Raw genomic sequence first — 55,078 nt, forward strand, 5'->3', positions numbered from 1 at the left:
CCAGCTCCACGGCGTAGCCGCGATCGCGGGTGGCGGCCAGGTCCGCGTGCAGCCCGGCGCGGTCCAGGGTCGCCCCGGTGAACCTCGGCAGCGGGTCCGGCAGCAGCGCCGCCACGTCGGCGTCCGCCCGTTCGGCCAGCAGCGCCTTGCCCAGCGCGGTGGCGCTGGCGGGCAACCGGCGGCCGACCCGGCTGAACGGACGCAGGTGGTGCTTGGACTCGCGGGTCAGCAGGTACACCACGTCGGCGCCGTCGAGCCGGGCGAAGTGCACCGTCTCGCCGAGGTCGGCGACCAGCTCGTCCAGGTGCGGCCCGATCTCGGCGACGCGCAGGTCGCCGTCGATGTAGGAGGTGCCGACCAGCAGCGCCCGCACCCCGATCCCGTACAGCGAGCCGGTGACGTCGGTGCGCACCCAGCCGCGGGCGACGAGCGTCTGCAGCAGGGCGTAGAGGCTGCTGCGCGGCACCTGGGTGCGTTCGGCCAGTTCGCGAAGGTTCACCGGTTCACCGTCGAGGCCGCCCAGCACCTCCAGGACCTCCACCGTGCGGGCCGCCGACTTGACGTCCCGCACGCCCTTCTGCCCGTCCGCCATGCCGCTCATCCCGCGCTCCCCGCGACCGGAAAACCCCCGGCCACCGTGCCTTTTCCGCAAAGCAACACCGTACACACCGGGCGGTCGGCGGGCCGTCGAAGGCTCCGCGGCCCCGGGCGTCCGGCGCGAGAGCGCCCGGGGCCCGGGTCAGCGGGCGGCGGCGGACCGGCGCCTGCCGATCAGGGTGGCGAGCCCGGCGGCGAGCAACGAGGCCGCCGACAGCCCGTAGAGCCCGTAGGTGGTGGATCCGGTGGTCTCCTCCAGGAGGCCGATCGCGGTGGGCGCCGCGAAACCGCCGAGGTTGCCCAGCGAGTTCACCAGCGCGATGCCCGGCGCGACGATCTTGCCGTCCAGCCCCTGCTGCGCGATCGGCCAGAAGATCGACGCGGAGCACTTGAACCCGACCGCGGCCACGCACATCGCCCCCACCCCGAACCACGGCGAGCCGAGCGTCGCCAGGAAGGTGCCGACCGCGGCGACGACCAGCGCCACCGTGACGTACGGGCGGCGGACGCCGGTGCGGTCGGTGAACCGGCCCATCAGGTACATCGCGGCGATCGCGCACGCCCACGGCACCGCGCTCACCACTCCGACGCCGAAGTCCGGCAACCCTGCGATGCCGGACACCAGGCTCGGCAGCCAGAACGTGATCGCGTACCCGGTCAGCGAGATGGCGAAGAAGATGAAGCACAGCAGCAGGACCTGCGGGTGCAGCAGCAGCCGGGTCTTCGACACCCGCTCCCCCGCGTCCGCCCGGTGCGCGTCGTCGGCGGCCACCGCCGTGGCCAGCGCGGCCCCCTCCTCGGCGGTGAGCCACTTCGCGTCCCCGATCCGGGAGACGAGCAGGAAGGCCGCCACGACGCCGATCAGCACCGAGATCACGCCCTGCGCCAGGAACATCCACTTCCAGCCGGCGAGTCCGGCCACCCCGTCCAGCTCCAGCAGCGCGCCGGTGACCGGCCCGGTCACCACGTAGGCGCCCGCGGAACCGCCGAGGAAGATCGCGACGGCGCGGCCCCGGTACCGGTCCGGCAGCCAACGGGTGAAGTAGTACATGACGCCGGGGAAGAACCCGGCCTCCGCGACGCCCAGCAGGAACCGCATCGCGTAGAAGGTGGTGGTGTCGGTGATGAACGCCATCGCGAACACCACCACGCCCCAGCTGATCATGATGCGGGTGAGCCAGACGCGGGCGCCGAAGCGCTCCATCAGCACGTTGCTCGGTACTTCGAACAGCGCGTAGGCCACGAAGAACAGCCCGGCCCCGAGCCCGTAGGCCGCGGCGCCGATGCCGAGGTCGGCTTCCAGGTCGTGGCGCACGAACCCGATGTTCGTGCGGTCCATCTGGTTGACGATCAGCATGACCACCAGCAGCGGGACCATGCGCCGGAAGAACTTGCCCACCGCACCGCGCAGCGCGGCATCGTCCGAAGTGGACTCCGTCGGTACCGTCGTCATCGACGCCTCCGGGAGGGTAAGGAGCGGTTCACCAGACGGGGAACGAAGGTGCCTGCCACTCCGGGCACACCCTGCGCATCGCGGCCGCGTCGTCCCGGTCGCGCACGTCGCCGTCCAGCCAGCGCCGGTGCAACCGGGCCAGCGAGTCCCGGTCGAGCTCGATGCCCAGTCCGGGCGCGTCGGTGACCTCGACGCAGCCGTCGCGGAAGGTGTGCGGCGCGGTGATGACGTCCTCGGTCTGCCACGGCCGGTGCGTGTCGCAGGCGTGGTCGAGGTCGGGGATGGTGGCGGCCACGTGCGTCATCGCGGCGAGGCTGATGCCCAGGTGCGTGTTGGAGTGCATGGACAGCTGCTTGCCGTGGGTGCGGCAGATCGCGGCGAGGTCCTGGGTGGCGCGCAGCCCGCCCCAGTAGTGGTGGTCGGAGAGCACGACCTGCACGGCGTCGGCGGCGAACGCGGCGGGCACCTCGTCGAGCGCGGTGACGCACATGTTGGTGGCCAGCGGGAGGCTGGTGCGGGCGGCGACCCGCGCCATCTGCTCGGTGCCCGCGGTGGGGTCCTCCAGGTACTCGGCGACGCCTTCGAGCTCGGCGGCGACCCGCAGGCTGGTCTCGACCGACCACGCGCCGTTGGGGTCGAGCCGCAGCGGGGCGTCCGGGAACGCCTCGTGCAGCGCGTGGACCGCGGCGACCTCCTGCTCCGGTGCGAACGCGCCGCCCTTGAGCTTGAAGGAGCGGAATCCGTACCGGTCGGCGAACCGCTGCGCCTGCGCGACGACGCCTGCCGGATCGAGCGCGGCGCCCCAGTCGTCCTCCGGCTCGCCGGGCAGCGGGTGCGCGGCCCACCGGTAGAACAGGTAGCCGCTGTACTCGACGCGGTCGCGGACCTTGCCGCCGAGCAGCGCGTGCACCGGCAACCCGGTCTCGTGGCCGAGGGCGTCGAGCAGCGCCACCTCGAACGCGGACACGACGCTGTGCACCAGCTTCACCTCGGTGCGGGCGCCGCGGAGCCCTTCGGCGACGACGGTGTTGTCGATCCGGGCGATGTCCACTTCGGCGGCCGCGGCGGCGACCCGGGCGAACAGGTCGTTGCGGGCCGTCAGCGGACGACCGACGAGCTCCGGACCGAAGGCCTGGGCGATCGTGAGGTAGTCGGTGTCGCCGTAGGTCTCCCCGATGCCGCTCATCCCGTTCTCGGTGACGACCTCGACGATGGTGCGCGGCGTGTACGGCTGGTGCACGCCCTGGACGTTCAGCAGCGGCGGGTCGCTGATCAGGATGGGGGTGACGTGGACTTCGGCGATGCGGGTGCTCTCGGGCATGGGCTCTCCCTGCTCAGTCCTGGTCGACGAGCGCCAGGCCCGTCTCGATCAGCTTCTCGAGGTCGGCGAGGTCGGCGGGCCCCGGATCGACCAGCGGGGCGCGCACCGGCCCGACGGGCAGGCCGCGCAGCCGGGCGCCCGCCTTGACCAGCGCCACGGCGTAACCGGCCCGGCGATCGCGGAGTTCGACGAGCGGGAAGTAGAACTCGCGCAGCAGCCCTTCGACCCGTTCCCGGTCCCCGCCGCGCAGCGCGGTGAAGAAGGCCCGCGCGATCTCGGGGGCGAACGCGTGCACCGCGGAGGAGTAGGCGGGGACGCCGATCGCGGAGTAGGCGCGGGCCTGCATCTCGGCGGTGGCCGCGCCGTTGAAGAACAGGAAGTCCGCGGGGGTGCTGAGCGTGAGGCGCTGCAGCGCGTCGAGGTCGCCGTGGCCGTCCTTGAGGCCGATGACGGTGGGGAACTCGGCGATCCGGGCGGCGGCGCCGGGGCCGAAGCGGACCTGGTCGCGCTGGTAGGCGATCAGCGGCAGCGGGGTGTGCTCGGCGACGCGGCGCACCTGCTCGACCACGCCGTCCTGCGGTGCCTTGACGAGGTAGTGCGGGAGCAGCAGTCCGGCGTCGGCGCCCGCGTCCACGGCGCGTTCGGCGAACTGCCGCGCCTGCGCCCAGCCGTAGCCGAGCCCGGCGAGCACCGGGATCCGCCCGTCCGCGACCTCGACGGCGGTCCGCACGACGGCGGCGTGCTCGTCCTGGGTGAGGGAGAAGAACTCGCCGGTGCCGCAGGCGACGAAGAACGCGGCGGGGTCGGCGTCGACCTGTCCCCGGAGGTAGGTCCGGAACGCGGCGAGGTCGAGCTCGCCGGCTGCGGTGAACGAGGTGAGGGGGAACGACAGCACGCCGGTGTCCATGCGTTCGCGGAGGTGGGCGGCGAACCGGCGGGGGTCGGGCGGCGAGGTGTCCGTGGGCGGAACCGAAGTCATGACCATCCCGTCTTCATACGTAGACGGTGAACCCTGATGTAGACGAGATTAGAAATCGGTCCCACCGCTGTCAACGCCCAGGACGGGCCGCCGGCGACTGTTCCCGAACGCCCGCCGCACCCGGCCGCACCCTTCCCCGCGACGGAAGCCGTCCTCCTCCGGCAGGCGGCGCGAGGGCGACGTGCCCCGACCTGGCCGGCCGTCCCGCTGCACCCCCGGGCGGTGCCGAGTCCGCAGTGGACCGCTACCGGCGGCGGATCCGGGCCAGGTGCGCGGCGGAATCGACCACCGCCCCATCGGTGACGTCCAGGCGGCGGGCGTTGTCGCCGGAGGCGATGCCGCGGTAGGTCGTCCGCCGCACCTCCTCGACGTCCCAGCCGTCGGTGAACGCGGCGGCGAAGTCGTCCCGGTGCACCGTCGGCCCGATGCTCTCCGCCACGTCCGCCAGCGCCAGCACGTGCACCACCGAACCGGGCTCGGTCACCGCGCGCAGCGACCGGGCGTAGGCACGGCGGTCCGCCGGACCGAAGACGTGGAACAGGGCGCTGTCGAGCACCACGTCGAAGCGGCGTTCTCCCCGCAGCCGCAACGCATCCGCGAGTTCGAAGCGCGCCTCGACGCCGCGCCGGGCGCCGTTCGCCCGCGCCCGCTCCAGCGCGTTCGGCGACGAATCCGCGCCGAGCACGTCGTAGCCGCGGCCGGCCAGCAGGACGGTGTGCTCCCCCGTCCCGCAGCCGAGGTCCAGCACCGCGCCGCGGAACCCACCGGAGCGCTCCAGTTCCACCACCGCGGGCTGCGGTTCCCCGATCACCCACGGCGGGTCGCCCGCCGCGTAGAACTCGTCGAACGTCGTGCTCGGCACCGTGTTCTCCATCTCGAACCCCTCGGTAGCAGCGGCATTCCGGTGGACCGGGCCGCGTCCGCGACGGCGGGCAGGGCGGTGGAGCCCGCGGCTGCGGTGCCGCCCGGTCCGATCCGGACGCTAGGAGTTCGAGCGCACTCGAAGTCAAGGGCGCGCCAGTACGCTTGCGGCACGCGGCCGCACACCTGCTGCGTTCCCCCGGCTCCGCGCGGACGCCTCCCGCCCCGGGCCGACCCCACCCGCACGACCCCGCCCAGGAGGTCCCGCATGTCCGCACCGCGCCGCGTCGTCGTCACCGGCGGCCCGGGCTCCGGCAAGAGCACGCTGCTCGACAGGCTCGGCGCCGCCGGGTGGGCCCGGTCCGAGGAGGCCGGGCGCGGCGTGATCCGCGACCAGCTCGCCGTCGGCGGCCGCGGGCTGCCGTGGGTCGACCCGGTGCTGTTCGCGGAACTGATGCTGTGCTGGGAACTGCGCGAGCACCGGGCCGCGCGGAACGGCGTCACGTTCCACGACCGCGGGCTGCCGGACATCGCCGGTTTCCTGCGCGTCGAAGGCCTCCCGGTGCCCGCGCACGTGCACGCCGCGGCCTGGGACCTGCGGTACTCGGGCCCGGTGTTCCTCGCGCCGCCGTGGCCGGCGATCTACCGCACCGACGCGGAGCGCAGGCAGTCCCCCGAGCTCGCGCGCCGCACCGGCGAGGTACTGGCCGAGACCTACGCCGACTACGGCTACGAGCTCGTGGAACTGCCCTTGGCGCCGGTCGCCGAGCGGGCGCGGTTCGTGCTGGACGTGCTCGGCTAGCTGCGGTCGATGCCGAAGTCGGCGGCGAGCTGGCGGGTGGTGCTGGCGCCGTCGATCGCCTCCCGGATCAGGTCGGCGTGCCCGGCGTGCTGCGCGGTCTCCCGCAGCAGGTGGCCGACGACGCGGCGCGCGGTCCACGTGGCGTCCGGTGGGAACCACGGCGCCGCGGGCAGCGGGAGCGGCACGCCCAGGTCCGGGAGCTCGGCCACGGCCCGGTCGGTGTCCTCGGCGGCCTGCCGGTAGTCGTCGATGAGGTCGGCCAGCGCATCGTCCGGCCCCATCCGCAGGCTGTCCGGATCGGCGCCGCCGAGCTGCTCCGGATCGGGCCGCGAGCGCAGCACCCGCGTCCACTCCCGCTCCACCGCGGCGAGGTGCTTGAGCAGCCCGCCCAAGGTGAGGTCGCTCGCGGTGGTCCGCCGCGCCGCGGCGGCGTCGCTGAGCCCGCGCACCGTGATCAGCAGCGCGTGCCGCTGTTCTCCCAGCAGACCCAGCAGATCCGTCCGCTCGTCCGTTCCCGTCATCCCGTCGCACCTTCCCCAGTCGATCGCCTCCGGAACGCTAGAGCACACCCCCGACACCCACATCGGCTGGAAGGCCGGACCGCCCGGCACCAGCGGGCCGGCGATCCAGGGCGGCGGGCAGGTCGGGGGCAGGTCAGGCGGCGCTGCGGAAGGTGCGCCGGTAGCGGGCCGGGCTGGTGCCGACGAGCCGCTTGAACCGGTCCCGGAACGTCGTCGGCGAGGTGAACCCGACCTGCTCGGCGATCCGCTCCACCGGGTGCCCGGTGGTCTCCAGCAGGTGTTGCGCCCGCCGCAGCCGCGCCCGGTGCAGCCATTGCAGCGGGGTGGTGCCGGTCTGCTCGCGGAACCGCCTGCTCAGGGTGCGGCTGCTGAGCGCCGCGCGCCCGGCGATGTCCGCCAGGGTCAGCGGCAGGTGCAGGTTGTCCTCCAGCCAGTGCAGCAGCGGCTGCACGCTGGCGCCGTCGGGGGCGGGCGGCTCGTGCGCGATGAACTGCGCCTGCCCGCCGTCGCGCTCCAGCGGCATCACCGCGAGCCGCGCCGAATCGGCCGCCACCGCCGAGCCGTGGTCGAGCCGGATCATGTGCAGGCACAGATCCATCCCGGCGGCCGCTCCCGCCGAGGTGAGCACGTCGCCCTCGTCCACGTACAGCACGTCGGGATCGACCTCGACCGACGGGTGCATGCGGGCGAGCTCGGCGGTGCCGAGCCAGTGCGTGGTGGCCCGCCGCCCGTCCAGCAGCCCGGCCGCGGCGAGCGCGAACGCGCCGGTGCAGATGGAGGCGATCCGGGCTCCGCGCGCCGCCGCGTCCCGCAGCGCCGCCAGCGCCTCCTCCGGAACGGGCGCGGGCGCCCCGGCCTGCCCCGGCACGACGACGGTGTCGGCGTCCCGCAGCCCGTCCAGGCCCCACGGCGCGCGGATCGAGAACGGCCCCGCGCCCACCTCGCCGTCCACCGCGCACACCCGCACCTGGTAGCCGGGCGATCCGTCGGCGAGCCGCACCCACCCGAAGGTGTCCGCCGGGATGGACAGGTCGAACGGCACGACCGGGTCGAGGGCGAGCACGGCGACGAGGTGCATGGGGTACCTGTTCACGGATCCGGGGACGGGTCGAACTCCACTGCTACCACCGGTTCCCGCGGATGGCCAGAATTCGGTGGTCTCCGCCGTTCTCGCCACGGGCGCGGGTGCCCGGCGCGCTCCTGCCGCCGGGTCCTGCTCGTGGTGCCCGGCGAGGCGGTCCGCTGACCGAGGTGCTCGACGAGGTGCTGGCGCGGGCGGTGCGTTCCCCGCTCGGCGCGCTGCTCGCGGCGGCCGTGCGGCGCCGCGGGAGCCCGGACGGATGTCGGCGGGCGGAGGACGATGGGGGCATGTGCCGAAGCATCAAGACCCTCCGCCCGCCGTACGCGGAGCAGGTGACCGAGCAGGACGTGCGCGCGGCCGCCCTGCAGTACGTGCGCAAGATCTCCGGGTTCCGCGCGCCCGCCGCGCACAACGCGGCGGCGTTCGACCGAGCCGTCGAGGAGGTCGAGCGGGCCACGGCCGCGCTGCTGGAGTCGCTGGAGGTCCGCGGCTCCCGGTCCTGACCGGGTCAGAACAACCGGCCGGCGTCCTCCGCCGGGGGTTCCTCCAGCGCCAGCAGGTAGCGCTTGCGGTCGAGGCCGCCCGCGTAGCCGGTGAGGCTGCCGTCGGCGCCGATCACCCGGTGGCAGGGCACGATCACCGGCAGCGGGTTCCGCCCGTTGGCCGCGCCCACGGCCTGCGAGTGGCCGACGTCGCCGAGCCGCCGCGCGAGCGCGCCGTAGCTGGTGGTCTCGCCGTAGGGGATCTCCTGGAGCAGTTCCCACACGCGCAGCTGGAAGGGTTCGCCGCGGGGCGCGAGCGGCAGCTCGAACCGGGTGCGCCGCCGGTCGAAGTACTCGGCGAACTGCCGCTCGGCCTCCGCGAACAGCTCGGTCCCGGCGGACTCGCCGATGTCCTCCTCGCGGTGCCCGCCGCCCGCGAAGCGCACCGCGGTCAGCGCGTCGTCGCGGGCGATGAGCGTCAGCTCGCCGAGGGGCGTGCCGATCACCGCGTGCGTCGTGCTCATGGCCTGCTCCCGTCTCGCGCCCGTCGGTACCACTATGCAGACGCGGCGCGGGCCTCGGACGTGCGGGCCGCGCGCAGATCGACTGGAAAATTCCTACTGGAATAATCAGGTCCATGACGACGGCACCACCCGCGCGCCCGGCCAAGCGCGGCAGACCCGGCTACGACCTGGAATCCCTGCTGGCGGTGGCGGTGGAGCTGTTCAACGACCGCGGCTACGACGGCACCAGCATGGAGGACCTCTCCCGCAAGCTCGGCATCAGCAAGTCCGCGATCTACCACCACGTGCCGAGCAAGCAGGAGCTGCTCCGGCTCGCCACCGACCACGCGCTGGACGGCCTGTTCGCCGTCGCCGACGAAGCGCGGGAGCAGGACGCGCGCGCCGTGGCGCGGCTGGAGCACCTGGTCCGCGGCAGCGTGCTGGTGCTGGTGGACCGGCTGCCGTTCGTGACCCTGCTGCTGCGGGTGCGCGGCAACACCCCCGTGGAGCGGGCGGCGCTGGACCGGCGCCGCGAGTTCGACCAGCTGGTCACCGACCTGGTCGGCGAGGCGGTCGTGGACGGCGACCTGCGCGCCGACGTCGACCCGGCGACCGCGGGGCGGCTGCTGTTCGGAATGGTCAACTCGCTGGCGGAGTGGTACCGCCCGCACGGCGGAGTGGGCGCCGCGGAACTCGCGGACACCGTGGCGGCGACGGCGTTCGACGGGTTGCGCGTGCACCCGGCCTGAAATCCGCTCGCCGGGCGGAACCGGAACACCCGAATTCGAGACGCGCGGTTCCCGTTCGGCCGCGCTTTCCCGGCCGGAACGATTGCCCGGGACGCCCCGGAGGCGGAGGCCGCACCGCGGTCGCGACCCCCGCTCTCCACCAGGTGGGTCGGCGGCGACAGCACCGGGTTCGGGGCTCGGCCGTCTGCGAGTGCCCCACCGGAGCACCGTCGCGCCACCGGAAATGCGTCCGTTTCGGGGTCGGACTGCGTTCTCCGGAATCCGCGACCACTGATCCCACAACGGGATCGTGGACCGGGCACTGTCCATTCGCAACACAAGAACACCCGGATGCTCCCCGATCGTGGAGAAATCGCTCGAAACGACGCTCGATTCCGCGCGCATCCACCCGCACACTCGAAGCGGAATGCGAAAAGGGAGGCGCGTCATGAGAAATTCCCGCGGCTCGTCGTCGCGCCGGCTCACCGCCGCGTTCGCGTGCGCGCTGGTCGCCACCACCGCGCAGTGCGGGAACCCGCAACCGCCGGCGGGCGAACCGGCACCGCGGTTCACCTCCAGCGTGGAACCGGTGGACGCCGCCCGGCTCGGCGCGAGCTGGCACCCCGGCTGCCCCGTCGCCCCGGACCGGTTGCGCCTGCTGCGGGTGAGCCACGTCGGCGTGGACGGGCAGGAGCGCACCGGGGAACTCGTCGTGCACGAGGACCGGGTGCGCCAGACCGTCGACGCCTTCGCCCGGCTGCACGCGCTGCGGTTCCCCATCGAGCGGATGCGCCCCGCCGGCGACTACCCCGGGGCCGAGGACGAGACGTCGATGCGGGCGAACAACACCTCGGCGTTCAACTGCCGCGGGATCTCCGGCAGCGGCTCGTGGTCGCAGCACGCCTACGGGCGGGCGGTGGACGTGAACCCGCTGCGCAACCCGTACCTGAGCTCGGAGGGCGACCTGCAGCCGGCCACCGCCGGGCCGTACCTGGACCGCACCCGCCGCGATCCGGGGATGCTGCACGACGGGGACGCGGCGGTGCGGGTGTTCACCGACGCGGGCTGGACCTGGGGCGGGTCCTGGCACGATCCGAAGGACTACCAGCACTTCGAACTGCCGTGACCGCGGTGGGCTGACCCGACCTCGCGCCGCGGTTCCACGCCGGAGGTGCCGTGCTCGTCGCTCACCCGGTCCCGCCGCGCCGGCGCGGTTCGCGGCGCGCCGGACGGCTCGCCACCAGGTCGCACCGCGCGCCGGGACACCGGTTCCAGCACCAGGTTCCGCCGACGTCCGAGCCGGCTTCCCGCACCAGCGCGGTGATTCCGCGGGACCGCAGCTCGGGCAAGGCGTGCGGGCCGACGCATCCGGTGCCGACCACCACGACGTCGACCTCCGGCCCGGCTGCCGCAGATCCCCGCCCGCACCGCGGTTTTCCGCTCCGCAGCGGGAAATCCAGCGCGGCCGGGGCGGTGACGAGCGGAGCCACCGAGGTGGCCGAGCGCCGGATCAGGCCGCGGACGGTCCGCCCGAGCGCGCCTGCGGCACTCCCCCGCCCCGGCCCTCGTCCGGGTCGAGACCCAGCATGTCGAGCAGTTCGGCCAGTTGCGCGGCGTCGTTCGCGTGGTGCGCGGTGGCGCGCACCGCTCGCGACCGCTCCTGCGGAGTCGGCTCGTGCGCGTCGGCCTGCTGCGGTGTGGGTCGTGCCTGCATCGTCCGTCCTCCCCCGAGTGGTTCCGTGCGGTCGCCGATACTGCCAGCCCCATCGCACCGCGACACGGCCGAAAGTCCCGTCCCGCGCACCCCGGGACGAGGAGCGCCGGGAGTGGCGCGAGTGGGTGAGGCCGGGGCCCTGCCGCGGGATGCGCCACCCGCCCGGCGGGACCGCGCGCGGTTGAACCGGCGCCGCACCGGGCACTTCCGGGGTGCGGGATCGTCGACGAGGAGCTCACGTGCCTGTCCTGATCACGGGTTGGCCCAGCTTCCTGCACTCCGAGTTCTCCGCGGGCGACGTGGCGGCCATGCGGCGGGTGGCGGACGCGCTCGGCACCTCGGGGATCCCGCACGAGCTGGCGTGGAGCCCGGTGCTGGTCCCCGGTTCGCTGACCCTCGACGACGCGGGTCCGGGCGAGTTCACCGACCTCGTGTTCGTGAGCGGTCCCGCGCACGGCAGGCAGGTCGAGGAGCTGCACCAGCGGTACGCGCGGTGCAGGCGCACCGCCATCGGCGTCACGGTGATCGACGAGCAGGCGCCCGCGGTGCGCGGCTTCCACCACGTGCTCGCCCGGGACCGGCCGCGGGTGCCGGCGTCCCGGGACCTCGCCGCGGGCGGATCGATCAGCCCGACGCCGGTGGCGGCGATCGTGGTGTCCCACGGGCGCCGCGAGTACGGCCCCCTGCGCAGGCACGACGGCGTGCACCGGTACCTGCTGAACTGGATCGGCCGGACCGACTGCGCGCCGATGGTGGTGGACCTGCGGCTGGACCGGGTGAACGCGCGGTTGTGCTCGACGGCCGACCAGTTCGCCACGCTGCTCGGGCGGGCGGACGTGGTGGTGACCTCCCGGTTGCACGGGCTGGTGTTCGCGCTGGCGCAGGGGATCCCGGCGATCGCCGTCGACCCGGTGGGCGGCGGCGGGAAGGTCTCGGCGCAGGGCGCGGCGTGGCAGTGGCCCGCGGTGCTGTCCTCGGAGGAGCTCTACGACGGCGGTGACGGGCAAGCCGGCGCGCTGCTGGACCGCTGGTGGCAGTGGTGCCTGGGGCCGGAGGGGCGGGAGATGGCCGCCGACCGCGCCGACCAGGCCGCGGACGCGGGCAGCAGCCAGCTGTTGGACCTGGTCGAACGGCTCCGCTCCGCGACCCCCGCCGAATGAGCGGGTCCGCCCGCACCCGGCGGCGGTGGTGGCCGCCCGTCGGCGGCTGACGACCACCGAGCGACGGGAACCGCCCGCGGGTGCTCAGCGGTTCCCGCGCGCGGACGGCGATGTCGCCGTGCTGCGCGAGGGAGTGCGGCCCTACACCGGGAAGCGGGCGGCGGGGAAGCGGGCGGCGGGGAAGCGGGCGGCGGGGAACGACCCGAGCGCTACGCGGCCCGAGTTCGCAGCCGGGCAGCGGGATTCCGCCCTGCGGCTCCGCGCGACGGGAGCAGCGCGGTCACTCCAGGTCCCCCGGGCGGATCCGGTAGACGCCGAGGGGCCGGTCGTAGTACTTCGTGGTCTCGCCGACCCACTCCATGCCGAGGCGCTGCGCGGTGGCGTGCGCGCGGTCGTTGGCCGGGTCCACGACGGCGAACAGCTCGATGGCCTCGTGCTCGAACGCCCAGCGGATCAGCGCGCCGGTCGCCTCGGAGGCGTAGCCGTGGCCCCAGGCGTTCGGGCGCAGGTGCCAGGCCACCTCCACGTCCTCGAAGTGCGGGGGCAGCAGCCGCAGCTCGGCGCCGCCGATGACCTCGCCGGTGCCGCGGTGCTCGAACGCCCACCGGCCCAGCGGGGGCGGCAGCTCGCGCTGCTCCTCGATCCACTGGGTCAGCACGCGGCGCATCGCGGCCAGGTCGGCCACCCGCGGCATGGACGGGACCAGCCAGTCGGTGACGGTGGTGGTGCCGTAGACGGCGAAGGCGCCGTCGACGTCCTCGGGCCGCCACTCCCGCAGCAGCACCCGTTCGCTCACCGGCATCGCCACCATGCGGGAAACGCTACTGCTTGTGCTGCGGCTCGTCTTGCTCAGCGGCCGGGTCGCGGTGCGCCGGCGGGTACCGGAACCAGCCGGTACCGGAGGTCGTGGTGATCTCGCCCGGCGGGACACGTCCGTCCACTTCGGACTCTCCTGCCGCGCTGCTCCGCCGGGCGGCCACCCGCCGGGAACCGCGACGCGGTGGGTTGACATCGCGACCACCGCCGCCAACACTGCGAGCAATAACCGACTGTTCGGTCAGTACGAGGTGGTGGAGCCCGGTGAGCACGGTGGAACCCGTCGCGGACGCGGCGAGAACGATGTTCGACGAGGACACCGCGTCCCGGGAGCTCGGCATCGAGCTGCACGCGGCCGCCGACGGCCGGGCGACCGCGCGGATGACGATCACCCGCTCGATGGTCAACGGCCACGGCATCGCGCACGGCGGCTACGTCTTCCTGCTCGCCGACACCGCGTTCGCCTGCGCCTGCAACAGCCACGGCCCCGTGACCGTCGCCGCCGGTGCCGAGATCGACTTCATCGCCCCCGCGCACGAGGGCGATAGGCTGCACGCCGAAGCGACCGAGCGCACCCGCTACGGCCGCAGCGGGATCTACGACATCACGGTGCGCCGCGAGCACGACGCGGCGGTGATCGCCGAGTTCCGCGGGCGCAGCAGGACGATCGACGGCCGGAAGAGGACGGGCGCATGACCGGAACCACCACGGCCGCCGCGGCCGACGAGACCGCACCGCGCGACGAGGACGAGCTCCGCGCCCGCCAGCTGGACCGGCTGCGCTGGACGCTGCGGCACGCCTACCGCAACGTTCCCTTCTACCGCGCCAAGTTCGACGCCGCCGGGGTGCACCCGGACGACTGCCGCGAACTGGCCGACCTCGCGAAGTTCCCCGTCACCACCAAGGAAGACCTGCGGGCGAACTACCCGTTCGGCATGTTCGCCGTCCCGCGCGAGCAGGTCAGCCGGGTGCACGCCTCCAGCGGCACCACCGGGCAGCCCACCGTCGTCGGCTACACCCGGCACGACCTGGACGTGTGGGCCGAGGTGGTGAGCCGCTCCATCCGCGCCGCGGGCGGGCGCCCCGGCGACCTGGTGCACATCTCCTACGGCTACGGCCTGTTCACCGGCGGGCTCGGCGCGCACTACGGCGCGGAACGCCTCGGCTGCACCGTGGTCCCCGCCTCCGGCGGGATGACCGCGCGGCAGGCCCAGCTCATCCGCGACTTCCGCCCCGACCTGATCATGGTGACGCCGACGTACATGCTCACCCTCGTCGACGAGCTGCGCCGCCAGGGCATCGACCCGCGGGAGACCGGGCTGCGCGCCGGGATCTTCGGCGCCGAACCGTGGACCGAGGAGATGCGCGGCGAGCTCGAACGGTCCCTGGACATCGACGCGGTCGACATCTACGGGCTGTCCGAGGTGATGGGGCCGGGCGTCGCCGCCGAATTCGCCGAGACCAAGGACGGCCTGCACATCTGGGAGGACCACTTCTACCCCGAGGTGATCGACCCGGTGCTGGGCGACCCGCTGCCCGACGGCGAACCAGGTGAGCTGCTGTTCACCTCGCTGACCAAGGAGGCGCTGCCGATCATCCGGTACCGCACCCGCGACCTCACCCGGCTGCTGCCGGGCACCGCGAACCCGGCGATGCGCCGGATGGAGCGGATCACCGGCCGCAGCGACGACCTGATCATCCTGCGCGGCGTCAACGTCTTCCCCACCCAGGTCGAGGAACTGGTGCTGCGCGCCGAGGGGCTGTCCCCGCACTTCCAGATCATCCTGTCCCGGCAGGGCCGGATGGACCGCATGACGATCACCGCCGAAGCCGCCGAGGACTGCACCCCGGGACAGCGCAGCGCCGCACCGGACTCGCTGGCCCGCGCCGTCAAGGACGCGATCGGCATCACCGCGGAGGTCGTGGTGACCGATCCGGGCGCGCTGGAGCGCTCCGTCGGGAAGTTGCGCCGGGTGCTGGACCGGCGCGGCGCATGACCGGCCGTGGCCGGGGCAGGCCCGGGCACGACCTGGATTCGCTGCTGCGCATCGCGGCCGTCGTCTTCCACGAACGCGGCTACGACGGCACCAGCATGGACGTGCTCGCCCAGCGGCTCGGCATCACCAAGTCGGCGATCTACCACCACGTCTCCGGCAAGGAGGAACTGCTGCGGCGCACCGTGGACCGGGCGCTGGACGCGCTGCTGGCGGTCACCGGCGAACCCGGGTCGCAGCAGGGCCCGGCGATCGACCGGCTGCGCCACGTGGTGCGGCGCAGCGTGCACGTCCTCGTCGCCGAGCAGCCGTTCGTGACGGTGCTGCTGCGGGTGCGCGGCAACAGCGAGGTGGAGCGCGACGCGCTGGCCCGGCGCCGCGAGATCGACGCGTTTCTCGGCAAGCTGGTCGCCGAGGCCGAGCGGGACGGGAGCCTGCGCCCCGACCTCGATCCGGCGCTGACCAGCAGGCTGCTGTTCGGCACCGTGAACTCGATCATCGAGTGGTACCGGCCGCAACCGGGCCTGGACGCCGAGCAGCTCGCCGAGGCCGTCACCCGGCTCACCTTCGACGGGCTGCGGAATCCGCCCGCTCAGCCCTGATCGACGGACCGCCCGTCGAACAGCCGCATCGCGAAGTGCAGCTCGTAGCGCACCGACGGGCCGTGCAGCAGGGAACGCTCCAGCACCCGTTCGATGCGCACGATCCGCTTGCGCACCGCGGGGACCGACAACCCGAGCTCCGAGGCCGCCGCCTCCAGCCGGGCGCCGCCGTCCAGCCACGCGCGCAGGGTCGGCAGCAGGTGCGGTTCGGCGTCGCGCAGCGGAGCCAGCTGGCGGGCCGCCCAGGACCGCACCTCGGGCGGTTCCAGCAGGTCCGGCAGCCGCGTCGGACCCGGTTCGGCCGCCGTCGCCCCCGACCGGGCGGCGAGGTGCAGCGCCAGGTGCAGCCGCGCCTGGGTGGGCAGGTCGCGCACGTCGCAGTCCAGCAGCCGCTCCAGCTGCGCGAGCCGCGAGCCCAGCGTGTTGCGGTGGATCTTGAGCTGGCGGGCGCCGCCGGTGCCGAAGTTCAGCCACGCCCCCAGGGTCAGCTCCAGCGCCGCCGCGTCCGGGTCCTGCGCGCGGGCGGGTTCGAAGGCGCGCAGCGGGGCCAGCACCCGCTCGGCCCAGCGCTCCCCCGCCGCGCCGACCACGGCGGCCAGGCTCTCCTGGAAGGCGAACATCTCGAACGAGCCCGCCCCGCCACGAGCGGCCGCCAACGCGTGGAACGCCTGCTCGTAGCCGACGGCGACCTCGCGCAGCGCCACCACCCGGCTCGCGCCGACCCGGATCCGATCCGGGCCGGACACCACGTCCCGCACCAGCTCCGCCACCGAGTCCGCGGGCCGGTGGTGCCGGTGCCCACCGGACGGCACCAGCACGATCAGGTGCTTGACGTACACCGGGCAGTGCACGATCCACGCCCGGTGCCCCGTGATCCCGGAGATCCGCGCCGCCAGCGCGTCCCGGTCGACCTTGCCCGCTTCGATGACGTACACGGTGAGGAACGCGGGCAACCGCGGGCTGAGCGCGCTCGCGACCCGCTGCGCGCTGTCCGGGTGCCCCAGCATCAGCAGGTGCAGCACCGATTCGCGGACCGCGGTCGCCGCCGCGAGCACCCGCCGGGACTGCTGCCGGGCGAGGTCGGTCTGCCACCGCAGGGCCAGCAGCCGGGAGGCGTCGGCGAGGTAGCGGTCCACTCCGGCGGTTCCGGCGGCGGGCAGCGACACCACCAGCACGGGCGCGTCCGGTCCCGCGTCGAGCCGCTGGGCGCAGATCATCCGGTCGTCGCGGTGCACGGCGGCCGAGTGCGCCTGCCCGGACCGGATGCGGTCGAGGTCGTCGGCGATCGCGGCGAGCGCGTCCGGGGGCGGCACCGGCGCGGGCACGACGGGCTCTCCGGCGGCGTCGAGCAGCGCCGCCCGGCCGCGCACGGTGTCGGCGACGCGGCGCACCAGCAGCCGGAGCCCGTCCGGCAGCAGCGCGTCCTGGTGCAGGCGGCGCAGCCGGTCGGCGTCGAGATCGGGCTCGGTGGAGGGGGTCCGCGGCGGCACGGGCGCCGAGCCTATCGGGCACGGGTGCCGGAGCGGGGCCGGTAGGCGGATCCCGGCACCGGACGCCCGCGCCGCCGGCACGTGCCACGTCGCCGCCCGCCGACCGAGGTGGCAAATTCTTACTGTTCGGCCGCACGACTGGGCGAAGTGAAACTTCCCAGCCGAGTCGATCAAGCCCTACTGTTGGTGCCTTCCAAGGGGGCATCGAGTTCGGGCGACCTGGGGGCGCCCGAACTCGGTAAACGATCGGCCGCGCCACGCTCGGCGGCGCGGTGGCGGATCCCGCGCGGCAGCAGGGCTCCTCCCCGGAACCGACTGCCGCGCGGAGGTCCACCGGTGGCCGGCCCCGCCCGGGCCGGCCACCCCGCGCGTCAGTGGATCGCGATGAGCCCCAAGGCGAAGCCCGCGGCGATCACCACGAGCGACACCAGCAGCGCCCACTTGATCGCGAACCGGTGCTGGTCGCCCAAGTCCACCTTCGCCAACCCGATCAGCACGTACATCGCGGGCACCAGCGGGCTCAACATGTGGATCGGCTGGCCCAGCAGCGACGCCCGCGCCACCTCCATCGCCGAGATGCCGTGCTGCGCGGCCGTCTCCGCCAGGATCGGCACCACGCCGAAGTAGAACGCGTCGTTGCTCATGAAGAACGTGAACGGGATGCTCAGCACCGCGATCACCACGCTGAAGTACGGGAACAGCGCGTCCGGCATGCCGTGCAGCAGGTACTGCGCCATCTGCTCGATCATCCCGGTTCCCGAGAGCACCCCGGTGAACACGGCCGCCGCGAACACCATCGACACCACCGCGACCACGCTGTCCGCGTGCGAGGCGATGCGCGCCGCCTGTTCCTTGATGCTCGGGTAGTTCACGATCAGCGCGATCCCGGTCCCGATCATGAACAGCACCGCGATCGGCAGCACCCCGGAGATCAGCGCGACCAGCAGCGCCACCGTCAGCGTCGCGTTGAACCAGAGCAGCCGCGGGCGCAGGCTCTCCCGGTCCGGGTGCAGCACGTCGAAGTCGCCGCCGTCCTCGGCACCGGTGCCACCGGACTCCGCCGAACCTCCGCCGCCCGCGCCGACCCCGGCCAGGACCGGCTCCGCGGTGCGCGCCCGCAGCTTCGCCCGCTCCCGCAGCCCCAGCACGTAGGCGATGACGAACACCGTCACCAGGCCCGCACCGAGCGCCGGGATCATCGGCACGAACATCTCCTGCGGATCCAGCCGCAGCACGCTCGCCGCCCGCGCGGCCGGACCACCCCACGGCACGACGTTCAGCACCGCGTTCGTCATGCACGCCAACCCCGTCATCAGCACCGGGCTCACCCCGAGCTTGCGGTAGATCGGCAGCAGCGCCGACACCGTGATCATGAAGGTGGTCGTGCCGTCGCCGTCCAGCGAGACCACGGCGACCAGCGCCACCGTCCCCACGATCAGCTTCAGCGGGTCGTCCCCGGTGAGCCGGACGACCGCCCGCGCCACCGGGTCGAACAACCCCGCGTCGATCATGATGCCGAAGTAGAGGATGGCGAACATCAGCATCGCCGCGGTCGGCGCCAGCGACGTGATGCCGTCGGTGACCATCTCACCCAGGTCCGGCGCGAAGCCCGCGATCACCGCGAAGATCGCCGGGATCACGATCAGCGCCACCATCGGCGCCAACCGCTTGCTCATGACCAGGTAGAGGAAGACCGACACCATCGCCAAACCGAGCAACGCGATCACCGCACTACCCCCCTTCGAACCACGACGTGGCCCACGTAACACCGTTGTTCCATTGCGCGGAACCGTAGGTGCCGCACGCCCGTGACGGGAGGGTTAACGACCTTGTACGTCTAGCCCGCGTTGCGCGCGTTCTGCGCGTTCTGCTCACCGGCACCCGCGCCGCGGCCCGGGCCGGGCGAAACGGCTGGGTAGGGTCGCGCCATGTCCCGCCGCCCCATGCGGTTCGCCCGGCAGGTGCTCGCGTTGCAGATCGGGCTCGTCGTCCTGATCACCGGCGTGGGTTTCGCGGTCGCCGCGACCCTGCTCGACCGCAGCCTCGTCGACCAGTACGGGCAGCGCGCCCTCGGCGTGGCCCGCTCCGTCGCCGCCGACGACGACCTCGCCGCCGCCGTCGCCGACCCGGCCCGGCACCCCCGGGTCGCCACCAAGGCCGAACGCGTCCGCGACGCCACCGGGGCGCTGTTCATCGTCGTCACCGACGACCGCGGCGTGCGGCTCGCCCACCCCGACCCCGAGCAGATCGGCGACCCGGTCAGCACCGACCCGCAAGCCCTCGCCGGCCGGGAAGTGGTGGACGTGCAGCGCGGCACCCTCGGCTGGTCCGCGCGCGGCAAGGTCCCGCTGCGCACCACCGACGGCCGCATCGTCGGGCAGGTCAGCGTCGGCTTCGACGCCCGGCAGATCCACACCACCTTCCTGCGGCTGCTCGGCACCTCCGCCGCGGTCGCCGCCGGCGCGCTGCTGCTCGGCGTCGCCGGCTCCGCGCTGCTCACCAGGCTGCTCAAGCGGCGCACGCTCGGCCTCGAACCGCACGAGCTGACCGAACTCGTCCGGCAGCGCGAAGCGGTGCTCTACGGCATCGGCGAAGGGGTGCTCGCCGTCGACGCCGACGACCGGGTCACGTTCCGCAACGCCGAGACCGAACGGCTGCTCGGCCACGCCGTCGAACCCGGCACCCCGGTCGGCGAACTCGACCTGCCGCCGCGGCTGCGGGCCGCGCTGCTCGACCACCGGGCCGTGGACAACCTCATCACCGTCACCGCCGACCGGGTGCTCGTCGCCCACCACCGCCCGGTGCGCCGCGACGGCACCGACCTCGGCGGCGTCGTCACCCTGCGGGACCGCACCGACCTGGACAAGCTCACCCGCGAGCTCGAATCGGTCCGCGGCACCGCCGACGTGCTGCGCGCCCAGCGCCACGAGTTCACCAACCGGCTGCACGCGCTGTCCGGTCTGCTGCAGACCGGGCACCGGCAGGAAGCGGAGGACTACCTGCACGCCCTGTTCCAGGGCTCCATCGCCGGGCTCGGGCCCGCCGCCGACGCCGTGCGGGACTCACACCTGGTGTCGTTCCTCGGCGCGAAGAAGGCCGCCGCCGCGGAGAAGGAGGTGGCCCTGGAGCTCGGCGAGACCAGCTGGGTCGCCACCGCCGTCACCGCGCCCGTCGAAGTCACCACCGTGCTCGGCAACCTCGTCGACAACGCCTGCGACGCGGCCCGCGCGGGCGCCGCCCGGCCCGCCCGAGTCGACGTGGACCTGCTCTCCGACGGCAGCACCCTGCACCTGTCCGTGCTCGACACCGGGGACGGCGTGCCCGCCGCGCTGCGCGCCGAGGTGTTCACCGAGGGCAGCACCAGCAAGGACGGCGAGGGGCACGGCATCGGGCTGGCCCTCGCCCGGCAAGCGGCCCGCGCCCTCGGCGGTGAGGTCCGGCTCGCCGACCCCGGCGGCGGTGCGCACGGCGCGCTGTTCGTCGCCCGGCTGCCCGGCGCCCTCGCCGAACCCGCCGAACCCGCCGAGTCCGCCGAAACCACCGAACAGGAGGCGAACCGATGATCCGGGTCCTCGTCGTCGAAGACGACTTCCGCGTCGCGCAGGTGCACGCCGAGTTCACCGACCGGGTGCGCGGCTTCCGCACCGTCGGCATCGCGCACTCCGCCGCCGAAGCCCGCGACCTCATCGCCGAGCACCGGCCCGAGCTCGTGCTGCTGGACAACTACCTGCCGGACGGTCCCGGCGTGGGCCTGCTCGCCGAACTGGACGCCGACGCGATCATGCTCACCGCCGCCTCGGACCCGGCCACGGTGCGCGCCGCGCTGTCCGCCGGAGCGCTGAACTACCTGGTGAAACCGTTCACCGCGCACCAGCTCAAGGACCGGCTCACCGCGTACGCGCACTACCGGTCCCGGCTCCCGGCGGGCGACGAGCCGGTGGACCAGGCCGAGATCGACCGGGCCATGCGCTCGCTGCGCGACGGGGACCGGCCGAGCACCCCGAAGGGGCAGTCCTCCATCACCACCAAGCTGATCACGGACGCGTTGCGCGCGGCCGACGGGCCGCGGTCGGCCTCCGAGATCGCCGACGAGCTCGGCATCGCCCGCGCCACCGCGCAGCGCTACCTCGCCGGACTCGCGCAGGAGGGGAAGGCGACGATGACGTTGCGGTACGGAGCGAGCGGCAGGCCGGAGCACCAGTACGAACCCTGCTGAGCCGAACCCCGGACGGTCAGCGCCGAGGTGCCGGCGGGTGCACGTGGTGGGCGCGGACGGCGCGCAGGACGTCCTGCAGGGTGAAGTGGGCGGGATCGCCCGGGCGGGCGCGGTCGCAGGCGCGGACGGCGGCGGCCTGCTCCACGCCGAGCGCGCGCAGCCAGCGGAGGAGGTCGTGGCGCGGCAGCGTCCCGGACGCCGCGCCGGGCCCCGCGGCGAGCAGCGCGCGCAGCACCGGGGTGAGCATCCGGTCGAACGCGGCCTCGCCCTGCTCGAACAGCACGGCCTCGCACGCCTGGTGGAACCGTTCGCGACCGATGGCCGTTCCAGCTCCCGCGGCGCCCGCCACGTGCTCGAACAACCAGCATAAGGATTTCCGGAGCTCCCCCGGATCCGCGGTCGCACCGGCCTGGAATTCCCGCACCAGTCGGTCGGCTTCCGCCGCCCAGTCCGATCGTGGTGACACCGCCCGGCTCGAATTCCGCGAACCGGAACGCGATCCTCGTCGACGGTTCAGCACGACATGCACCATGACCCCCATCATTCTCCTGTGATCGGACTCGCGCGGTGCGCGCGGCTCATTCGGCCGGACTCGAACCGGCGGGCAATGATTCGAGGAACATGCGGAATGCATCCGCATCAACCCCGAATGGGCCGTGCAATGGATGCATCAGTTGCACCGAGAGGTAGATCGTGAATCCGAGGGTCAAGGTGAGCAGCACCATCGTCGCGACGTTGGCGGGCCGGGCGCTCAACCCCACCAGCAGCGGGAACGCGATCATCAGCACCGCGCCGAGCACGCTGCCCGCCAGCAGCACCAGGTTGAACCGCTGGTCGTCGGTGGAGATGTCGACCCGCTCCCGGTGGGCCTCGTCGATCTGGCGCAGGTCGGTGAGCACCTGCTCGCGGGCGGACTTCAGCACCTCGGCGTCCGCGGGCAGCGCGATCGCCTCCGCCCGCATCCCGTCGATCAGCCGGTCCACCTGCGCATCGGGCCGCCCCTGGTCCAGGGACGGCCACTCGTGCTCGGCGACCCGGGCGGCGTACTGCTCGGCCAGCGAGCGCAGCGCGGTGGCCTGCTCCGCGGGCACCGCGGCGACCTGCCAGTGCACGTCGCTGAGCGCGTTGACCTCCTGCTGCGCGGCCTTCTCCACGTCGTCGCCGTTCTGCCAGGCGAACACGATGTAGAACGCGAGGACCACGGTGAACAGCGCGTTCAGCACGCCGCCGACGAACGACTGCGAATCCGAGTCGGAGTCACCGGCCGCGACGGCTGCGCGACGGGCGCCGAGCAGCGTCACCGCGGCCACGGCCGCGGTGAGCAGCACGAGAGCCAGAAATCCGAGGTAGATCACGAGGTATCCGTTCTGACTGCGCGGACGGGCGCGGACACGCCCGCGGAATGTTCGGAATGGGGCGAATTCGGTCGCGCGGTGCCATCGGTGAACCGCGCGCGACGTCGGACCCGGGATCGAGGCGGGAAGCAGGCCGCCCCCTCGGTCCGCCGCGAAGAACCCTACCCGCCGAACCCCGTTGAAAGGAGAACTTTCCAGCGCCGGGGCGGAAAATCACCGAATGGGGTGATCTTGAACGGTCACCCGGATCGGTAATGGCGGTTTCCAATTCCGCGCCCTTCGCGAGCGAATGCGCGTAGCCGCTGGTCAACCCGCCACATCGACCATTGTAGACTTTCCGCGGATCGGCCGGGACCGCGAATTCCGAGTGCTACGGTTTTCCGCGACCACCGATGAGTCCCCGCGTTCCCGCTGGTCGAATTCACGCATTCCACGAAGCACGAGGAGGTGAGATGTCGCGTCCGCGTTCCGTCCCGAACCGGTTCCGCGCCCGCACGGCGGGCGGGAGCCGGCCGCCGCGCTCCGCGGTGCTGTCCTGCTGCGGGCTGGTGCTGCTCGCCCCGCTGCTCACGTCCGCGTACGTCCCGCCTCGGCAGGACGCGGCCGCGGTCCCGGGCCGGGTGGACGTCCCCGTGGTCCCGGACGACGGGGAAGCCGGCGGGACCGTCCCCGGCTGGCCCGTCGAGCACCCGGCGCTGTCGCTGAGCACCCGCACCGATCCGCGCAGCGCGCACCCGGGCGACCCGCTCACCCAGAGCGCCGTCGTCGCCAACACCGGCGACGCCGCGCTGTTCGGCATCGTGGTCAGCCTCGGTTCGGGGCCCTGCCACGACGTCCTCGGGCGGCTCCGCCCCGGCGACTCCCGCACCGTCACCTGCGCCGGAACCGCGCCGACGAGCGGCCGGGTCACGGCCAGGGCGGTCGGCATGACGCACACCGGGTTCGCCGCCACCGCCCGCGCCACCGCGGAGGTGGCGCGACCGGCGCCGCCCCCGGCACCACCCGCACCGGCCAGGCCCTCGGTCGCGCTGGACATCCTCCCCGCCCGGAACGGCTCGGTGCCGGTGCGGGTGCGCAACACCTCCGCCGTCCGGTTGCTGGACGTGGCGGTCACCGGCGAACCACCGGCCTGCCGCCGCTCGTTCGACGCGCTCGAACCGGGCGAGGAGGTCACCTACACCTGCCCGGCGCGGCCCGGCGAGGTCGTGCGCCTGGCCGTCACCGCTCGGTCGCTGGCCGGTGCGGTCACCGCCGCCGACGCGACGCTGGTGCTGCCGCCACCGGCGGCACCACCGGCCGAACCGGCGCCCGCCGCGGAACCACCGCGGCCCGCCGCGCGCCCGGAACCGCCCCCGCTCGACCCGCCCGTCCGGGAGCTCGCCGATTCCGCGGGGCCGCGCGAATCCCCCGCTCCGACCGCCGGATTCATCGCCGTGCTCGGCGTGCTGGTGATGATGGTCAGCGTCGGCGCGCTGTCCTCCGCCACCCGCCCGAGCAAGTGATCCCGGGGCACGAACCAGTTCTCCCCCGCTCCCGGCCCCGCCGGGGGCACCACGTCGACTGCGAACAGGAACGAACGGATGCACAGGAACGCACGACTGCTGCTCACGGCCGCCGCGGTGCTCGCCACCGCGCTCCCCGCGGGCACCGCCACCGCCGCCACCTCCGGGCGGGTGCTGGTGTTCAGCACCGAGGTCGAGCCGGTCCAGACCTACGAAGCGCCCAGCGGCTGCACCAAGGCACCGCCGACGGCGCACGTCCTGATCAACGAGACCGACGGCCCGGTGCGCGTGCACGGCGACCCGTTCTGCCTGTCGCCGAGCCTCGTCGTCCCGCCGGGCCACGGCGCGCACGTCCCGCCCGGCACCGGCAGCTTCTCGGCGTGACCGGCGGGTTCGCCGCGGGCGCCGGGCACGACCGGGGAACCGGGAGCCCGTCCGCGGATCTCGTCGTGGTCGGGCTCGGCTACGTCGGCCTGCCGCTGGCCGCCGCCGCCTGCGCGGCCGGGTTGCGCACCATCGGCCTGGACGTGTCGGCGGAGGTGGTGGCGGGGCTCGGCGCCGGCCGCTCCCACGTCGGGGACGTGCCGGACGCGACCATCGCCGAGATGATCGCCGCCGGGTTCACCGCGACCACCGCTGCGGACGTGCTGGCCACCGCGGACACGATCGTGCTCTGCGTGCCGACCGGGTTGTCCGAGGCCGGGGAACCGGACCTGAGCGCGGTGCGGGCCGCGGCGCACACCGCCGCATCGCGGCTGCGCCCGGGAACGCTGGTGGTGCTGGAGTCCACCAGCCACCCCGGCACCACCGAAGAGGTCGTCCGGCCCATCCTGGAACGCGGCAGCGGGCTGCGGGTCGGCGAGGACTTCCACCTCGTCTACTCCCCGGAGCGGATCGACCCGGGCAACGAGCGGTTCGCCATGCAGAACACCCCGAAGATCATCAGCGGTTGCACGCCGCTGTGCGCCAAGCACGGCGTCGCGTTCTACGGCCGCTTCGTCGACTCACTCGTCGTCTCCCGCGGGACCAGGGAGGCCGAGATGGCGAAGCTGCTGGAGAACAGCTACCGGTACGTGAACATCGCGCTCGTCAACGAGGTCGCGCTGTTCTGCGACCGGATGGGCATCGACGTGTGGGACGTGCTGCACTGCGCGGGCACCAAGCCGTTCGGGTTCGCCCCGTTCCAGCCCGGTCCGGGCGTCGGCGGGCACTGCATACCGGTGGACCCGCGCTACCTGGAGAGCAAGGCCCGCAGCGCCGGGTTCACCTTCGGCACGCTGTCCGCGGCGCGCGCGGTGAACGAGCGGATGCCGTCGCACGTGGTGCTGCGCGCCGCGGAACTGCTCGGCGGGCGCGGGCGGATGCTGTCCGGGTCGCGGGTGCTGCTGCTGGGCGTCGCGTACAAGCGGGACGTCGCCGACACCCGCGAGTCCCCGGCCTACCCGATCACCCGGGGGCTGCTCGCCCAAGCCGCCGAGGTGTCCTACCACGACCCGGGGGTCGCCGAGTTCCAGGTGGACGGCCACCCGATCCCGCGGACGCTGCGGCTCGCGGAGGCGCTGACCAGCGCGGACCTGGTGATCCTGCTGCAAGACCACTCCTGCTACGACCTCGTCGAGCTCTCCTCGTCGGGCTGCATGCTGCTGGACACCCGGGGGAAGTCCGCCGGGACCGCGGTGACGCTGCTCTGACGCACGACCGGTTCCACCGGTCGGACACCGAGAAGACTTGCGCGGCGCTGCGGCTCCGCGCGGGCCGTCCACCCCGGTTCCACGGGGCGGGCGGAACACCGAATCACCCACACACACATCGAGGAGGATGGCCATGACCACGGCTATCGCGAACGACCGCCTGCGCAAGCGCTTCGCCAAGTGGGACCTGGACGGCAGCGGCAGCCTGGAGCGCTCCGACTTCGTCCAGGAAGCCGAGAACGTCGTGCGCGCGTTCGGGGCGGACGCCCAGAGCTCCCAGGCCGAGGAGCTGCGCGCGGCGTTCACCACCCTGTTCGACCACTTGGCGACCCGCGCCGGGCAGACCCCGGCCGGCTCGCTGTCGGAGGAGCAGTTCCTCCAGGTGGCCGAAGGGATGGTCACCGAGGGCGGCGAGGCCGACTTCGACCGCGTCCTCGGCCCGGTGGTGCAGGGCATCGTCGGCCTCTGCGACCGGAACAACGACGGCGTCATCGACGCGGGCGAGTTCGCGTCCTGGCTGACCGCGGTCGGCGTGGACCGCTCGCAGGCGGCCGCCGCGTTCGTCGACATCGACACCAACGGCGACGGCGAGCTCTCGGTGGCCGAGCTGCTCAGCGCCGTGCGGGACTTCCACTTCGGACGGTCGGACGTCGAGCTGCTGGGCTGACCCGCCCACGCGGAAGCGGCCGGTGACCACCCTCCCCTCGCGGAATGGTCACCGGCCGCTGTTCGTTCGATCCGCGCCGAACGCCCCGGACGTCTTCCGGAGGCGGTGCGGACCTGCGCGGGTACTACCCGACGGCACTTCCCAGGCGGGCGGTCAGCGCCGCCTGCTCGAAGGTGAGCAGCTGCTCCGGGAACAGGTCCAGCTCCTCGCCGGTCCACGGCACCTCGGTGCGCACCAGCACGTTGTAGTGGTTGGGGTGGTGGCAGGCGTCGAAGCCGAGCACGGTGCCGATCACCCGGCCGCCGATGCGCAGCTCGTCCCCGCGGTCGAGGACGCCGGCGCAGCCGAACTCGGCGAAGCCGAGGAACCCGACCCGGTCCACGCGGGCGCCCGGCGCGGTCTCGACGTGGTCGGTGGTGACGAGCTCGTGCACCTCGCCCGCCCGGATGCACCGGCTGGCGTGCGGTTCCAGGGACATGCCCCGTTCGGTCCGGCGGTGCCGCAGCACCTTCACCACGGTGGCGTGCAGGCCGCGCTTGCGGCCGTCCTCGTGCGGGTTCACGGCGAGCCCTCCTCGTTCGCGGCGGTGTCCAGGAATTCCACGCGGTAGACCGCGTCGACCAGCTCCAGCGCGGGCAGCCCGCCGTCGGGGCGCCGGTCCGCGGCGGTGTTGCCCGCATCGAGCACGGCGGCGAAGTCGGTGAGGACGCCTTCGTACTCGTGCCACAGCGAGGACTTGAACCCGTGGTGGCCGTGCAGCATGTCGGCGCGGTGCGTGGTGCCGTCCGCGCAGCGGATCTCGACGTCCTTGGTCTCACCGGGATGCGACCAGTCGAGTTCGACGACGGCGGGCACCCCGGTGGCGGAGCGCAGTTCGACCACCGCTTGCCGGTCGAGGCCCGCGCCGTCGCGGTGCACGGTGACCGCGGCGGGTTCGACGTCACCGAGGAAGAGCCGCACCAGGTCGAACGCGTTCGGGCCGTTGTCGGCGACGCAACCGCCGCCGCAGCGCTCCGGGTCGAGGTACCAGGTGTCGCCGCCGATGTGCTCCTCGATGCGTTCGAGGTAGCGCACGGTCAACCCTTCGATGGGCCCGTGCCCGGCGAGCTCGTCGCGCAGGCGCAGCACGTTGTCGTTGTAGCGGCGGTGGAACGCGGTGAACAGCGGCGCGGTGACCGAGGCGAGCCCGGTGAGCGCCCGCGCGTCGACGAGGTCCACGGCGAGCGGTTTCTCCACGCACACCGGCACGCCGGCCCGCAGCGCGTCGCGGCTGATCTCCGCGTGCACGTCGTTGGGGACCACCACGACGACCGCGTCCGGCGCGCTCGCGGCCAGCAGGTCGCGGTGGTCGTGGAACACGGGTATCCGCCCGCGGTGCGGTGCCAGTGCTGCCTCGTCCACGTCGCAGACGGCGACGAGTTCCCAGCCGGGCAGCGCGTCCAGCGCGGCGAGGTAGAACCGTGCGATGGTGCCGAGGCCGATCACGGCGGCGCGGCGCGGTTCCGCGGCCATCAGCGCGCACCTCCGTCCACATCGGACTCGTCGAGGCCCAGCTCGACGAGTTCGCGGTGCACCGAGGCGCGCAGCGGTACTCCGTCCCGGCGGCGCCGCGCGGCGCGTTCCGCCTCGTGCCAGCCGGGGTAGCGCACCGGTTCGCCCGCCGCGGCCGGGCAGTCCAGCAGCGTGCCGAACAGGCTCCGGGCGTCCGCGGCGAACGCCCCGCCGGGGCGCAGCAGGTCGGGGGCCAGCACGAGCACGAAGTAGCCGATGTCGTCGTCGCGCCCGTGCGGCCCGCCGTCACCGTCCAGCGCCGCCGGGGCGGGCCCGACGCCGGCGCCGGACAGCAGCGCGGAGAGCACTTCCACGACGAGCCCGAGGCCGAAGCCCTTGTGCGCGCCGGTGGCCGGTTCGCCGCCGAGCCAGCGCAGGTGCGCCTCGCCGCGGTCGAACGCGGCCGGGTCGGTGACGGGGTTCCCGGTGTCGTCGGCGAGCCATCCGGGCGGGACGCGTTCCCCGTCCGAGGCGGCGATCCGGACCTTGCCGGTGGGAACGGTGGTGGTGCTCATGTCCAGCACGAACGGGTGGCCGTCGAGGGCGGGGGCGGCGACGCTGATCGGGTTGGTGCCGAGCATGGCGAGCGCGCCCAGCGGCGGGCGGGCGATCCGCTGCGAACCGCAGTTGCTGGCGACGATGCCCACGAGCCCGCGTTCGGCGGCGCGCGCGGCGTGGAACCCGGCGCAACCGAAGTGCGTGCCGCCGCGCACCGGCACGAGCCCGACGCCGTGTTCCAGCGCGCGGTCCGCGGCCGCGTCGACGGCCTCCGCCGCGGCCCACAGGCCGAGGGCGCGGCGGGCGTCGAGCACGGCGCAGGCGCCGAGGTCGATCCGCGTGGTGGGTTCCGCGGTGGGGTCGACCCGGCCGGACCGCAGCAGCGGCAGGTAGAGCCGGGTGAGGTTGAACAGGCCGTGCGAGTCGAATCCGCACAGATCTCCGTGGCACAGCGCTTCCGCGGCGAGGTGCGCCCGGTGATCCGGTATCCCGTGCTCGGCGAACAGCCGGGCGGTGAACGCGTGCAGTCGCGCGTAGGACACCGTGGTTCGTTCCCCGGAGTGTGCGATCTCCGGCAGCAGCGTCATCAGGTGATCTCCTTCCCGGCACCGCCGTGGTGCCGCCTGGTGAACTCGGTGAGCACCGCCGCGACCGCTCGGGCGAAGTCGCGGAGTTCGGCGACGTCGGCGTACTCGCCTTCGGCGTGCGCGTGGTTCGCCTCCAGCGATCCGGGGCCGAGCACGGCGGTGCGGGTGTCGGGGATGCCGTGCATCCAGATGGCGTCGCAGGTGAACGCGGGCAGCTCGTCGGGCCACCGCCGGATCCCCGCTGCGGCGAACAGCTCGCCGGCGTCCCCCTGCTCGTGCAGGCAGGGCAGTCCGCGCTTGAGCCAGTCGACGCGCGTGATGGCGGCGGCCTGCGCCGCGGTGCGGGCGAACTCCCTGGTGGACGCGAACGTCCCGGTGAATTCGCGGATGCCGTCGCGCACCGCGTCCTCCAGCGCGCGCTCGGCGGCGGCACCTTCGGGCGCGGTGGCGTAGGACAGGTTGAGCAGCAGGCCACCGCTGCCGTAGACGCGGTTGTGCCGGTCGCCGGTGCGCAGGCCCGCGATGCAGCAGCGACCCGGCCGGTCCCGCGGGTCGAGGGTGCGGGCGAGGTGCTGGGCGAGGAACCCGAGCAGGACCGTCGCGTTGTGCCCCGCGGCGGGTTCGTCGTCGATGGCGCCGTGCCCGTCGACCCGGATCCGCGCCGTCATCGAGGCGGTGGACCGGGGCAGGTAGCGCAGCCCGGTGGGTTCGCAGAACACGTTGAGCGCCCCGAAGTGGCCGGCTTCGACCAGCGGCCGGGTGCCGTAGGTGCCCATTGCGCCGCCCTCCTCGCCGGAGACGGCGTGCACGAGGACTCCGACGTCGCGCCCCAGCTCGGGGTTCGCGACGCGGGCGGCGCGGATCCCGGCCAGCAGCGCCACGGCCGGGCCCTTCGCGTCGATGGCGCCGCGCCCGGTGATCCGGTCCGCGGTGCGGGTGACGGGTTCGAGCCCGGCGACGGTGTCCAGGTGCACGTTGAACATGGCGGTGCGCTCCGGCGGCAGCTCCGGGCCGAGCCGCAGCACCAGGCTGGGCTGGTCGGCGAGGAAGTCCGGGTCGCGGGCGGCGTCGCGCACGGTGCGCGGCACGTCGTCCCGGTCCAGCACCGAGGGTTCGGGGGCGGCGTGGTGCGCGGTGCGGAACCCGATGCGCTCGGCGGCCGCGGCGTAGGCCCGCTGCGCCTGCCACATCCGGGAGGGTGGCGCGGCACCTTCCAGCGGGTTGACGGTGGGCAGCCGCAGCAGGTCCACCAGCAGGTCGAGGTCACCGGGTTCGAGCGGTTCGGTGCCCATCAGGCCCGGCCGGGCGCGGCCGCCGCCGTGTAGGGCGCGCGCAGCCGCCCCAGCAGCCGTTCGAGGGCGCGGCCCGCGTCGACGAACCGGTCCGCGGCGGTCTCGTCGGCGCGGACCCCGTCGTGCGGGCGGGCGACCAGGTGCGGTTCGAGGGAGTACGCGCCCTCGTAGCCGGAGTTCAGCAGCAGCCGCAGGCAGTCGGCGACCCGCGAACCGCCCTCCCCCGGTGGCACGTACATCACGGCGCCGGGCGAGCCGGTGGCGTCCTTGACGTGCACGTGCGCCACGTGGCCGATGAGCGGGCGCAGCAGGTCCGGGGCGTGGTAGCCGTGCTCGACGCCGTTGCCGGTGTCGAACAGCAGCCGCAGCGACGGGACTTCGGCGAGCAGCCGCAGGGCGCGGTCGGCGTCGGTGGCGGCCCACCCGGCGCAGTTCTCGTGCAGCAGCACGACGTCGTGCTCGGCGGCGCGTTCGGCGAGCTTGGCGACGCGCTCGCGGGCGCGGGCGCCCCACTCGGGTTCGGGGAGCCCGTCGTTCGGGTAGGACATGATGCGCACGTAGCGGCTGCCGAGTTCGCGGCACTGCTCGGCGAGCACGTCGAGTTCGCGCAGGTCGTCCTCGAACGGGGCCGTGATGGGGCGGGCCCAGTTGCCGATGCGCGAGGCGAGGCACACCACGTCGAGCTCGGCGGCGCGGATCTGGCGCGCGGTGCGACGCCGGGCGGGTTCGTCGAGGTCGGCGAGCGGGATGCCGTCGACGGTGCGCAGTTCGATCGACCGCCAGCCGAGCCTGCGGACGGCGGCGAGCTGCCCGGTCAGGTCCGCGGCGGCTTCGTCGCCGATGCCGGCGAGCCGGGGGCGCGGGTCATCCTGCATGATCTGCGGTCCTCCTCCGCTGTCGAGCGGGACCGGTCCGGTCCCGGCAGTGCTGCTTCGCCGCCCACAGCAGGCGGACCACGTCGCGGTGGATCGCGAAGTGCCCGGTGGCGGCGGGTTCGGGTTCCGGTCCGATGGCCTTGAACCGGCGGTAGGTGCGCAGCGTGAACTCGGTGAGCGCGTCGTCGGGGAAGACCGACCACTGCTCCTCGGGGCCGTGCACGGTCAGCTGCGCGTGGTGGTCCTGGTCGCTGAGCGGGTAGTGCCCGACGGCGCTGCCGTGCTCGAACTCCAGCTCCACGCGGCGTTCCCGCACCGGGGCGGTGAGGTCGGAGTCGATGGCGGTGCGGACGCCGCCGACGTGGCGCAGCGCGAGCCGCGCGCCGCCCATGCCGGGGAGCACCACGTCCCCGCAGCGCATGTCGGCGCAGTCGGCGTCGACGAGCTCGGCAGGTCCGGCCAGCCGCAGCGCCACGCCGAGCGAGTGCGGCACTTCCACGTCGAACGCGGTCGGGTGGCCGCCGGTGGCGGTGGAGTGGGTGAACCGGGGTTTGTGCTGGCGGAAGGAGATCTCCCGCAGCCGCCCCAGCGGTCCCCGCTGCACGAGGTCGGCGAGCCTGCGGGTGAGTTCGGCGTCCAGCCAGTGCGCGACGACGGCGAGCCGCAGGCCGTGCGCGGTGCGCAGCCGCTCGACCTCGGCGAGCGAGGTGAGGTCGGGTGCGACGGGCTTCTCCACGATGATGCGGCGGAAGCCGAGTTCGGCGAGCTCGCGCAGCAGTTCGGTGCGCCCGGTGGGCGGGGTGCACAGGTGGACGACGGTGCGGCCGGGCGGGACGAGTTCGGCGGCGGCGCGGACGGATTCGGCCGCGGTGACGCCCGGCGGGACGCGGCGGGCCGCGGGTGCCGGGTCGCAGGCGATGATCGCGCCGGGGTGGAACGGGTCGCGGTCGAGTTCCCTGGCCCGTGCCAGGACGCGCAGGTGCAGGCCGGCGCCCGCGCGCCCGAGCCCGACCACGAGTGAGTGCAGCATCGTGCTCCGTTGCTCCAGAGGGGTTCGAGGTTGTTCCGGGATCCCGCCGCGTTCCGGCGGTTCCGCCCGGCGGCCCGGTGGCTCCCGTCCGGGTTCCGCCGTTCTCGCGAATTCGGCACCCGCTTCCTCGGCGGCGCGGGGTGGGGCCATTCCCGGAACCGTCCTGTTCGGACCGTTCCGGTGCGCATTCGGCGATCGCGGCGGAATGCGCTTCGGCGACCGGATGCGGGCGCCGAGCGGCAAGACTAACGATTTCCCCGAACAGTCCAGGAACCGGGTCCGCGAGGCCCGAACAGATGATCACCGGAAAGGATGAAAAACACGAATGGCGTTCCCGCGGACTTCCGGCGGCGCGCGGCGCTCCGCTACTTTGTCCAGCCGAAGATCCCTCCCCATTCCCAGGAGTTGACGTCGTGTCCCGCGGTGCGAATGACACCGGGACGCGAGAATTATCGAGCCCGCCGGATCCGTCCGCGCCCGTGCCGTTCTTCTCGCAGGCCCGCGCCTTCGACCGGCTTTGGCCGGCCATCAGCGCTCGCGTCGAAGCGGTCTTCGACAACGGCAAGTTCTCCCACGGCAAGCAGGTCGCCGAACTGGAACGGCAGCTCTGCGAGCACACCGGCGCGCGGTACGCGGTGGGCGTGAACAGCGGCACGGACGCGCTGGTCCTGCTGCTGCGCGCCCTGGGCCTGCGCCCCGGTGACGAGGTGGTGGTCCCGGCTTACTCGTTCGTGGCCACCGCGAGCTCGGTGGTGCTGGCCGGGGGCCGCCCGGTGTTCGCCGACGTCGACCCGGTGACCTACGCGCTGGACCCGGCCGAGGTCGAGCGGGTCGCGGGCCCGCGCACCCGGTTCGTCATGCCCGCGCACCTGTTCTGCCAGATGGCGGACATGAGCGCGCTGTCCCGGGTCGCGGCGCGGCGGGGCCTGGTGCTGCTGGAGGACAGCGCGGAGGCGATCGGGATGCGGCAGCTCGGAGTGCACGCCGGGCTACACGGCGCGGGCGGCGTGCTCTCCTTCTTCCCGAGCAAGACCCTCGGCGCGATCGGCGACGCGGGCGCGGTGATCACCGACGACGCGCGGGTCGCGGAGCTGGTCGCGGGGCTGCGCCACCACGGGCGGTTCGGGCACACCCTGGACCACTTCCCCGGCATCTCCACGGAGACGGCGCGGCCGGGAACGAACAGCAAGATGGACGACATCCAGGCCGCGGTGCTGCTGGCGAAGCTGCCGGAGCTGGAGCGGGAGATCGCCCGGCGCGGCGAACTGGCCGCGGCCTACCGGGAACGGCTCGCGGACGTGCCGGGAATCCTCCGGCTGCCGGAGGTGGTCGACCGGGGCCCGGGTTCGGCGAGCGCGTTCTACGTCCACCTGATCGAGGTGGAGCGCCGGGACGAGCTGGTGGAGTGGCTGGCGCGCGCGGAAATCGGCACCGAAACCTACTACCCCATTCCGCTGCACCGGCAACCCTGCTTTCAATCGGATTATTCCACGGAGGTGTCGCTGCCGAACGCGGAAGCGGCGGCGCGGCGCGCGGTGGCCCTTCCGCTCTACCCGGACCTCACCCTCGGACAGCTCGACCGGGTGTGCTCGGTGATCCGCTCCTTCTATTCCGGGAGGCGTGCGTGATGCGTTCCGAAATTCCGTTCTTCCCGCCCGATCTGTTCGAAGAGGATCGCAAGGTGATGCTCGACATCATCGGCGAGATCGGTCGGGATCCCCGACAGAAGTTCATCCTCGGTGAGCAAACCCGGGAATTCGAGGAGTTGCTGCGCGACGATCTCGGCGCCGCCGACGTCATCGCCTGCGGCAGCGGCACCACCGCGCTCGGACTGGTGCTGCGCGCCGTGGACATCGGCCCCGGCGACGAGGTGGTGGTGCCCGCGTTCGGCTGCGCACCGCTGGCCGCCGCCGTGCTGGAGACCGGCGCGGCCCCGGTGTTCGCCGACGTCGACCCGCGCACCATGGTGCTCGACCCGGAATCGGCGCGGCGCCGCATCACCCACCGCACCAAGGCGCTGCTGCCCGCCCACATGTTCTCGATCATGGCCGACATGCCCCGGTTCACCGAGCTGGCCGCGGCGCACGACCTGCGGCTGGTGGAGGACTCCGCGGTCGCGCAGGGCGCCGTGCTGCGCGGCACCCCGGCCGGGCTGTGGGGCGAAGCAGGCGTCTACTCCTTCGTCCAGGTCAAGTCCTTCGGCATGCCCGGTGAAGGCGGCGCCGTCGTCACCCGCGATCCCGCGCTCGGGCGGCGGATCCGGATGCTGCGCAACCACGGGCAGCAGGAGCGCTTCGTGCACCGCGTCATCGGCACCAACAGCCGGTTCGACGAGATCCAGGCCGCGTTCCAGCGCTACCGGTACGCGGGTTTCCCCGCCCGGCTCCGGCGGCGCGCCGAGATCGCCGAGCACTACACCGAGCGCTTCGCGCCGCTCGCCGGGCAGGGCGTGCTCGCCCCGCCGCCGGGCCGGGACGGCCGCTGCCACTACGTGTACTGCCTGCTCGCCGAGGAACGCGACGTGCTGCGGGAATACCTCGCCGAGCACGGCATCGGCTCGCACGTGTACTACCCGCTGGCGCTGCCGCACCAGGCCGCGTTCCTGCCCTGGGCGCCCGCGGACGAGCGCTGGCCGAACGCCGAGCGGGCCAGCGCGCGGATCCTCGCTCTCCCGATCTACCCGCACCTCACCGACGCGGAGGTGACCCGGATCGCCGACGCCGTCTGCGAGTTCACCCGCCACCGCCCGCGCGCGCAGGCGCCGGGCACCCGCCAGTCCGGAACAGGAGCAGCACGACACGATGACCAGTGACCTGCACGCCGCGCCCGAGCGCATCGGGGCGGCCCGGCCGGAGAGCAAGGCCCGCACCTTCGCGCGACTGGGCAAGCTCGACGTCTACGACTACTACCTCAGCGTGCTGGTGGTCGGTGCGGCCGCGCTGCCCGCCGCCGGGTTCGCCGCCGGCGCCGAAGTGCTGCCGATGCTGCTGCTGTTCCTGCTCGGCGAGGTCTGCACGCTGGTGGCGCTGGTCTCGTTCGACGACGTGACGGGGTTCCGCGACGGCAGCGACATCGCCAACTACGGGCCGAACGACCCGCTGCGCAAGAAGCTCCGCAAACCGCTGGTGGCCGGCACGCTCACCGAGCGGGAGGCGCTGGGGTTCGGCTGGGCCGCCGCCGGGTGCGGGGCGCTGCTGTGGGGCGCGGCCGCCGTCGTCGCCCCGCACCGTCCGATGTGGACGCTGGTGCTGATCGCGGTGACGTTCGTGATCGCGCTGCAGTACTCCTACGGCCTCAAGCTCAGCTACCACGGCTTCCAGGAGGCGTTCCTCGTCGCGCTGGGCGTCGCGCTGGTGCTCGCCCCGCACGGGCTGGCGACCGGCGAGTTCTCCGGGTTCGTGCTGGTGCAGGCGGTGCTGTTCGGCCTCGGGCCGCTCATGTTCGGGGTGTACTCCAACACCAACGACGTGGCGGGCGACCGGGCCGTCGGCCGTCCCACGGTGGCGGCGCTGACCTCGCCGCGCGGGAACGCGCTGTTCATCGGGGCGCTGTCGCTGGGCGAGTTCCTGCTGTGCCTGGGCGCCTCGCTCACCGGGGTGGCGCCGTGGTGGTTCGCGGTGCTCGTGCTGCCCGGCAACGCGCTGCGCGCCCGGCAGTACCACCTCGGGTTCCGGGCCGGCGACATCATGCGCGCCCGGCGGCTGGGGTTCCGGGTGCACCGGCTGTACGTGGTGCTGCTGGTCGCGGCGAACCTGCTGGCGGCGTTGGGGGGTGCCCGCTGATGAGCGGCGACCTGGACGTGGCCGTGGTGGGCGCAGGCATGGCCGGGCTCGCCGCCGCCACCGAGCTGACCCGCGCCGGACTCGACGTCCGCGTGTACGAGGCCGCCGGGCACGTCGGCGGGCGCACCGCGAGCGTCCGCGTCGACGGGTACACCATCGACACCGGCGCCGAGCAGCTGTCCCCGCGCGGCTACCGGGCCACCTGGGAGCTGCTGTCCCGGGTGGGCATCGAGGACCACGAGATCCCGCTGATCAGCAGCCCGATCTCGATGTGGCGGGACGGCCGCGCGCACCCCGGGGTCGCCGAACCTCGCGGGCTGCTCACCGGTGCCGGGCTCTCCCCGCTGGCCCGGGTGGACCTGGCGCGGTTCCAGATGTGGCTGGCGCGGCGCCGCGGCGAGTTCGACACCGACGACCCGCAGCGCACCCCGCTGGCCGACAGCACGGTCGCCGACTTCGCCCGCCGGTACCACCCGGACGTGCACGACTACCTGCTGCAACCCGTCGCGGGCACCTTCTTCGGCTGGGACACCGGGCGGTCCTCGGCGGCGGTGATGGTGTCGCTGCTGCTGGCGGTCGGCGACGCGTCGAACTGGCGGACCTACCGCGGCGGGATGGACACCCTGGCGCGGCGGCTCGCCACCGGGCTGGACGTGCGCACCGGGCAGGAGGTGCACCAGGTCGTCTCCACCGGTTCCGCGGCGCGGCTGCACGTCGGCGAGGAGGTCGTGACGGCCCGCGCGGTGCTGCTGTGCGTGCCCGCGCCGGTGGCCGCGCGGCTGCACCCGGGCGCGCCGGAAGCGGAGGCGGACTTCCTGCGGGCCTGCACCTTCACCCCGGCGCTGAAGGTGAGCTGCCTGCTGGACCGGCCGCTGGCCCCGGAGCACGGCGCCCCGCCGTACGTGCTGCTCACCCCGGAGGCCGAGGACGCGGCGCTCTCCGCGATCCTGTTCGACCACCAGAAGCACCCGGACCGCGCGCCGCCCGGGACGGGGCTGCTGACGCTGATGCCGAACGCGCGCACCACGGCCGGCCTGCTGGAGCTGCCGGACGAGGAGGTCGTGGCGCGGTTGACCGGCGCCGCGGCCCGCTACCTGCCGGGGCTGCCCGCGGCGAACCGCCGCAACTTCGTGCACCGCCACCCGCACGGCCTGCCGGAGGCCACCCCGCAGGCGCTCGGCCTGCGGTCGCGGTTCATGGCCCGCCGCCTGCGCCCCGTCGACTACGCCGGGGACTGGGTGATGCTGCGCCCGGCGAGCGAGGGCGCGGTGCGGGCCGGCGCGCTGGCCGCCTCCCGGGTGCTGAGCAGGTTGCGCGCCCCGTTGAGCATTCCGACCCAGGCGAGGAGCCGACGCGTTGAAACCGCATGACATGGGCGTCCTGTTCGACGAGTGCGCGCGGCGCGGCACCGCGACGACGGTGCGGCTGGACCGGCCGTTCGACATCGCCCCGGACGGCGGCTCGTCGTACCGGGTGGCGGAGCTCGCCGAGCTGGTGCGGACCGCGGCCGGGTGGCTCGCGGCGGCCGGGGCCGGGCGCGGCGACCGGGTGGTGATCGTGAAGGAGAACCACTGGGACTACGACCTGCTGGCCTGCGCGGCGGTGCGGATCGGGGCGGTGCCCGCGCAGCTGTCGGCGGAGCTGTCCGTGGCGGCGCTGGAGCAGCTGCTCAAGCGGCTGGACGCCGCGGTGCTCGTCACCACCGGCGCGCTCGCGCGGCGCTGCGCGGAGCAGGGCCTGGACCTGGTGTCCACGGCGCGGACCGCGCTGCTGCTCGACGGGGAGGCACCGGGCGCGGTGCGGCTGGACGACGTGCGCGGCCGGACGGCCCCGGCGCCGCGGCTGCGCTCCGACGACGAGCCGCTGGTGATCAACCACACCTCGGGGACGACGGGCGTGCCGAAGCTGGTGGTGCACTCCACGCGCACGATCATCGGGCAGCTGGCGCGGTTCGAGTCGAACCCGGTGCCGCTGATCGGGGTCCGCCGGGACGACGTGGTGGTGAACGCGAGCTCCTACGCGCACGGGCGGACGTTCTGCTGGACGGCGGTGGCGCTGAGCCGGGAACCCCGGGAGCTGGTGGTGCTCTCCTCGCACGACCCGGACCACGTCGATCCGGTGCTGCGCGCCTACCCGCCTACGATCGTGGAGGCGCTGCCCGCGTCCTACGTGCGGTTCCGGTCGCTGACCGAGCGGCTGGACAACCCGTTCCGCCGGGTGCGGCTGTTCATCAGCACCTACGACGCGGTGCACCCGCCGACGATCCGCGCCTACCTGCACGCCTCCGCGCACCACCGTCCGTTGTGGATGCAGGGCTGGGGGCAGACCGAGACGGGGCCGCTGACGTTCCGCTTCCACACCAGGCGTTCGTCCGCGCGCGGTGCGCGGAGCGTGGGCCGCCCGATCCCGGTGAAGACCCGGCTGCGGGTGGTGGACCCGGACACGTTCGCGCCGGTGCCGCGCGGGACCCCGGGCCTGGTGCTGGCGCGGACCGCCGCGCGCTGCCTGGACTACGAGGGCGAAGCGGAGCGCTGGGCGGCGAAGGCGCGCGGACCGTGGTGGAACACCGGGGACATCGGCGTGCACCACCGGGACGGGCACGTGTCGCTGCTGGACCGCGAGGTGGACCGCACGCCGCGGCTGAGCTGCCTGGAGACCGAGGACGTGCTGGAGGAGCGGCTGCCGCAGGCGCAGGAGTGCGTGGTGCTGGGACGTCCGGACGACGTCCCGCTGCCGGTGGTGGTGACCGCCGACGGCGCGCTGCCGGGCGGGGCGTGGCGCCGGGCGGTGCGCGGGCTGCCCGCGATGGCCGAACCGGTGGTCCTGGCCTGGGACCGGGTGCCGCGGACCGGCACCGGGAAGGTGCGGCGCGCCCTGCTGCTGGAGCGGCTCACCGGCAGCACCGAGACGCCGGGGTCCGGGCAGTGGACGTGACGTGCGAGGCGGTGCCCCGGGATTACGCCTTCGCCCGGGAGCACGAGCGCGCCCGGCACCGCTACCTGTCCGCCGCGCACGACCCGCTCACCTTCGCCCGCCTCGCGGAGACGGGGGTGGGCGACGGGTGGCGCTGCCTCGACGTCGGCGCGGGTGGTGGCGCGGTCGCGCGCTGGCTCGCGGAGCGGGTGGCCCCGTCCGGCAGCGTGCTGGCGACCGATCTGCGGCCGGACCCGGGTTCCCGGCCGCCGGTGGTGGGGCACGACGTGGTCGTCGATCCGCTGCCCGCGGAGGAGTTCGACCTGGTCGTGGCGCGGCTGGTGCTGCGGCACCTCCCCCAGCGGGACGCGGTGCTGGCGAAGCTGGTGCGCGCGCTGAAGCCGGGCGGCTGGCTGCAGGTCGACGAGTTCGACACCTCCTACGAACCGCTGCTGCTGGCCGCGGACGAGGAGTCGGCGCTGCTGTACGAGAAGTTCCTCGCGGCGAAGGAGGCGGCGATGCGCGGCGCGGGCGTGGACCCCGGCTGGGGCAGGCGGGTGCCGCTGGCGATGCACCGGGCCGGGCTGGTCGAGATCGACCCGCGCCCGCGGGTGCAGCTGCGGCACCGCGACGGCGCGGACCTGCTGCTGCTGGCGCAGGCGGCGGTGGACATGCGCGCGGAGCTGATGGCGGCCGGGATGACCGGGGCCGAGCTGGACCGGGTGCGGGAGGTCGTGCTGCACCCGGACTTCCGGGCGACGTCCTGCCTGATGTACTCGGTGCACGGGCGGAAGGCCCCGCGATGAGCGGGGCGCCCACCTCGGAGCGCGCGGCGGCGCGGGTCGCCGAAGAGGTCCGCGACGCGTTGCGCGACGAGCCGGACCTGACCTGCGAAGTCGACTGGTCCGGGCCGGTCCGGGCGGTGCTGCCGGACGAGGACGCGGTGCAGGCGGCGTGCGGGATCATGCAGGTGCACGGCAGGGCCGCCGGGCGGCCCGCCGCGCTGGGCGTGGACTACGCCTCGGTGGTGGCGGGCGTGCTGGCGAGCCAGGGCGAGCTGGCGGCGGCGATCGCCCGGGCCCGCGGCGCGCGGGTGTCCCGGGTGCGCACCTCGGTGGCGGAGGCCGCGCTGCTCGCCGTGCAGCAGTACCTGGCGGTCGCCGCGACCGAATCCGACGACGCGGAACCGCGTGCGGACCCCGGCGGCGGGCCGCGGCCGCCGTTCACCACGGCCGACGGGGTGCGCTGCGAGCTGGAGACGCTCGACGCGGAGCCGTGGCTGCGGTTCTGGCGGGCCCTGGGCGCCGGGAACGCGGCGATCTCGCGGGGTTGGGGGCCGTTCCAGCAGCGCTTCGGGACGGCGTGCTGTCCGCTGCCGCCCGAGCTGCACGAAGTGGTGGGCCGCACCCGGTTCGCCGAGGTGCTGGCCGCGGCGGCCGAGTCCGGGGTGGCGGTGCTGCCGGTCCGGGAGGATCCGGTGCCGCCGTGGGAGGTTCCGGCCTGCACGACGACTCCCCTGGGCTCGGCCGGTGCCCCGCTCCGCCCGCGCGGCGCCCCGGCGGCCGGGCCGCTGGACGGCCTGGTCGTGGTCGAATCGACGCGGCGGGTGCAGGGCCCGGTCGCCGGGCACGTGCTGCGGATGCTCGGTGCCGAGGTGGTCCGCGTCGAACCGCCCGGCGGCGACCCGATGCGCGGCATTCCGCCGACCGCCGGTGGCACGTCGGTGCGGTACCGCTCGCTCAACGACGGCAAGCGGGTCGTGGAGGTGGACATCAAGTCCGCCGCCGGGCGGCGGGCCGTGCACGAACTGGTGGCGGAAGCCGAGGTGTTCGTGCACAACTGGGCGCCCGGCAAGGCGGCGCAGCTCGGCCTGGACGCCGACGACCTGGCGCGGTCCGCTCCCGGCCTGGTCTACGCGTGGGCGTCCGGGTGGGGTGGCGCGGCCGGACCGAATCCCCCGCTGGGCACCGATTTCCTGGTGCAGGCGGGCGGCGGGCTGGCCGCGGCGCTGTCCCCGGCGGGCGACCCGGTGCGTCCGTCGCTGATGACGTTGACCGACGTGCTCGGCGGACTGGTGTGCGCGCACGGCGTGCTGCGCGCGCTGCTGCACCGGGTGCGCACCGGGGCGGGCGCGCGGGTGGACACCTCGTTGTTCTCCGCGGCCGGGCTCGTGCCGCGGGCGCCGCGCGCGCGACCGGATCCGCTGCGCGGTCCGCTGCGGACCGCCGACGGTTCGCTCGTGCTGCCGCGGGGCATCGATCCGGCCACCGCGACCGCCGCGTTCGGCGGCGCGCCCGGCGAGCTGCCGAACCGGTTCCGGGAGCGGACCACCGGGGAGTGGGTGCGCCGGGGCGCCGAGGCCGGGCTGGTCGTCACCCCGGTGTGCGCGGACCTGCGCGAGCTGACCACCGACGACCGGTTCGGCGCCGCGCTGGGCCGCGCCGAGCACGTCTTCCCGCTACCCCCTTGGGAGTTCTCGTGACCGACACCGCCCCCGCCCGGCTCGCGATCGGCGACCGGGTGCCCGCCGCGCTGCGCGCGCGGTGGGTCCGCGCCGGGCACTGCCCGGACCGCGACGTGCACGCCCTGTTCCGCGCGCGGGTGCGCGCCCACCCGCGGCAGGAAGCCGTGCTCGACGCCGACGGAGTGCTCGACTACGCGGAGCTGGACCGCGAGGTGGACCGGATCGCGGCGGCGCTGGACCGGGCCGGCATCGGCCCCGGTGAGGTGGTCGGCATCCGGATGCCCAACGGCCGGCGGATGGTCGTCGCCGAACTCGCCGTCGCCGCGGTCGGCGCCGTCGTCCTCGCCTACCCCGCGGGCCGCGGCAGCCGGGACACCCGGAGCCTGCTGGGCCGGTCCCGGGCGGCCGCGGCGATCTTCGGGAGCGCGGCGGACGCCGACGACGCCCGCGAGCTGCCGGAGCTGCGCCACGTCTTCACCTTCGGCGCCGGGGAATCGGGCCCGCGCTCGCTGGACGACGCGCCGGCCGCGCGGTGGGCGGCGCGGGAGCAGGACCCGGAAGCACCGGTGCGCATCCTCGTCACCTCCGGTTCGGAGGCGGAACCGAAGATGATCGCCTACTCGCACAACGCGATGGCCGGCGGCCGGGCGAACTACGTGCGGGGCCTCGCGGACGCGGCGCAGGAGCCGGGGCCGATGCGGGCGCTGCTGCTGATGTCGCTGGCCACCTCCTACGGCTCCTGCGCGACCCACGTGGCGATCGCCGCGCTGGGGGCCACGATCGTGCTGGCCGACGGTTTCGACCCGGCGCGCACCTTCGAGCTGATCGCCCGGCACCGGCCGGGCCACGTGTTCGGGGTGCCGACGATGCTGCGCCGCCTCGCCGAGCACCCGGCGGCGCCGGACGAGGACCTCTCCTCCGTCCGCGTCGTCGTCTCCAGCGCGGCCCCGCTGTCCGAGGTGACCCGCGACGCCGCCGCGCGCCGGTTCGGCGCCCAGGTGATCAGCGTGTACGGCTCGTCGGACGGCATCAACTGCCACACCGCCCGCACCCCGGACCAGCCCGGCACCGGGCTGCCCGACCCGGCGGTCGCCGAGATCAGCGTCGTCGGCGCCGACGGGGCCGAGGTTCCGCCCGGGGAGAGCGGCGAGATCCTGGCCCGCGGCCCGATGACGCCGCTGGGCTACGTGGCCGCCCCGAGCTCGACGCCCGCTACCGCACCGCGGACGGCTGGGTGCGCAGCGGTGACCGCGGGATGCTCGACGAGCGGGGACGGCTGCACGTGCTGGGCCGGTTGCACCAGGTCGTCTCGCGCGGCGGCTACCACATCAGCCCCGCCGAGGTGGAGCGGCAGATCGCCGCGCACCCGGCGGTGGTCGACGTCGCCTGCGTCGGCGTTCCCGACGACGACCTGGGCGAACGGCTGTGCGCCTGCGTCAGCGGCACCGCCGAGCTCACCCTCGCCGGGCTCACCGCCTTCCTGGAGGAGGAGCGCGGCCTGGAACGCCGCAAGCTGCCGGAGTTCCTGGTGGTGCTGCCCGAACTGCCGCTCGCGCCGACCGGCAAGGTCTGCCGCCGCACCGTCACCGCGCTCGCCACCGAACGCACCGCACCGGGAGGAACCCGATGACCGCCACCGCCCGCCTCGACCTGCTCTCGCTCACCCCGAACGGTTTCGCGGACCTGCGGCGGCTGGCCGAGCGCTCCGGTGCCGACGCGCAGGACGCCGGTCTGGACCCGATCCTGCTGGAGCTGGTGCGGTTGCGCGCCTCGCAGCTCAACGGCTGCGGGTTCTGCACCGGCCTGCACGCGCGGCAGGCGCTGGAGCACGGCGAATCCCAGCAGCGCCTGGACGAGCTGCCCGACTGGGCCACGTCGTTCCGGTTCGCCGCGCACGAACGCGCCGCGCTGCTGCTCGCCGAGTCGGTGACGCTGCTGCCCGGGGGCCGGGTGCCCGACGAGCACTACCGCGAGGCGCAGGCCCACTTCGACGAGCCCCAGCTCGCCCACCTGCTGTGGACGATCAGCCTCATCAACACCTTCAACCGCCTCGCCATCAGCACGGCACTACCACGGGGCTGAGCGCGGGCGCCCCGACCGGCGGCCGCGCTGATCAGCCGGTGGTCGCGGCGGGCCCGACAGCGCCGCCCGCGTTCCGGAGGATCGTCCTGCCTTCGTCGGCTCGGTGGTCGCGCGCACCGGAATCATCCGGCAGCGGGCCGCCGATGACGACGAATCGCCCGGCACCGCCGCGGACTCCGCCCGGAGGGCCCAGCCCGAGCCGCGACGATCCCGCGCCACCGCATGCTCCCGCCACCGCGACGGGAGCACCGGGCCTGCTCAGCAGTGGTCGAAGACGTGGGCGGGGTCGGTGGGCGGGACGAGGTCGTGGTCGCGCAGGGTGGTGGTGGCGGGGGTGGCCGGGTCGGCGCAGACGTCGGGGAAGGTGCCGCGGAGGTCGTCGGCGTACTCGACGTCGAGCACCGCGCCGCCGTAGTGCTCGGCGTAGTCCGCGCACTCCTCCCAGCGGTGGCAGCTCTCGGTGATGGCGAAGTCGTAGCCGACCTCGTCCTTGCCGCGGGCGCTGAGCTCGGCCGCGTTCTTCTGCGCCACGGCGAGGCCCGCGCGGTGGGCGGCGTCGACCAGCAGCCCGGCGAACGCGAGGTTGTCGTCGGCGTCGAGCGCGCCGTCGGAACGGGTGTAGGAGTCGAGGTTGTCCAGTTCCACCGAGTCGAAGCCGCGGGTGGCGCAGTCGGCCACGGTGCCGCCGATGATCTCGGCGAGCCGGGTGCGGTGCTGCTCGGTGGAGGTGTCCAGCAGGAGCTCGTCCGGCCAGCCCGGGTCGACCACCGGTTCTCCGTCCGGCCCGGAGAGCACCAGGTCGCGCCGCTGCTCCAGCCACAGCTCGCGGTCGGCGGGCTGGGTCTGGAAACCGTTGACGTAGCAGATGTTGTGCAGCCCGGGCGCCGGTTCCGCGGTGCTGTCCCTGGTCACGACGGTGACTCCGGTGGGCGGCGGGTAGGCGCCGCCGAGCTGGTAGTCGTGCACGCCGCCGACCGGGGGTGCGGTGCGGGCGGGGCCGGTGGGGGTTTCGGCGGCGACCTCGCGCACCGCCGCCTGTTCCGGTCCGGTCCCGCAGGCCGTGAGCGCGAGCACCGCCGCGCCGAGCACCGCACACCGCTTGGCCACCGGAACGCAGTTCATCCGACCCACTCCTCCACCGCAGGCGCGGTGCTGGTCACCGCGACGCCGGAGATCAGCATAGATCGGGCGGGCGGGCCGTCCGGCTCGGTCGAACCGCAGCCGGTGAACGCCGCACCGGCGCCCCGCCGCCCGGACGAGCGGGCCGTGCCGCCGTCGCCCGTTCGGCCCAGCCGGGAGGTCCGCGCGGCCGATGCCGCAGATTTCGCCCTGCCGGTCAAGGAATCGGTCCTGACTCCACTCGAAGGGTGGGCGCGGGTCGGGTTCGCGTCATGGGGACCGGCGCCCCCGGTCCCACTGCTCGCCCCATCGACGACGCAGGGAGTGTGCGATGCACGAGGGATTGGTCGACCGGGTTCGCTGGCTGGTGGACGAGCAGGCGCCGCGGGACCCGGAGGTGGCGGCGGTCGAGCTGGACCTGCTGATCGCCAGGTTCGGCCGGACCGAGATCGCGGCGGCGCTGGCGATCGTGGCCCCGCTGGAGATCGCGGGGCTGGTCCGGCACGGTCTCTGACCCCGCTCACCTCGCCCGCGCGCGGCGCGGGTGCGCGACCGCTCGCCCCCGGGATCGGTCGGGTCCCGGGGGCGCGGTGCGGTCCAGGTGCCGGTAGACGAGGGCGGCGGCCAGCAGCGCGACCGCCAGCACCAGCCACGGCGCGGTGCCGGACACCGCGAACAGCACGGTGTTCAGCCCGGGACCGACCGCACCCGCCACTCCCCACACCAGCTGGTAGCAGGCGCCGTAGCGGCCGGCGTCGGACCCGCCGGCGAAGTCGAGGACGATGACCATCGCCACGGCGCCGAACAGCGCCTCGCCGAGGCTGAACACCAGGACCAGCACCACCATCAGCAGCGCCGCGGTCGGCACGTCGCGACCGACGAGCAGCAGGAACCCGGCGAGTCCGGCGGCGATGAGCACCGCGGACCGCGCCATCAGCCGCATCGGCGCCCGGCCGCTCCCCCACCGCAGCGCGACGGGCTGGAACGCCGGGATCGCCAGGCAGGACAGCACGTAGGCCACCGGCGGCAACCACAGCGGCATGCCCAGCCAGCGCAGGTAGATCGGCAGGATCGATTCGAACGCGACGCTGGCGAGGGTGAGCGCGAGGGTGGCGCCGGTGAACGCGAGGAACCGCCGGTTCGCGAACACCCCGCGGTAGCCGCCGGTGTCCACCGCCGTCGTGCCCCGGTGCCGGGGGAACCGCGTGCCGAGGCGCCAGAACAGCACGCCCGCGAACGCGAATCCGGCGGCGTTGAGCAGCGGGATCGCCGTCCAGAACGCCGGGCCGAACCAGCGCTCCAGCGCGGCGCCGACGGCGACGGCGAGGGCGCCCAGGCCGAGCCCCATCGTGCGCAAGCTGTTGAGCAGCGCGAAGAACCGCCGCCGCGCCTGCTCGTCGGAGGTGATGCCCGCGACGAGCCCGCCGTGCGCGGCCCAGTAGAGCCGGTCGCCGAGGCTGACCCCGAACGCGATCGCCACCACCTGCGCCGGGCCGTCGGCCCACAGGTAGGCGGGGAACACCAGCGCGCGGATCGCGCAGCTCAGCACCGCCGCCGGGTAGGGCCCGACGCGGTCGGCGAAGCTGCCGGCGGCGAGCCCGCCGAGGACGAGCGCGGCCACCGATCCGGTGCTGAGCGCGGCTCCGGCCGCCGACAGCGGGATGCCGCGCCCTTCGGTGAAGTACAGCAGCGAGAACGTCACCCACACCCCGGCGCCGATGGTGTCGACGACCATCGCGGTGAGGAACGCGCGGGATCCCGCCCGGCGCGGTGGTTCCGCGGTGCCGGGCCGGTTCGCCTGCTGCATCGGTCTCCTCCGGTCACCGGTGTTCCGCCGCGCACCGGTGGCGCCTCGCGGATCCGGTGCGGCGGTCCATCCCCGGGCCTCGGCGGGAGGTCACGACGCGGCGCGGTGGGGCCCGGGGGATGGGGGCCGCGACGGCGCCGTCCGGCCTGTTCCAGGGCGCGGTCGGGCGTCCGCCGATTCCGGGTCGGTCGGCGTTCCCGGTCGGGATCGAGGAATGCCGCTGCTGATCGCCGCCGCGCGCCGCTTCACGTTAACCGCGGCGGAAGTCCTGATCCAGGAATGTCACACCCTCGGATCAACGATCGCGGAAAATTGAGATGGGGGCGGGAGAACGGATATCGTCGCACCCGCGCGGGAAATCATCGTCGCAGCTCAGATCGCCTGCATCGCGCATCGCGACAACGTTTCGAGGAAGCTGGACATTCGCGCCGAGGCATCGCGAACCGCATTCCGGACGATTTCTTCCCGCCCGCCGGAAAAGGCCGCACAACGCGGAACGCGCCATTCGTTCCCGGCGCACCGGGCGAGGGTTCCCGCACCCCGGCGTCCGCGACCGCGCGCACCCGGAGATCGATCAAGTTCCACAGTGGACCCGCGGGGCGGGTTCCGGGCCGCACTGCGGTCCACCTGCGGCAGGACCCGCTCCGCCGGGACAACTTGACTCGTCAAGCAGGCGTTTTCCCCGACGTGGCCATCAGCCGCCGCGTCCGCGACCGGCCACAGTGGCGCGGACGCGGCGCGGACCGGCGACGACGAACCCGGTACCGCTGCGAATGAGACGATCTCCGTCCCTTACCCTCTCGCTCGTGAGGGAAGAACGAACTCTGCTGCACGAACTGGTCGACCAGCTGCCGGACGACCGGCTGGGTCAGGCCGTCTCCCTGCTGGAGAAGCTGGTCAGCGTCTCGCTGCGGCGCAACTTCAAGACCGACGACAAGCCGGAACCGCACGACCAGCGCTGGAACTAGGTCAGGACGGGACCAGCGCGGTCGCGGCGCGCGGGACGCACTCGCACACCAGCGGCAGCGGCGCGAACCGCTCGCCGTCGGCGTACCCGACGACGTCCGGGGCGGACAGCCGCACCCGCCGCGCCCGGTAGGTCGCGACCTCCGGTCGCGCGACGTGCGTGCCCGGGTAGATCGTCGGCAGCAGCCGCACCAGCCGGGCCAGCGGGACCGCACCGAGGACGGTGACGTCGAAGAGCCCGTCGTCGGGCACCGCGCCCGGGCAGACCCGCATGCCGCCGCCGTAGCTGGCGCCGTTGCCGACCGCCACCAGGACACCGCTGGTGGACACCCGTTCCCCGTCGAGCTCCAGCTCGTAGTGCAGCGGCCGCAGCGCCGCCAGCTCGGCCACCAGCGCGAGGTTGTAGCGCAGCTTCCCGCGCGGCCAGCGCAACCGGTTGGTGCGTTCGGTGACCTTCGCGTCGAAACCACCGGCGAACACGGTGCCGAACCAGCGGTCCCCGGCGCGCCCGAGGTCGATCGGGCGCGCCACCCCGTCCAGCAGCACGCGCGCCGCCGCGATCGGATCGTGCCGCGGGACGCCGAGCATCCGGGCGTGGTCGTTGCCGGTCCCGGACGGGATCACCGCGAACGGCGTGCCGGTGCCCGCCACCGCCTGCAGCGCCAGGTTGACGATGCCGTCACCGCCGCACGCCACCAGCGCCCCGGTTCCCGCCTCGACGGCCCGGTGGGCCAGCGCCTGGGCCTCGGTCGCGTCCCGGCCGACCAGGACCCGCACCGACACCCCCGCGGCGCGCAGGAAGCGCAGCGCGCGCACCGCGGTCGCGGCGCCGCCGCCCTGCCCCGAGCGCGGGTTGACCAGCAGCGCGACCTCGTCGATCACGGGATCAGCTTGCCGGGGTTGAGCACGCCGACCGGGTCGACCGCGGACTTCACGGCCCGCAACACCTGCGCGCCGAGCTCCCCGATCTCGTCCACCAGCCACGGCCGGTGATCCAGGCCGACCGCGTGGTGGTGGGTGATGGTGGCCCCGACCCGGCTGATCGCCGCACCCGCCGCCTCCTTCGCCCGCCGCCACTGCCGCACCGGGTCCTCGGCGCGGGCGCAGACGACGGTGAAGTACAGCGATGCGCCCGCCGGGTAGACGTGCGAGAGGTGGCAGAGCACCAGCGGCGGCGTGCCCTGCTCGGCCAGCGCCTCGGTCACGGCGTCCTGCACGGCGGCGCGGGTCTCGGCCAGCCGGGACCAGGTGGTCGCCGTTTCGAGGGTCTCGGCCAGCGCGTTCACGTCCAGCAGCGCGTCCCGCAGGTAGGGGCCGTGGTACCGGCCGTGCGCCCAGCTCTCGGCGGGTTCGGCACCGAGCGGTTCGCCACCCGCCTCGGCCAGCAGCGCCCGCGCCCGCGCGGACACCGCGACCCGCGCGCCCTCGTACCGGGTGATCAGCAGGCAGCCGCCGGGGCCGCCGCCGCCCTCTCCGACGTCGTGCGCCGCGGACAGGTTGATCCAGGTCTCGGTCTCGTCGGACAGCCGCGCGACGGTGGGCAGCGCCTCCTCCTGCGCCAGCCGCCGCAGCGCCGCCGAGCCCGCGTCGAAGTCGGGGAACGACCAGCCCTCGGACTCGACCTCGGCGGGCACCGGGTACACCCGGGCGGTCACCTCGGTGATGATCCCGAACGCGCCTTCCGAGCCGAGGAACAGCTGCCGCAGGTCCGGCCCGGCCGCCGACGCCGGCGCCCGGCCCAGGTCGAGCTCGCCGCTCGGGGTCGCGACCCGCATCCGCAGCACCGCGGCGTCGAACCGGCCGTAGCCCGCCGAAGCCTGCCCGGAGGAGCGGGTGGCGGCGAAGCCGCCGATGCTGGCGTGCTCGAAGCTCTGCGGGAAGTGCCCGAGGGTGAACCCGTGCTCGGCCAGCAGCGCTTCCGCCTCGGGCCCGCGCAGCCCGGCCTGCAGGGTCGCGGTGCGCGAGTCGGCGTCAACGGCCACCAGCCGGTCCAGCCGCCGCAGGTCGAGCGAGATCAGCGAGGTGAAGCCGCCGCGCTCGGGTTCCACTCCCCCGACGACGCTGGTGCCGCCGCCGAACGGGACCACCGCGATGCGGTGCTCGGCGCAGCGGGCGAGGACCGCGCACACCTGGTCGTGGTCCGCGGGCAGCACCACCGCGTCCGGTGCGGCCCCGGCGTCGCCGGCGCGGCGGCGCAGGAGGTCGGGCGTGCTCTTGCCGCCGGCGTGCAGCAGCCGGGTCTCGTCGTCGGTGCGGATCGCGTCGTCGCCGACGATCCCGGCGAGGGCGGCCCGGGCCTCCGCGGGAAGCCGGGTCTCGCCGAGGCGCACTTCGGACCGGTCCACCGAGGGCGTGTCGCGGTGCTCGACGCCGAGGAACGCCTCCAGCAGGCCGCGCACCTGGTCGGACACCGGGGTCGCCGCGTCGGCGGTGCCCCAGGCGTTCCAGGCCAGATCCGGGGTGCGGTGCTCAAGCTCAGTCATGCGTTACAGTTTTACACATGACGTCAAGTCGTAACGACGAGGCGATCCTGGACGCCGCCGCGCAATGCGTGCTCGCCGTCGGGATGCGCCGCACCACCCTCGCCGAGATCGCTCGCCGCGCGGGCGTGAGCAGGCCGACGGTGTACCGCCGCTGGCCGGACGTGCGGACGCTGTCGGCCGACCTGCTCACCCGCGAACTCGTCGCGCTGCTGCCCGCCGACACCGGGGGCGGATCGCGCGCCGACGGCGTCGAGCGGATCGTGCGCACCGCCTCCGCCGTGCGCGACCACCCGCTGTTCCGGAAGGTCCTGGAGACCGATCCCGAACTGCTGATCACCTACGTGTTCGACCGGCTCGGCACCAGCCAGCACCACATCCTCGACGTCCTCACCCACGCCATCCGGCACGGGCAGCAGGACGGCTCGATCCGCGCGGGCGATCCGGACGAGCTCGCCGCGATGGTGCTGCTGCAGGTGCAGTCCGCGGTGGTCTCCGCCCGCATCGTCTCCGACGTGCTGCCACCGGACCGGCTCGACGAACAGCTGCGCACCGCGCTCGACGCCTACCTGCGCCCCGAGGAGTGACAACGATGACCGCGCTGAACGCCGCCCGCCGCACCCGCGAACTGTCCGAGCTCGCCGAGAATCCCTCGGTGGACCTGCTCGTCGTCGGAGGCGGGGTGACCGGCGCCGGAGTCGCGCTGGACGCCGCCTCCCGCGGGCTGCGCGTGGTCCTGGCCGAGAAGCACGACCTCGCATTCGGCACCAGCCGCTGGAGCTCGAAGCTGGTGCACGGCGGATTGCGCTACCTCGCCTCCGGCAACGTCGGCATCGCCTACGAGAGCGCGGTGGAACGCCGGGTGCTGATGGAACGCACGGCACCGCACCTGGTGCGCCCGCTGCCGCAGCTGCTGCCGCTGGTCGCCGGAATCGGCGCCGGGCGGGCCGCGCTGGTCGGGGCCGGATTCGTGGCCGGGGACCTGCTGCGGCGCGGCTCCGGCACCGCCGGGTCGACGCTGCCCGCGCCGCGCCGGGTCTCCCGCGTGGAGACGAAGCGGATGGTGCCCGCCCTCCGCCACGACCGGTTGCGCGGCGGGCTGCTGTCCTGGGACGGGCAGCTGGTGGACGACGCGCGGCTGGTCGTCGGGCTTGCGCGCACGGCCGCCGCGCACGGCGCGACGGTGCTCACCCGCTGCGCGGCCGAGCAGGTCACCGGCGAGGGCGCGGTGCTGCGGGACCGGCTCGGCGGCGGGGAGATCGCGGTGCGCGCCCGCGCCGTGATCAACGCCGCCGGGGTGTGGGCCGGCGAGGTGGCGCCCGGGCTGCGGCTGCGGCCCAGCCGCGGAACGCACCTGGTGGTCTCCGACGAGCTGTTCGGCGGGCTGGGCGCCGGGGTGACGGTGCCGGTCCCGGGAACCTCGAACCGCTTCGCGCTCGCGCTGCCCGCCGGGAACGGCCGGGTCTACATCGGACTCACCGACGAGGAGCAGCACGGCCCGATCCCCGACGTGCCCACAGCGAGCGAGCAGGAGGTCGAATTCCTGCTGGACACGGTGAACTCGGTGCTGGCGCGGCCGATCCGGCGGGACGAGGTGCTGGGCACCTACTCGGGGCTGCGCCCGCTGCTGGACGGCGGGGAGGGCTCCAGCGCGGACCTCTCCCGCGAGCACGCGGTGCGCACCGGCCCGGACGGGGTGATCAGCGTGGTCGGCGGGAAGCTGACCACCTACCGGAAGATGGCGCAGGACGCGGTGGACGCCGCCGCGATCGCGCGGAACCCCTGCCGCACCCGGAACCTGCCGCTGATCGGCGCCGCCACGGGGGCACGACTGTCCATAGTGGACGCACCGCGGGACCTGGTCGCCCGCTACGGCACCGAGGCGCCCGCCGTGGTCGCGGCGGCCGACGGCGATCCGCGACTGCTGGAACCGATCGCGGGCCTGGGCCTCCGGCCCGCCGAACTCCGCTTCGCCGTGCGCAACGAGGGAGCCCTCGACGTCGCCGACCTGCTGGACCGGCGCACCCGGGTCGGCCTGGTCCCGGCGGACCGGGAGCGGGCCGTCCCGGCCGCCGAAGCGGCGCTCCGGGCCGGCTGACCACCGCGCCGCCCGGTCCGAAACGGGTTCCTCGCCGCCGCACACGGCGAGGAACCCGACCCCTCATCCCGATCCGGGAACGCGCTCCCGCGGATCGGTCTCGGCCCACCGCCGCGCGGCGGCGCGGTCCAGCTCCCCGTCGGCGACGAGGACACGCAGCCCGCGCACCAGCACGGCGCCGGGGGTGAGGACCACGGGCTCCCGGGGCGCCAGCTGCCCCCCGACGCCCGGGTAGTCGCGAGTGCGCACGAACCACGGGTCGGGTTCGGCGGCGGCGAACACCAGGGTGTGGTCCCGCCCCGCCCAGGCGAGCCAGGGCGCGGTGCTGCCGTGCACCTCCGCTTCGCCCGCGGCGTCGGCGGTGAACGCCTCGCCGTCGCCCGGCAGCCGCCAGAAGAACCCGCCGTACCCGGCGCCGGAGCGGCCGTTCGTGGCGGGGCTGCCGATGCGCACGTCCCGCCCGGTGGGGTTGGTGAGCTCGGTGCGCACCGCCAGCTCCCACCCGTCCGCCGCGGGAAGGCTCTGCAACCGGCGCCGTTCGTCGAGCAGCGCGCTCCCGTCCGGCGCGCACCAGCGCAGCCGCTGCCGGAGCTCGTTCGGGCGGACCGCGTCGAAGCCGAGGTGCTCGATCCGCCCGTGGTCGGCGCGGTGGACGTAGCCGCGGCCGCGCAGGTAGGTGGCACCGCCCCACAGGTTCCAGCCGTCCACGTCCTGCGCCGCGAGGGAGAACCCGAGGTGCCACGGGTGGTCGGCGGGCCGCACCGCGGTCACCTCGGTGCCGCGCAGGGTGCGGACGGGGTGCAGGTGCGGGCGCGGGCCGAGGTGCGCGGGCAGCTCGGCACCGCCGTGGTACTCGGCGACGACGGCGCCGCCCAGCCGCAGGTCCGCGATCACCGGGCCACCTCCGTGAAGTCCACTTCGGACAGCAGCCGGAGCTCGTGCGCCGCGCGGAGGACCGCCGCGTCCGCGCCGGGCACCACGCACCGCGGGTGCGGCCCGCTGCGGTCGATCCGGTGCGGGATCGGGCGCGGTTCGGGGGCGAGCCGCACCGCTTCGAGCACCCGCATGAACGGCCGGGCGGCCGCGGGCGGGACCAGCAGCGGGACCGCCGGGTCGCGGACATGCGCCACGAGGTTGGTCAGCAGGCCGGTGGTGCCGTGCTCGGATTCCCGCACGACGCCGCCGGATTCGAGCCGCAGCCTGCCGGTCCGGTATTCGAGGACGAGGCGGCCGCGGCTGCCGTGCACCACCACGTGCGGCTCCACCTCCCCCTCGGCGCAGAGCGTGCCCGCGACGACGATGGTGGTGCCGCGCGCGGTGACCATCCGCAGCCCGGAGGTGTCATCGGCTTCGATGGGGTTCGCCCGGTGCAACCGGACCTCCAATTCGCGTGGCGGCTCGTCCTCGCCGCCGTCGACGGCGAGCGCGGTGGCGGTGGCGTGCGCGAACGGGTTGGTGAGCGCGCCGTCGACGACCGGTATGCCGTCCAGGGTCCGGCGACCGGCCCAGCGGGCGCGGGCGTAGTAGGCGGCGTCGCGCCGCCACGCCCCGGCCGCACCGATCCCGAGCACGTCGCCGACGGCGCCCTCGGCGAGCAGCCGGCGGGCGTGCGCGAGGGCGTGCGAGCCGAGGCTCTGGAACCCGATCTGACAAGCCCGCCCGGCGCCCGCCAGGTCGGCCACGAGCCGGTCGAACTCGGCGAGCGTCGGCGCGGGCGGTTTCTCCAGCAGCACGTGCGACCCGGATTCGGCGGCCAGCACGGCGAGCGCGGCGTGGGTGTGGATCGGGGTGCACACGATCGTCACGTCCGGCCGGACCCGCGCCAGCAGCGGACCGAGCTCGGCGCCCACCGGCGCGTCACCGATCAGCTCCCGGTCCGCCGCGGTCGGCGGCACCGGGTCGCAGACCCCGGCCAGCCGCACGCCGGCGCCGTGCAGCCGCCGCAGTTCCCGCAGGTGCCAGCGGCCGTGCCCGTGCAGGCCGGCCAGCAGGACCGTCGTCGTCCGGGTCATCGATCCTCACCACGAGTGGGCGTCACCGGTGCGCATCGTAGCGAGCGCGGCACGCCACTGGAAAGCGCATTCCGAAATCGTTGCCGATGTGGACCGCCCGCGACGAGCCGCGGGAAAAACCGGGTGTTGACACCGAATCCCGCTGCCGGTTCCATCTGGAAAGCGCTTACCCAGACTGCGTGCGCCTCGATCCCTCGACCGGTTCGGCCGCATGGCGGCCTGCGCCCCGCTGAACGGAACAACGACGTCACCGCAGCACGCCGAGGAGGCACCCGTGAGCAGCGACACCGGAGGCAGATCCGCCGAATCCCGCGGCACGCCGCGGAAGGCGGCGGCCAGCGGCTGGATCGGCAGCGCGCTGGAGTACTACGACTGGTTCGTCTACGCGCAGGCCGCCGCGCTCGTCTTCCCCACCATCTTCTTCCCCGAAGGCGACCCCACCGTCGCGCTGGTGTCCTCGCTGGGCACCTACGCGGTCGGCTACATCGCCCGCCCCATCGGCGCCGTGGTGCTCGGGCACTGGGGCGACCGGCGGGGGCGCAAGAACGTGCTCGTGCTGGCGATGCTGCTGATGGGCCTGTCCACGTTCGCCGTCGCGCTGCTGCCCACCTACCACCAGGTGGGGATGCTCGCGCCGGTGCTGCTGGTGCTGCTGCGGTTCGTGCAGGGCTTCGCGGTGGCCGGGGAGCTCAGCGGCGCCAGCGCCATGATCGTGGAGCAGGCGCCGTTCGGCAGGCGCGGCTACTACGCGAGCTTCAGCCTGCACGGCACCCAGGCCGGCCAGGTCATCGCCGCCGCCATGTTCCTGCCGCTGTCGGCGTTCCTCAGCGACGAGGCCTTCGACGCGTGGGGCTGGCGGGTACCGTTCCTGCTCAGCGCCGTCGTCGTGTTCGCCGGATACCTGATCCGGCGCCGCGTCGCCGAGAGCGCCCTGTTCGAGGAGGAGCGGCGGCAGCGCCGTCCGCAGCGGGCGCCGATCGTGCAGGT

At 74.3% G+C, this 55,078-nt stretch carries 54 protein-coding genes and 1 pseudogene (2 of these 55 cut by a window edge); 29 read left to right on the forward strand and 26 right to left on the reverse strand.

Features of this window, described 5'->3' with window-relative positions; translation table 11 throughout:
• The 5 genes from H1226_RS15140 to H1226_RS15160 form a co-directional block, all read right to left on the reverse strand.
• Positions 1-601, reverse strand: partial view of an IclR family transcriptional regulator gene (locus tag H1226_RS15140; RefSeq protein ID WP_258341288.1) — the 5' portion only. 203 nt of this gene lie to the left of the window's left edge; 601 of the gene's 804 nt are visible here — the first part of the coding sequence; it begins with the start codon at positions 599-601; the stop codon falls past the left edge of the window.
• A gap of 138 nt (positions 602-739) precedes the next feature.
• Complete coding sequence (locus tag H1226_RS15145) at positions 740-2,050, reverse strand: MFS transporter (RefSeq protein WP_258341289.1); 1,311 nt, start codon at positions 2,048-2,050, stop codon at positions 740-742.
• Positions 2,051-2,078: 28 nt separating this feature from the next.
• Positions 2,079-3,371: a glucarate dehydratase family protein gene (locus H1226_RS15150; protein ID WP_258341290.1), complete on the reverse strand. Its 1,293-nt coding sequence runs from the start codon at positions 3,369-3,371 to the stop codon at positions 2,079-2,081.
• Between the two features lie 13 nt (positions 3,372-3,384).
• Complete coding sequence (locus tag H1226_RS15155; protein ID WP_258341291.1) at positions 3,385-4,350, reverse strand: 5-dehydro-4-deoxyglucarate dehydratase; 966 nt, start codon at positions 4,348-4,350, stop codon at positions 3,385-3,387.
• A gap of 244 nt (positions 4,351-4,594) precedes the next feature.
• On the reverse strand, positions 4,595-5,224 hold the full coding sequence (locus H1226_RS15160; RefSeq protein WP_258341292.1) for a class I SAM-dependent methyltransferase: 630 nt from the start codon (positions 5,222-5,224) through the stop codon (positions 4,595-4,597).
• A 255-nt stretch (positions 5,225-5,479) separates the two neighbouring features.
• On the opposite strand from H1226_RS15160, the gene H1226_RS15165 reads away from it, so the two are divergent.
• Positions 5,480-6,013: an AAA family ATPase gene (locus H1226_RS15165; RefSeq protein WP_258341293.1), complete on the forward strand. Its 534-nt coding sequence runs from the start codon at positions 5,480-5,482 to the stop codon at positions 6,011-6,013.
• On the opposite strand, the gene H1226_RS15170 is transcribed toward H1226_RS15165, so the two are convergent.
• Both H1226_RS15170 and H1226_RS15175 read right to left on the reverse strand, forming a co-directional pair.
• Complete coding sequence (locus H1226_RS15170) at positions 6,010-6,534, reverse strand: DinB family protein (protein WP_258341294.1); 525 nt, start codon at positions 6,532-6,534, stop codon at positions 6,010-6,012. The genes H1226_RS15165 and H1226_RS15170 overlap by 4 nt on opposite strands.
• 133 nt (positions 6,535-6,667) lie before the next feature.
• On the reverse strand, positions 6,668-7,612 hold the full coding sequence (locus H1226_RS15175) for a GlxA family transcriptional regulator (RefSeq protein WP_258341295.1): 945 nt from the start codon (positions 7,610-7,612) through the stop codon (positions 6,668-6,670).
• Positions 7,613-7,902: 290 nt separating this feature from the next.
• Between H1226_RS15175 and H1226_RS28160 the strand changes: the two genes are divergently transcribed.
• A complete protein-coding gene (locus tag H1226_RS28160; RefSeq protein WP_309148817.1) occupies positions 7,903-8,118 on the forward strand; it encodes a DUF2277 domain-containing protein in 216 nt (71 codons plus the stop codon).
• A gap of 5 nt (positions 8,119-8,123) precedes the next feature.
• Here the strand turns inward: H1226_RS28160 and H1226_RS15185 are convergent, their stop codons facing one another.
• Complete coding sequence (locus tag H1226_RS15185; protein WP_224955673.1) at positions 8,124-8,621, reverse strand: methylated-DNA--[protein]-cysteine S-methyltransferase; 498 nt, start codon at positions 8,619-8,621, stop codon at positions 8,124-8,126.
• Positions 8,622-8,734: 113 nt separating this feature from the next.
• Here H1226_RS15185 and H1226_RS15190 point away from each other — a divergent pair, with 113 nt between their 5' ends.
• On the forward strand, positions 8,735-9,349 hold the full coding sequence (locus H1226_RS15190) for a TetR/AcrR family transcriptional regulator (protein WP_258341297.1): 615 nt from the start codon (positions 8,735-8,737) through the stop codon (positions 9,347-9,349).
• A gap of 427 nt (positions 9,350-9,776) precedes the next feature.
• Complete coding sequence (locus H1226_RS15195) at positions 9,777-10,454, forward strand: M15 family metallopeptidase (RefSeq protein WP_258341298.1); 678 nt, start codon at positions 9,777-9,779, stop codon at positions 10,452-10,454.
• Positions 10,455-10,838: 384 nt separating this feature from the next.
• Here H1226_RS15195 and H1226_RS15200 read toward each other — a convergent pair whose 3' ends face one another.
• Positions 10,839-11,042, reverse strand: a complete 204-nt coding sequence (locus H1226_RS15200) for a hypothetical protein (RefSeq protein WP_224955676.1) — start codon at positions 11,040-11,042, stop codon at positions 10,839-10,841.
• 239 nt (positions 11,043-11,281) lie between these two features.
• Between H1226_RS15200 and H1226_RS15205 the strand changes: the two genes are divergently transcribed.
• Complete coding sequence (locus tag H1226_RS15205) at positions 11,282-12,202, forward strand: polysaccharide pyruvyl transferase family protein (protein WP_258341299.1); 921 nt, start codon at positions 11,282-11,284, stop codon at positions 12,200-12,202.
• 280 nt (positions 12,203-12,482) lie between these two features.
• Here H1226_RS15205 and H1226_RS15210 read toward each other — a convergent pair whose 3' ends face one another.
• Positions 12,483-13,013: a GNAT family N-acetyltransferase gene (locus H1226_RS15210; RefSeq protein ID WP_224955678.1), complete on the reverse strand. Its 531-nt coding sequence runs from the start codon at positions 13,011-13,013 to the stop codon at positions 12,483-12,485.
• Positions 13,014-13,321: 308 nt separating this feature from the next.
• On the opposite strand from H1226_RS15210, the gene paaI reads away from it, so the two are divergent.
• From paaI to H1226_RS15225, 3 genes are read left to right on the forward strand one after another with little or no spacing between them, the layout of a single operon-like run.
• Positions 13,322-13,714 (forward strand): hydroxyphenylacetyl-CoA thioesterase PaaI, encoded by a 393-nt coding sequence (paaI, locus tag H1226_RS15215; protein WP_258349423.1) that lies wholly within the window; start codon positions 13,322-13,324, stop codon positions 13,712-13,714.
• The gene (gene paaK / locus H1226_RS15220; RefSeq protein ID WP_258341300.1) at positions 13,711-15,015 is read left to right on the forward strand and encodes a phenylacetate--CoA ligase PaaK; all 1,305 of its coding nucleotides are present in this window, start codon (positions 13,711-13,713) and stop codon (positions 15,013-15,015) included. The genes paaI and paaK overlap by 4 nt, the downstream gene beginning before the upstream one ends.
• Positions 15,012-15,614, forward strand: a complete 603-nt coding sequence (locus H1226_RS15225) for a TetR/AcrR family transcriptional regulator (protein ID WP_258341301.1) — start codon at positions 15,012-15,014, stop codon at positions 15,612-15,614. The genes paaK and H1226_RS15225 overlap by 4 nt, the downstream gene beginning before the upstream one ends.
• Here the strand turns inward: H1226_RS15225 and H1226_RS15230 are convergent.
• Together H1226_RS15230 and H1226_RS15235 are read right to left on the reverse strand one after the other, a co-directional pair.
• Positions 15,605-17,104: a helix-turn-helix domain-containing protein gene (locus H1226_RS15230; RefSeq protein WP_258341302.1), complete on the reverse strand. Its 1,500-nt coding sequence runs from the start codon at positions 17,102-17,104 to the stop codon at positions 15,605-15,607. The genes H1226_RS15225 and H1226_RS15230 overlap by 10 nt on opposite strands.
• A gap of 371 nt (positions 17,105-17,475) precedes the next feature.
• On the reverse strand, positions 17,476-18,831 hold the full coding sequence (locus H1226_RS15235; RefSeq protein ID WP_258341303.1) for a CitMHS family transporter: 1,356 nt from the start codon (positions 18,829-18,831) through the stop codon (positions 17,476-17,478).
• 201 nt (positions 18,832-19,032) lie between these two features.
• Between H1226_RS15235 and H1226_RS15240 the strand changes: the two genes are divergently transcribed.
• Both H1226_RS15240 and H1226_RS15245 read left to right on the forward strand, forming a co-directional pair.
• Positions 19,033-20,667 carry a sensor histidine kinase gene (locus H1226_RS15240; protein WP_258341304.1) on the forward strand — a complete coding sequence of 545 codons (1,635 nt, stop codon included), beginning with the start codon at positions 19,033-19,035 and terminating at the stop codon, positions 20,665-20,667.
• A complete protein-coding gene (locus H1226_RS15245; RefSeq protein WP_258341305.1) occupies positions 20,664-21,320 on the forward strand; it encodes a response regulator in 657 nt (218 codons plus the stop codon). Before H1226_RS15240 ends, H1226_RS15245 begins: the two co-directional genes overlap by 4 nt.
• A gap of 16 nt (positions 21,321-21,336) precedes the next feature.
• Here H1226_RS15245 and H1226_RS15250 read toward each other — a convergent pair whose 3' ends face one another.
• Together H1226_RS15250 and H1226_RS15255 are read right to left on the reverse strand one after the other, a co-directional pair.
• The gene (locus H1226_RS15250; RefSeq protein WP_258341306.1) at positions 21,337-21,786 is read right to left on the reverse strand and encodes a hypothetical protein; all 450 of its coding nucleotides are present in this window, start codon (positions 21,784-21,786) and stop codon (positions 21,337-21,339) included.
• A 112-nt stretch (positions 21,787-21,898) separates the two neighbouring features.
• A complete protein-coding gene (locus H1226_RS15255; protein WP_258341307.1) occupies positions 21,899-22,675 on the reverse strand; it encodes a bestrophin-like domain in 777 nt (258 codons plus the stop codon).
• Positions 22,676-23,127: 452 nt separating this feature from the next.
• On the opposite strand from H1226_RS15255, the gene H1226_RS15260 reads away from it, so the two are divergent.
• From H1226_RS15260 to H1226_RS15275, 4 genes are all read left to right on the forward strand, one after another.
• Positions 23,128-24,177 (forward strand): hypothetical protein, encoded by a 1,050-nt coding sequence (locus H1226_RS15260; RefSeq protein ID WP_258341308.1) that lies wholly within the window; start codon positions 23,128-23,130, stop codon positions 24,175-24,177.
• Between the two features lie 78 nt (positions 24,178-24,255).
• A complete protein-coding gene (locus H1226_RS15265; RefSeq protein ID WP_258341309.1) occupies positions 24,256-24,561 on the forward strand; it encodes a hypothetical protein in 306 nt (101 codons plus the stop codon).
• A complete protein-coding gene (locus H1226_RS15270) occupies positions 24,558-25,868 on the forward strand; it encodes a nucleotide sugar dehydrogenase (protein ID WP_258341310.1) in 1,311 nt (436 codons plus the stop codon). Before H1226_RS15265 ends, H1226_RS15270 begins: the two co-directional genes overlap by 4 nt.
• A gap of 133 nt (positions 25,869-26,001) precedes the next feature.
• Positions 26,002-26,535 carry an EF-hand domain-containing protein gene (locus tag H1226_RS15275; RefSeq protein WP_258341311.1) on the forward strand — a complete coding sequence of 178 codons (534 nt, stop codon included), beginning with the start codon at positions 26,002-26,004 and terminating at the stop codon, positions 26,533-26,535.
• A 124-nt stretch (positions 26,536-26,659) separates the two neighbouring features.
• On the opposite strand, the gene H1226_RS15280 is transcribed toward H1226_RS15275, so the two are convergent.
• The 6 genes from H1226_RS15280 to H1226_RS15305 are packed head-to-tail and all read right to left on the reverse strand — an operon-like array spanning position 26,660 to position 32,368.
• Positions 26,660-27,097 (reverse strand): DUF6917 domain-containing protein, encoded by a 438-nt coding sequence (locus tag H1226_RS15280; protein ID WP_258341312.1) that lies wholly within the window; start codon positions 27,095-27,097, stop codon positions 26,660-26,662.
• Positions 27,094-28,047, reverse strand: a complete 954-nt coding sequence (locus tag H1226_RS15285; RefSeq protein ID WP_258341313.1) for a Gfo/Idh/MocA family protein — start codon at positions 28,045-28,047, stop codon at positions 27,094-27,096. Before H1226_RS15285 ends, H1226_RS15280 begins: the two co-directional genes overlap by 4 nt.
• Positions 28,047-29,171: an Ldh family oxidoreductase gene (locus H1226_RS15290; protein ID WP_258341314.1), complete on the reverse strand. Its 1,125-nt coding sequence runs from the start codon at positions 29,169-29,171 to the stop codon at positions 28,047-28,049. Before H1226_RS15290 ends, H1226_RS15285 begins: the two co-directional genes overlap by 1 nt.
• Positions 29,171-30,463 (reverse strand): M20/M25/M40 family metallo-hydrolase, encoded by a 1,293-nt coding sequence (locus H1226_RS15295; protein ID WP_258341315.1) that lies wholly within the window; start codon positions 30,461-30,463, stop codon positions 29,171-29,173. Before H1226_RS15295 ends, H1226_RS15290 begins: the two co-directional genes overlap by 1 nt.
• Positions 30,463-31,338, reverse strand: a complete 876-nt coding sequence (locus H1226_RS15300; protein WP_258341316.1) for a sugar phosphate isomerase/epimerase family protein — start codon at positions 31,336-31,338, stop codon at positions 30,463-30,465. The genes H1226_RS15295 and H1226_RS15300 overlap by 1 nt, the downstream gene beginning before the upstream one ends.
• Positions 31,328-32,368: a Gfo/Idh/MocA family oxidoreductase gene (locus H1226_RS15305; protein WP_258341317.1), complete on the reverse strand. Its 1,041-nt coding sequence runs from the start codon at positions 32,366-32,368 to the stop codon at positions 31,328-31,330. Before H1226_RS15305 ends, H1226_RS15300 begins: the two co-directional genes overlap by 11 nt.
• 479 nt (positions 32,369-32,847) lie before the next feature.
• Here H1226_RS15305 and H1226_RS15310 point away from each other — a divergent pair, with 479 nt between their 5' ends.
• The 10 genes and pseudogenes from H1226_RS15310 (at position 32,848) to H1226_RS15350 (ending at position 43,609) form a co-directional block, all read left to right on the forward strand.
• Entirely contained in the window at positions 32,848-33,996 is a 1,149-nt protein-coding gene (locus H1226_RS15310; RefSeq protein WP_258341318.1) for a DegT/DnrJ/EryC1/StrS family aminotransferase, read from the forward strand.
• Positions 33,996-35,180, forward strand: coding sequence for a DegT/DnrJ/EryC1/StrS family aminotransferase (locus H1226_RS15315; RefSeq protein WP_258341319.1), 1,185 nt, complete (start codon positions 33,996-33,998; stop codon positions 35,178-35,180). Before H1226_RS15310 ends, H1226_RS15315 begins: the two co-directional genes overlap by 1 nt.
• Positions 35,170-36,150 (forward strand): UbiA family prenyltransferase, encoded by a 981-nt coding sequence (locus H1226_RS15320; protein WP_258341320.1) that lies wholly within the window; start codon positions 35,170-35,172, stop codon positions 36,148-36,150. The genes H1226_RS15315 and H1226_RS15320 overlap by 11 nt, the downstream gene beginning before the upstream one ends.
• The gene (locus tag H1226_RS15325) at positions 36,150-37,520 is read left to right on the forward strand and encodes an NAD(P)/FAD-dependent oxidoreductase (RefSeq protein WP_258341321.1); all 1,371 of its coding nucleotides are present in this window, start codon (positions 36,150-36,152) and stop codon (positions 37,518-37,520) included. The genes H1226_RS15320 and H1226_RS15325 overlap by 1 nt, the downstream gene beginning before the upstream one ends.
• Before the next feature lies 1 nt (position 37,521).
• Positions 37,522-39,084: a class I adenylate-forming enzyme family protein gene (locus tag H1226_RS15330; RefSeq protein WP_258349424.1), complete on the forward strand. Its 1,563-nt coding sequence runs from the start codon at positions 37,522-37,524 to the stop codon at positions 39,082-39,084.
• Positions 39,075-39,869: a class I SAM-dependent methyltransferase gene (locus H1226_RS15335; protein ID WP_309148731.1), complete on the forward strand. Its 795-nt coding sequence runs from the start codon at positions 39,075-39,077 to the stop codon at positions 39,867-39,869. Before H1226_RS15330 ends, H1226_RS15335 begins: the two co-directional genes overlap by 10 nt.
• Positions 39,866-41,545, forward strand: coding sequence for a CoA transferase (locus H1226_RS15340; protein ID WP_258341322.1), 1,680 nt, complete (start codon positions 39,866-39,868; stop codon positions 41,543-41,545). The genes H1226_RS15335 and H1226_RS15340 overlap by 4 nt, the downstream gene beginning before the upstream one ends.
• A gap of 164 nt (positions 41,546-41,709) precedes the next feature.
• Positions 41,710-42,654, forward strand: a pseudogene (locus H1226_RS28165) (AMP-binding protein); the annotation flags it as partial.
• A 107-nt stretch (positions 42,655-42,761) separates the two neighbouring features.
• Complete coding sequence (locus H1226_RS28170) at positions 42,762-43,157, forward strand: AMP-binding enzyme (RefSeq protein WP_309148732.1); 396 nt, start codon at positions 42,762-42,764, stop codon at positions 43,155-43,157.
• The gene (locus H1226_RS15350) at positions 43,154-43,609 is read left to right on the forward strand and encodes a carboxymuconolactone decarboxylase family protein (RefSeq protein ID WP_258341323.1); all 456 of its coding nucleotides are present in this window, start codon (positions 43,154-43,156) and stop codon (positions 43,607-43,609) included. The genes H1226_RS28170 and H1226_RS15350 overlap by 4 nt, the downstream gene beginning before the upstream one ends.
• A 258-nt stretch (positions 43,610-43,867) precedes the next feature.
• Here the strand turns inward: H1226_RS15350 and H1226_RS15355 are convergent, their stop codons facing one another.
• A complete protein-coding gene (locus H1226_RS15355) occupies positions 43,868-44,731 on the reverse strand; it encodes an endo alpha-1,4 polygalactosaminidase (protein WP_258341324.1) in 864 nt (287 codons plus the stop codon).
• A gap of 328 nt (positions 44,732-45,059) precedes the next feature.
• On the opposite strand from H1226_RS15355, the gene H1226_RS15360 reads away from it, so the two are divergent.
• Positions 45,060-45,242, forward strand: coding sequence for a hypothetical protein (locus H1226_RS15360; protein ID WP_258341325.1), 183 nt, complete (start codon positions 45,060-45,062; stop codon positions 45,240-45,242).
• Positions 45,243-45,248: 6 nt separating this feature from the next.
• On the opposite strand, the gene H1226_RS15365 is transcribed toward H1226_RS15360, so the two are convergent.
• A complete protein-coding gene (locus H1226_RS15365; protein ID WP_258341326.1) occupies positions 45,249-46,535 on the reverse strand; it encodes an MFS transporter in 1,287 nt (428 codons plus the stop codon).
• A gap of 806 nt (positions 46,536-47,341) precedes the next feature.
• On the opposite strand from H1226_RS15365, the gene H1226_RS15370 reads away from it, so the two are divergent.
• Entirely contained in the window at positions 47,342-47,503 is a 162-nt protein-coding gene (locus H1226_RS15370) for a hypothetical protein (protein WP_258341327.1), read from the forward strand.
• Position 47,504: 1 nt separating this feature from the next.
• Here the strand turns inward: H1226_RS15370 and H1226_RS15375 are convergent, their stop codons facing one another.
• Together H1226_RS15375 and H1226_RS15380 are read right to left on the reverse strand one after the other, a co-directional pair.
• The gene (locus tag H1226_RS15375; protein ID WP_258341328.1) at positions 47,505-48,383 is read right to left on the reverse strand and encodes a diacylglycerol kinase; all 879 of its coding nucleotides are present in this window, start codon (positions 48,381-48,383) and stop codon (positions 47,505-47,507) included.
• Positions 48,380-49,984, reverse strand: coding sequence for an FAD-binding oxidoreductase (locus tag H1226_RS15380; RefSeq protein WP_258341329.1), 1,605 nt, complete (start codon positions 49,982-49,984; stop codon positions 48,380-48,382). Before H1226_RS15380 ends, H1226_RS15375 begins: the two co-directional genes overlap by 4 nt.
• A 17-nt stretch (positions 49,985-50,001) precedes the next feature.
• On the opposite strand from H1226_RS15380, the gene H1226_RS15385 reads away from it, so the two are divergent.
• Together H1226_RS15385 and H1226_RS15390 are read left to right on the forward strand one after the other, a co-directional pair.
• Positions 50,002-50,568 (forward strand): TetR/AcrR family transcriptional regulator, encoded by a 567-nt coding sequence (locus tag H1226_RS15385; protein WP_258341330.1) that lies wholly within the window; start codon positions 50,002-50,004, stop codon positions 50,566-50,568.
• 5 nt (positions 50,569-50,573) lie between these two features.
• The gene (locus H1226_RS15390) at positions 50,574-52,079 is read left to right on the forward strand and encodes a glycerol-3-phosphate dehydrogenase/oxidase (protein ID WP_258341331.1); all 1,506 of its coding nucleotides are present in this window, start codon (positions 50,574-50,576) and stop codon (positions 52,077-52,079) included.
• Between the two features lie 63 nt (positions 52,080-52,142).
• Here H1226_RS15390 and H1226_RS15395 read toward each other — a convergent pair whose 3' ends face one another.
• Positions 52,143-52,973: a DUF6807 domain-containing protein gene (locus H1226_RS15395; protein WP_258341332.1), complete on the reverse strand. Its 831-nt coding sequence runs from the start codon at positions 52,971-52,973 to the stop codon at positions 52,143-52,145.
• Positions 52,970-54,091, reverse strand: coding sequence for a Gfo/Idh/MocA family protein (locus H1226_RS15400; RefSeq protein WP_258341333.1), 1,122 nt, complete (start codon positions 54,089-54,091; stop codon positions 52,970-52,972). Before H1226_RS15400 ends, H1226_RS15395 begins: the two co-directional genes overlap by 4 nt.
• A 274-nt stretch (positions 54,092-54,365) precedes the next feature.
• On the opposite strand from H1226_RS15400, the gene H1226_RS15405 reads away from it, so the two are divergent.
• Positions 54,366-55,078: the 5' portion of an MFS transporter gene (locus H1226_RS15405; RefSeq protein ID WP_258341334.1), read on the forward strand. The gene runs 670 nt beyond the window's last position; only the first 713 of its 1,383 coding nucleotides appear in the window; the start codon lies at positions 54,366-54,368; its stop codon lies off the right edge, out of view.

Source organism: Saccharopolyspora gregorii (genome assembly GCF_024734405.1).
Lineage (GTDB): Bacteria > Actinomycetota > Actinomycetes > Mycobacteriales > Pseudonocardiaceae > Saccharopolyspora_C > Saccharopolyspora_C gregorii.

What these genes read in the sequence shown, in the direction of transcription:
- H1226_RS15145 (WP_258341289.1), bottom strand. Translation starts at nt 2,050, where the DNA reads ATGACGACGGTACCGACGGAGTCCACTTCGGACGATGCCGCGCTGCGC.
- H1226_RS15150 (WP_258341290.1), bottom strand. Translation starts at nt 3,371, where the DNA reads ATGCCCGAGAGCACCCGCATCGCCGAAGTCCACGTCACCCCCATCCTG.
- H1226_RS15155 (WP_258341291.1), bottom strand. Translation starts at nt 4,350, where the DNA reads ATGACTTCGGTTCCGCCCACGGACACCTCGCCGCCCGACCCCCGCCGG.
- H1226_RS15160 (WP_258341292.1), bottom strand. Translation starts at nt 5,224, where the DNA reads ATGGAGAACACGGTGCCGAGCACGACGTTCGACGAGTTCTACGCGGCG.
- H1226_RS15165 (WP_258341293.1), top strand. Translation starts at nt 5,480, where the DNA reads ATGTCCGCACCGCGCCGCGTCGTCGTCACCGGCGGCCCGGGCTCCGGC.
- H1226_RS15170 (WP_258341294.1), bottom strand. Translation starts at nt 6,534, where the DNA reads ATGACGGGAACGGACGAGCGGACGGATCTGCTGGGTCTGCTGGGAGAA.
- H1226_RS15175 (WP_258341295.1), bottom strand. Translation starts at nt 7,612, where the DNA reads ATGCACCTCGTCGCCGTGCTCGCCCTCGACCCGGTCGTGCCGTTCGAC.
- H1226_RS28160 (WP_309148817.1), top strand. Translation starts at nt 7,903, where the DNA reads ATGTGCCGAAGCATCAAGACCCTCCGCCCGCCGTACGCGGAGCAGGTG.
- H1226_RS15185 (WP_224955673.1), bottom strand. Translation starts at nt 8,621, where the DNA reads ATGAGCACGACGCACGCGGTGATCGGCACGCCCCTCGGCGAGCTGACG.
- H1226_RS15190 (WP_258341297.1), top strand. Translation starts at nt 8,735, where the DNA reads ATGACGACGGCACCACCCGCGCGCCCGGCCAAGCGCGGCAGACCCGGC.
- H1226_RS15195 (WP_258341298.1), top strand. Translation starts at nt 9,777, where the DNA reads ATGAGAAATTCCCGCGGCTCGTCGTCGCGCCGGCTCACCGCCGCGTTC.
- H1226_RS15200 (WP_224955676.1), bottom strand. Translation starts at nt 11,042, where the DNA reads ATGCAGGCACGACCCACACCGCAGCAGGCCGACGCGCACGAGCCGACT.
- H1226_RS15210 (WP_224955678.1), bottom strand. Translation starts at nt 13,013, where the DNA reads ATGGTGGCGATGCCGGTGAGCGAACGGGTGCTGCTGCGGGAGTGGCGG.
- paaI (WP_258349423.1), top strand. Translation starts at nt 13,322, where the DNA reads ATGTTCGACGAGGACACCGCGTCCCGGGAGCTCGGCATCGAGCTGCAC.
- paaK (WP_258341300.1), top strand. Translation starts at nt 13,711, where the DNA reads ATGACCGGAACCACCACGGCCGCCGCGGCCGACGAGACCGCACCGCGC.
- H1226_RS15225 (WP_258341301.1), top strand. Translation starts at nt 15,012, where the DNA reads ATGACCGGCCGTGGCCGGGGCAGGCCCGGGCACGACCTGGATTCGCTG.
- H1226_RS15240 (WP_258341304.1), top strand. Translation starts at nt 19,033, where the DNA reads ATGTCCCGCCGCCCCATGCGGTTCGCCCGGCAGGTGCTCGCGTTGCAG.
- H1226_RS15245 (WP_258341305.1), top strand. Translation starts at nt 20,664, where the DNA reads ATGATCCGGGTCCTCGTCGTCGAAGACGACTTCCGCGTCGCGCAGGTG.
- H1226_RS15260 (WP_258341308.1), top strand. Translation starts at nt 23,128, where the DNA reads ATGTCGCGTCCGCGTTCCGTCCCGAACCGGTTCCGCGCCCGCACGGCG.
- H1226_RS15265 (WP_258341309.1), top strand. Translation starts at nt 24,256, where the DNA reads ATGCACAGGAACGCACGACTGCTGCTCACGGCCGCCGCGGTGCTCGCC.
- H1226_RS15275 (WP_258341311.1), top strand. Translation starts at nt 26,002, where the DNA reads ATGACCACGGCTATCGCGAACGACCGCCTGCGCAAGCGCTTCGCCAAG.
- H1226_RS15285 (WP_258341313.1), bottom strand. Translation starts at nt 28,047, where the DNA reads ATGGCCGCGGAACCGCGCCGCGCCGCCGTGATCGGCCTCGGCACCATC.
- H1226_RS15290 (WP_258341314.1), bottom strand. Translation starts at nt 29,171, where the DNA reads ATGACGCTGCTGCCGGAGATCGCACACTCCGGGGAACGAACCACGGTG.
- H1226_RS15295 (WP_258341315.1), bottom strand. Translation starts at nt 30,463, where the DNA reads ATGGGCACCGAACCGCTCGAACCCGGTGACCTCGACCTGCTGGTGGAC.
- H1226_RS15300 (WP_258341316.1), bottom strand. Translation starts at nt 31,338, where the DNA reads ATGCAGGATGACCCGCGCCCCCGGCTCGCCGGCATCGGCGACGAAGCC.
- H1226_RS15305 (WP_258341317.1), bottom strand. Translation starts at nt 32,368, where the DNA reads ATGCTGCACTCACTCGTGGTCGGGCTCGGGCGCGCGGGCGCCGGCCTG.
- H1226_RS15315 (WP_258341319.1), top strand. Translation starts at nt 33,996, where the DNA reads ATGCGTTCCGAAATTCCGTTCTTCCCGCCCGATCTGTTCGAAGAGGAT.
- H1226_RS15320 (WP_258341320.1), top strand. Translation starts at nt 35,170, where the DNA reads ATGACCAGTGACCTGCACGCCGCGCCCGAGCGCATCGGGGCGGCCCGG.
- H1226_RS15325 (WP_258341321.1), top strand. Translation starts at nt 36,150, where the DNA reads ATGAGCGGCGACCTGGACGTGGCCGTGGTGGGCGCAGGCATGGCCGGG.
- H1226_RS15330 (WP_258349424.1), top strand. Translation starts at nt 37,522, where the DNA reads ATGGGCGTCCTGTTCGACGAGTGCGCGCGGCGCGGCACCGCGACGACG.
- H1226_RS15340 (WP_258341322.1), top strand. Translation starts at nt 39,866, where the DNA reads ATGAGCGGGGCGCCCACCTCGGAGCGCGCGGCGGCGCGGGTCGCCGAA.
- H1226_RS15350 (WP_258341323.1), top strand. Translation starts at nt 43,154, where the DNA reads ATGACCGCCACCGCCCGCCTCGACCTGCTCTCGCTCACCCCGAACGGT.
- H1226_RS15355 (WP_258341324.1), bottom strand. Translation starts at nt 44,731, where the DNA reads ATGAACTGCGTTCCGGTGGCCAAGCGGTGTGCGGTGCTCGGCGCGGCG.
- H1226_RS15360 (WP_258341325.1), top strand. Translation starts at nt 45,060, where the DNA reads ATGCACGAGGGATTGGTCGACCGGGTTCGCTGGCTGGTGGACGAGCAG.
- H1226_RS15365 (WP_258341326.1), bottom strand. Translation starts at nt 46,535, where the DNA reads ATGCAGCAGGCGAACCGGCCCGGCACCGCGGAACCACCGCGCCGGGCG.
- H1226_RS15380 (WP_258341329.1), bottom strand. Translation starts at nt 49,984, where the DNA reads ATGACTGAGCTTGAGCACCGCACCCCGGATCTGGCCTGGAACGCCTGG.
- H1226_RS15385 (WP_258341330.1), top strand. Translation starts at nt 50,002, where the DNA reads ATGACGTCAAGTCGTAACGACGAGGCGATCCTGGACGCCGCCGCGCAA.
- H1226_RS15390 (WP_258341331.1), top strand. Translation starts at nt 50,574, where the DNA reads ATGACCGCGCTGAACGCCGCCCGCCGCACCCGCGAACTGTCCGAGCTC.
- H1226_RS15400 (WP_258341333.1), bottom strand. Translation starts at nt 54,091, where the DNA reads ATGACCCGGACGACGACGGTCCTGCTGGCCGGCCTGCACGGGCACGGC.